51 protein-coding genes (2 of these 51 cut by a window edge) are annotated in these 56,149 nt (G+C 62.3%); 19 read left to right on the forward strand and 32 right to left on the reverse strand.

Annotated features, from left to right (window positions below):
* From metK to rodA, 6 genes are all read left to right on the forward strand, one after another.
* Nucleotides 1-985 carry the 3' portion of a methionine adenosyltransferase gene (gene metK / locus Q9295_RS06780; RefSeq protein ID WP_306679765.1) on the forward strand. It extends 182 nt beyond the left edge of the window, so only the last 985 of its 1,167 coding nucleotides appear in the window; its start codon lies beyond the left edge, outside the window; its stop codon occupies nucleotides 983-985.
* 351 nt (nucleotides 986-1,336) lie between these two features.
* Nucleotides 1,337-2,386 (forward strand): rod shape-determining protein, encoded by a 1,050-nt coding sequence (locus Q9295_RS06785; protein WP_306679766.1) that lies wholly within the window; start codon nucleotides 1,337-1,339, stop codon nucleotides 2,384-2,386.
* A gap of 87 nt (nucleotides 2,387-2,473) precedes the next feature.
* Nucleotides 2,474-3,472 carry a rod shape-determining protein MreC gene (mreC, locus tag Q9295_RS06790; RefSeq protein WP_306679767.1) on the forward strand — a complete coding sequence of 333 codons (999 nt, stop codon included), beginning with the start codon at nucleotides 2,474-2,476 and terminating at the stop codon, nucleotides 3,470-3,472.
* Nucleotides 3,469-4,008: a rod shape-determining protein MreD gene (locus tag Q9295_RS06795; RefSeq protein ID WP_306679768.1), complete on the forward strand. Its 540-nt coding sequence runs from the start codon at nucleotides 3,469-3,471 to the stop codon at nucleotides 4,006-4,008. The genes mreC and Q9295_RS06795 overlap by 4 nt, the downstream gene beginning before the upstream one ends.
* A complete protein-coding gene (gene mrdA / locus Q9295_RS06800) occupies nucleotides 4,005-5,951 on the forward strand; it encodes a penicillin-binding protein 2 (protein ID WP_306679769.1) in 1,947 nt (648 codons plus the stop codon). Before Q9295_RS06795 ends, mrdA begins: the two co-directional genes overlap by 4 nt.
* A 5-nt stretch (nucleotides 5,952-5,956) precedes the next feature.
* Nucleotides 5,957-7,096, forward strand: coding sequence for a rod shape-determining protein RodA (gene rodA / locus Q9295_RS06805; protein ID WP_306679770.1), 1,140 nt, complete (start codon nucleotides 5,957-5,959; stop codon nucleotides 7,094-7,096).
* Nucleotides 7,097-7,270: 174 nt separating this feature from the next.
* Here rodA and fsa read toward each other — a convergent pair whose 3' ends face one another.
* Nucleotides 7,271-7,924, reverse strand: a complete 654-nt coding sequence (gene fsa, locus Q9295_RS06810; RefSeq protein ID WP_306679771.1) for a fructose-6-phosphate aldolase — start codon at nucleotides 7,922-7,924, stop codon at nucleotides 7,271-7,273.
* A 98-nt stretch (nucleotides 7,925-8,022) separates the two neighbouring features.
* Between fsa and Q9295_RS06815 the strand changes: the two genes are divergently transcribed.
* The 4 genes from Q9295_RS06815 (at nucleotide 8,023) to Q9295_RS06830 (ending at nucleotide 12,855) form a co-directional block, all read left to right on the forward strand.
* Nucleotides 8,023-10,212: a primosomal protein N' gene (locus Q9295_RS06815; RefSeq protein WP_306679881.1), complete on the forward strand. Its 2,190-nt coding sequence runs from the start codon at nucleotides 8,023-8,025 to the stop codon at nucleotides 10,210-10,212.
* A 162-nt stretch (nucleotides 10,213-10,374) separates the two neighbouring features.
* Nucleotides 10,375-11,067, forward strand: a complete 693-nt coding sequence (locus tag Q9295_RS06820) for a DUF484 family protein (protein ID WP_306679772.1) — start codon at nucleotides 10,375-10,377, stop codon at nucleotides 11,065-11,067.
* Nucleotides 11,068-11,074: 7 nt separating this feature from the next.
* A complete protein-coding gene (locus tag Q9295_RS06825) occupies nucleotides 11,075-12,097 on the forward strand; it encodes a tyrosine recombinase XerC (protein WP_306679773.1) in 1,023 nt (340 codons plus the stop codon).
* Nucleotides 12,098-12,150: 53 nt separating this feature from the next.
* Nucleotides 12,151-12,855, forward strand: a complete 705-nt coding sequence (locus tag Q9295_RS06830) for a CDP-alcohol phosphatidyltransferase family protein (protein ID WP_306679774.1) — start codon at nucleotides 12,151-12,153, stop codon at nucleotides 12,853-12,855.
* 19 nt (nucleotides 12,856-12,874) lie between these two features.
* Here the strand turns inward: Q9295_RS06830 and Q9295_RS06835 are convergent, their stop codons facing one another.
* The 3 genes from Q9295_RS06835 to Q9295_RS06845 all read right to left on the reverse strand — a co-directional run bounded on the left by Q9295_RS06835 (nucleotide 12,875) and on the right by Q9295_RS06845 (nucleotide 15,507).
* Nucleotides 12,875-13,711 (reverse strand): EamA family transporter, encoded by an 837-nt coding sequence (locus tag Q9295_RS06835; protein ID WP_306679775.1) that lies wholly within the window; start codon nucleotides 13,709-13,711, stop codon nucleotides 12,875-12,877.
* Nucleotides 13,708-14,559, reverse strand: a complete 852-nt coding sequence (locus Q9295_RS06840) for a DMT family transporter (protein ID WP_306679776.1) — start codon at nucleotides 14,557-14,559, stop codon at nucleotides 13,708-13,710. Before Q9295_RS06840 ends, Q9295_RS06835 begins: the two co-directional genes overlap by 4 nt.
* A 72-nt stretch (nucleotides 14,560-14,631) precedes the next feature.
* A complete protein-coding gene (locus tag Q9295_RS06845; RefSeq protein WP_306679777.1) occupies nucleotides 14,632-15,507 on the reverse strand; it encodes a LysR family transcriptional regulator in 876 nt (291 codons plus the stop codon).
* Between the two features lie 102 nt (nucleotides 15,508-15,609).
* Here Q9295_RS06845 and Q9295_RS06850 point away from each other — a divergent pair, with 102 nt between their 5' ends.
* Complete coding sequence (locus Q9295_RS06850; protein ID WP_306679778.1) at nucleotides 15,610-15,810, forward strand: DUF1127 domain-containing protein; 201 nt, start codon at nucleotides 15,610-15,612, stop codon at nucleotides 15,808-15,810.
* 156 nt (nucleotides 15,811-15,966) lie between these two features.
* Here Q9295_RS06850 and ileS read toward each other — a convergent pair whose 3' ends face one another.
* A complete protein-coding gene (gene ileS, locus Q9295_RS06855) occupies nucleotides 15,967-18,876 on the reverse strand; it encodes an isoleucine--tRNA ligase (protein WP_306679779.1) in 2,910 nt (969 codons plus the stop codon).
* Between the two features lie 230 nt (nucleotides 18,877-19,106).
* On the opposite strand from ileS, the gene Q9295_RS06860 reads away from it, so the two are divergent.
* Nucleotides 19,107-19,475, forward strand: coding sequence for a DUF2237 family protein (locus tag Q9295_RS06860; protein ID WP_306679882.1), 369 nt, complete (start codon nucleotides 19,107-19,109; stop codon nucleotides 19,473-19,475).
* Complete coding sequence (locus Q9295_RS06865) at nucleotides 19,462-19,896, forward strand: group III truncated hemoglobin (protein ID WP_306679780.1); 435 nt, start codon at nucleotides 19,462-19,464, stop codon at nucleotides 19,894-19,896. The genes Q9295_RS06860 and Q9295_RS06865 overlap by 14 nt, the downstream gene beginning before the upstream one ends.
* A gap of 60 nt (nucleotides 19,897-19,956) precedes the next feature.
* Here Q9295_RS06865 and trpB read toward each other — a convergent pair whose 3' ends face one another.
* From trpB to Q9295_RS06915, 10 genes are all read right to left on the reverse strand, one after another.
* Nucleotides 19,957-21,189, reverse strand: a complete 1,233-nt coding sequence (gene trpB, locus Q9295_RS06870) for a tryptophan synthase subunit beta (protein ID WP_306679781.1) — start codon at nucleotides 21,187-21,189, stop codon at nucleotides 19,957-19,959.
* A 192-nt stretch (nucleotides 21,190-21,381) separates the two neighbouring features.
* The gene (locus tag Q9295_RS06875) at nucleotides 21,382-22,050 is read right to left on the reverse strand and encodes a phosphoribosylanthranilate isomerase (RefSeq protein ID WP_306679782.1); all 669 of its coding nucleotides are present in this window, start codon (nucleotides 22,048-22,050) and stop codon (nucleotides 21,382-21,384) included.
* A complete protein-coding gene (locus tag Q9295_RS06880; protein ID WP_306679783.1) occupies nucleotides 22,050-22,406 on the reverse strand; it encodes a LapA family protein in 357 nt (118 codons plus the stop codon). The genes Q9295_RS06875 and Q9295_RS06880 overlap by 1 nt, the downstream gene beginning before the upstream one ends.
* A 103-nt stretch (nucleotides 22,407-22,509) precedes the next feature.
* Nucleotides 22,510-22,791, reverse strand: a complete 282-nt coding sequence (ihfB, locus tag Q9295_RS06885) for an integration host factor subunit beta (RefSeq protein WP_306679784.1) — start codon at nucleotides 22,789-22,791, stop codon at nucleotides 22,510-22,512.
* Between the two features lie 206 nt (nucleotides 22,792-22,997).
* The gene (gene rpsA, locus Q9295_RS06890) at nucleotides 22,998-24,677 is read right to left on the reverse strand and encodes a 30S ribosomal protein S1 (protein ID WP_306679785.1); all 1,680 of its coding nucleotides are present in this window, start codon (nucleotides 24,675-24,677) and stop codon (nucleotides 22,998-23,000) included.
* A gap of 211 nt (nucleotides 24,678-24,888) precedes the next feature.
* Nucleotides 24,889-25,515: a (d)CMP kinase gene (locus Q9295_RS06895; protein ID WP_306679786.1), complete on the reverse strand. Its 627-nt coding sequence runs from the start codon at nucleotides 25,513-25,515 to the stop codon at nucleotides 24,889-24,891.
* Nucleotides 25,516-25,528: 13 nt separating this feature from the next.
* Nucleotides 25,529-26,875, reverse strand: a complete 1,347-nt coding sequence (gene aroA / locus Q9295_RS06900) for a 3-phosphoshikimate 1-carboxyvinyltransferase (protein WP_306679787.1) — start codon at nucleotides 26,873-26,875, stop codon at nucleotides 25,529-25,531.
* A 167-nt stretch (nucleotides 26,876-27,042) separates the two neighbouring features.
* On the reverse strand, nucleotides 27,043-27,738 hold the full coding sequence (gene trmB / locus Q9295_RS06905; protein WP_306679788.1) for a tRNA (guanine(46)-N(7))-methyltransferase TrmB: 696 nt from the start codon (nucleotides 27,736-27,738) through the stop codon (nucleotides 27,043-27,045).
* A 119-nt stretch (nucleotides 27,739-27,857) separates the two neighbouring features.
* Entirely contained in the window at nucleotides 27,858-29,429 is a 1,572-nt protein-coding gene (locus tag Q9295_RS06910) for a 2-isopropylmalate synthase (protein ID WP_306679789.1), read from the reverse strand.
* A 453-nt stretch (nucleotides 29,430-29,882) separates the two neighbouring features.
* On the reverse strand, nucleotides 29,883-31,385 hold the full coding sequence (locus Q9295_RS06915; protein ID WP_306679790.1) for an MORN repeat-containing protein: 1,503 nt from the start codon (nucleotides 31,383-31,385) through the stop codon (nucleotides 29,883-29,885).
* Nucleotides 31,386-31,488: 103 nt separating this feature from the next.
* Between Q9295_RS06915 and Q9295_RS06920 the strand changes: the two genes are divergently transcribed.
* Together Q9295_RS06920 and wrbA are read left to right on the forward strand one after the other, a co-directional pair.
* Nucleotides 31,489-33,153, forward strand: a complete 1,665-nt coding sequence (locus tag Q9295_RS06920) for an NAD+ synthase (RefSeq protein ID WP_306679791.1) — start codon at nucleotides 31,489-31,491, stop codon at nucleotides 33,151-33,153.
* Nucleotides 33,154-33,407: 254 nt separating this feature from the next.
* Entirely contained in the window at nucleotides 33,408-34,004 is a 597-nt protein-coding gene (wrbA, locus tag Q9295_RS06925; RefSeq protein ID WP_306679792.1) for an NAD(P)H:quinone oxidoreductase, read from the forward strand.
* A gap of 168 nt (nucleotides 34,005-34,172) precedes the next feature.
* On the opposite strand, the gene Q9295_RS06930 is transcribed toward wrbA, so the two are convergent.
* From Q9295_RS06930 to Q9295_RS06945, 4 genes are all read right to left on the reverse strand, one after another.
* Entirely contained in the window at nucleotides 34,173-35,102 is a 930-nt protein-coding gene (locus tag Q9295_RS06930; protein ID WP_306679793.1) for an MBL fold metallo-hydrolase, read from the reverse strand.
* A gap of 91 nt (nucleotides 35,103-35,193) precedes the next feature.
* Nucleotides 35,194-35,619, reverse strand: coding sequence for a metallopeptidase family protein (locus Q9295_RS06935; protein ID WP_373457435.1), 426 nt, complete (start codon nucleotides 35,617-35,619; stop codon nucleotides 35,194-35,196).
* 76 nt (nucleotides 35,620-35,695) lie between these two features.
* A complete protein-coding gene (pth, locus tag Q9295_RS06940; protein WP_306679795.1) occupies nucleotides 35,696-36,412 on the reverse strand; it encodes an aminoacyl-tRNA hydrolase in 717 nt (238 codons plus the stop codon).
* 183 nt (nucleotides 36,413-36,595) lie between these two features.
* The gene (locus tag Q9295_RS06945; RefSeq protein ID WP_306679796.1) at nucleotides 36,596-37,201 is read right to left on the reverse strand and encodes a 50S ribosomal protein L25/general stress protein Ctc; all 606 of its coding nucleotides are present in this window, start codon (nucleotides 37,199-37,201) and stop codon (nucleotides 36,596-36,598) included.
* 348 nt (nucleotides 37,202-37,549) lie between these two features.
* Here Q9295_RS06945 and Q9295_RS06950 point away from each other — a divergent pair, with 348 nt between their 5' ends.
* Nucleotides 37,550-38,707, forward strand: a complete 1,158-nt coding sequence (locus Q9295_RS06950) for an MFS transporter (RefSeq protein ID WP_306679797.1) — start codon at nucleotides 37,550-37,552, stop codon at nucleotides 38,705-38,707.
* Nucleotides 38,708-38,742: 35 nt separating this feature from the next.
* Here the strand turns inward: Q9295_RS06950 and Q9295_RS06955 are convergent, their stop codons facing one another.
* The 5 genes from Q9295_RS06955 to Q9295_RS06975 all read right to left on the reverse strand — a co-directional run bounded on the left by Q9295_RS06955 (nucleotide 38,743) and on the right by Q9295_RS06975 (nucleotide 44,205).
* The gene (locus tag Q9295_RS06955; RefSeq protein WP_306679798.1) at nucleotides 38,743-40,323 is read right to left on the reverse strand and encodes a 5-guanidino-2-oxopentanoate decarboxylase; all 1,581 of its coding nucleotides are present in this window, start codon (nucleotides 40,321-40,323) and stop codon (nucleotides 38,743-38,745) included.
* Entirely contained in the window at nucleotides 40,320-41,507 is a 1,188-nt protein-coding gene (locus Q9295_RS06960) for a pyridoxal phosphate-dependent aminotransferase (protein ID WP_306679799.1), read from the reverse strand. Before Q9295_RS06960 ends, Q9295_RS06955 begins: the two co-directional genes overlap by 4 nt.
* Nucleotides 41,508-41,653: 146 nt before the next feature.
* Nucleotides 41,654-42,319: a TetR/AcrR family transcriptional regulator gene (locus Q9295_RS06965; protein WP_306679800.1), complete on the reverse strand. Its 666-nt coding sequence runs from the start codon at nucleotides 42,317-42,319 to the stop codon at nucleotides 41,654-41,656.
* 284 nt (nucleotides 42,320-42,603) lie between these two features.
* A complete protein-coding gene (locus Q9295_RS06970) occupies nucleotides 42,604-43,500 on the reverse strand; it encodes a cation diffusion facilitator family transporter (protein ID WP_306679801.1) in 897 nt (298 codons plus the stop codon).
* A 63-nt stretch (nucleotides 43,501-43,563) separates the two neighbouring features.
* On the reverse strand, nucleotides 43,564-44,205 hold the full coding sequence (locus Q9295_RS06975; RefSeq protein WP_306679802.1) for an SH3 domain-containing protein: 642 nt from the start codon (nucleotides 44,203-44,205) through the stop codon (nucleotides 43,564-43,566).
* Between the two features lie 148 nt (nucleotides 44,206-44,353).
* On the opposite strand from Q9295_RS06975, the gene Q9295_RS06980 reads away from it, so the two are divergent.
* Complete coding sequence (locus Q9295_RS06980; protein WP_306679803.1) at nucleotides 44,354-45,340, forward strand: 2-hydroxyacid dehydrogenase; 987 nt, start codon at nucleotides 44,354-44,356, stop codon at nucleotides 45,338-45,340.
* A 20-nt stretch (nucleotides 45,341-45,360) separates the two neighbouring features.
* On the opposite strand, the gene Q9295_RS06985 is transcribed toward Q9295_RS06980, so the two are convergent.
* A complete protein-coding gene (locus tag Q9295_RS06985; RefSeq protein WP_306679804.1) occupies nucleotides 45,361-46,131 on the reverse strand; it encodes an endonuclease/exonuclease/phosphatase family protein in 771 nt (256 codons plus the stop codon).
* Nucleotides 46,132-46,432: 301 nt separating this feature from the next.
* Here Q9295_RS06985 and Q9295_RS06990 point away from each other — a divergent pair, with 301 nt between their 5' ends.
* On the forward strand, nucleotides 46,433-47,185 hold the full coding sequence (locus tag Q9295_RS06990) for a TerC family protein (RefSeq protein WP_306679805.1): 753 nt from the start codon (nucleotides 46,433-46,435) through the stop codon (nucleotides 47,183-47,185).
* Between the two features lie 98 nt (nucleotides 47,186-47,283).
* On the opposite strand, the gene Q9295_RS06995 is transcribed toward Q9295_RS06990, so the two are convergent.
* The 7 genes from Q9295_RS06995 to Q9295_RS07025 all read right to left on the reverse strand — a co-directional run bounded on the left by Q9295_RS06995 (nucleotide 47,284) and on the right by Q9295_RS07025 (nucleotide 55,751).
* On the reverse strand, nucleotides 47,284-48,525 hold the full coding sequence (locus Q9295_RS06995) for an NAD(P)/FAD-dependent oxidoreductase (RefSeq protein ID WP_306679806.1): 1,242 nt from the start codon (nucleotides 48,523-48,525) through the stop codon (nucleotides 47,284-47,286).
* 69 nt (nucleotides 48,526-48,594) lie between these two features.
* Nucleotides 48,595-49,755 (reverse strand): iron-containing alcohol dehydrogenase, encoded by a 1,161-nt coding sequence (locus tag Q9295_RS07000; protein WP_306679807.1) that lies wholly within the window; start codon nucleotides 49,753-49,755, stop codon nucleotides 48,595-48,597.
* A 1-nt stretch (nucleotide 49,756) separates the two neighbouring features.
* Complete coding sequence (locus Q9295_RS07005) at nucleotides 49,757-51,139, reverse strand: aldehyde dehydrogenase family protein (RefSeq protein WP_306679808.1); 1,383 nt, start codon at nucleotides 51,137-51,139, stop codon at nucleotides 49,757-49,759.
* Between the two features lie 106 nt (nucleotides 51,140-51,245).
* Nucleotides 51,246-52,613, reverse strand: coding sequence for a glutamine synthetase family protein (locus Q9295_RS07010; protein WP_306679809.1), 1,368 nt, complete (start codon nucleotides 52,611-52,613; stop codon nucleotides 51,246-51,248).
* A gap of 196 nt (nucleotides 52,614-52,809) precedes the next feature.
* Entirely contained in the window at nucleotides 52,810-53,850 is a 1,041-nt protein-coding gene (locus Q9295_RS07015; RefSeq protein WP_306679810.1) for a TRAP transporter substrate-binding protein, read from the reverse strand.
* Between the two features lie 51 nt (nucleotides 53,851-53,901).
* Complete coding sequence (locus tag Q9295_RS07020) at nucleotides 53,902-55,245, reverse strand: TRAP transporter large permease (protein ID WP_306679811.1); 1,344 nt, start codon at nucleotides 55,243-55,245, stop codon at nucleotides 53,902-53,904.
* Nucleotides 55,245-55,751, reverse strand: a complete 507-nt coding sequence (locus Q9295_RS07025) for a TRAP transporter small permease subunit (protein ID WP_306679812.1) — start codon at nucleotides 55,749-55,751, stop codon at nucleotides 55,245-55,247. The genes Q9295_RS07020 and Q9295_RS07025 overlap by 1 nt, the downstream gene beginning before the upstream one ends.
* A 184-nt stretch (nucleotides 55,752-55,935) precedes the next feature.
* On the opposite strand from Q9295_RS07025, the gene Q9295_RS07030 reads away from it, so the two are divergent.
* Nucleotides 55,936-56,149 carry the 5' end (the start) of a MurR/RpiR family transcriptional regulator gene (locus Q9295_RS07030; RefSeq protein ID WP_306679813.1) on the forward strand. The gene runs 671 nt beyond the window's last position, so 214 of the gene's 885 nt are visible here — the first part of the coding sequence; the start codon lies at nucleotides 55,936-55,938; its stop codon lies off the right edge, out of view.

Consider the following 56,149-nt stretch of genomic DNA (forward strand, 5'->3'; position numbering starts at 1 on the left):
TTCGTCGAAAGAGAAGACCAAGGCGATGATGGAACGCATCGACGGTATTGTCCGCGATTGCGTGCGCGACATTGGATACGAGCAAAAGAAATTCCACTGGGAAAAGATCAAGATCCACAACTATCTGCATGAGCAGTCGGCGCATATCGCGCAAGGCGTGGACCGTGACGGGGCAGGCGATCAGGGCATTATGTTCGGCTATGCTTGCTCGGAGACGCCCGAGCTGATGCCGGCGCCGATCCAATATGCCCATGCCATCCTGCGCCGTCTGGCCGAGGTGCGCAAATCCGGCCAAGAGCCGACTTTGGGCCCGGATGCCAAATCGCAGCTGTCGTTGCGCTATGAAGACGGCAAGCCGGTTGAGGTGACCTCGATTGTGCTCTCGACGCAGCATGCCTCGAAGCGGCAGACCTCGAAGGTGATCCGTGGCATCGTCGAGCCCTATATCCGCGAGATCCTGCCCGAAGGCTGGATCACCAAAAAGACCGAATGGCATGTGAACCCGACCGGGGTTTTCGTGATCGGCGGCCCCGATGGCGATGCAGGTCTGACGGGACGTAAGATCATCGTGGATACTTACGGTGGCGCGGCACCGCATGGTGGCGGGGCCTTCTCCGGCAAGGATCCGACCAAGGTGGACCGCTCGGCGGCCTATGCGGCGCGGTATCTCGCGAAGAACGTAGTGGCGGCGGGTCTGGCTGAGCGCTGCACCTTGCAGGTGAGCTATGCGATTGGCGTAGCCAAGCCCTTGTCGATCTATGTCGATACGCATGGCACCGGGAAAGTTGAGGCTGCGGCGATTGAGCGGGCGGTGATGGAGGTTATGGACCTCACGCCGCGCGGCATTCGTGAGCATCTGAACCTGACGCGCCCGGTCTATGCCCGCACGGCGGCTTATGGCCATTTCGGTCGGGCTCCGACGGCGGATGGCGGCTTCAGCTGGGAGCGCGTCGATCTGGTTGAGGCGCTGAAGAAAGCGGTCTGAGCCGGGCTGCGGGCGCGGGGGGCATCGAGCCCCCGCTTGCCCGCGTTGCCACGGGAGGAATGAAAGCGGCGGTTCCTTTTCAGGGCCGCCGTTTGCTTTTGTGGTGGGCGAATGATGGGCCGCAGCGGGCAGGTGGAGGCTGAAAATCTGCTAGATTGTTCGATATGTGCAAATTATTGCGCTGACTGAGGCCTATAATGTTGAAAATGTGCAAATTTCCGCCGGACACGCGGATTTGCGTGACCGGGTGAAGCCTAGGCTTTCGCTTATTTCTGCAAGCCTTTATATGAAGACGCCCCCCTCTCTTTGGCGAGTCGTGGGACGCGTTACAACTGGCAAGGACCCGTCCGCATGTCTCTCTTCTCTGGTCTCACCTCTGGGCTTTTCTCGTCTGATATGGCGATCGATCTGGGGACAGCCAATACGCTGGTCTATATCCGTGGCCGTGGCATCGTGCTGAACGAGCCCTCGGTGGTGGCCTATCACATCAAGGACGGCAAGAAGCAGGTTCTGGCGGTGGGCGAGGATGCCAAGCTGATGCTGGGCCGCACGCCGGGCACGATCGAGGCGATCCGCCCGATGCGCGACGGGGTGATTGCGGACTTTGAAGCCGCCGAAGAGATGATCAAGAATTTCATCCGCAAGGTGCAAAAGCGTTCGGTCTTCAGCCGCGTGAAGGTGATCGTTTGCGTGCCGCATGGCGCGACGCCGGTGGAGAAACGCGCGATCCGCAACTCGGTGCTGCAAGCGGGTGCCAAGCGCGCCGGGCTGATTGCCGAGCCGATTGCGGCGGCGATTGGCGCAGGCATGCCGATCACCGAGCCGACCGGCTCGATGGTGGTGGATATCGGCGGCGGCACCACGGAAGTTGCCGTCTTGAGCTTGGGCGATATCGTTTATGCGCGCTCGGTCCGCGTTGGCGGCGACCGGATGGATGAGGCGATCATCTCTTATCTGCGGCGTCACCAGAACCTGTTGATCGGGGAATCGACCGCCGAGCGGATCAAGACCTCGATCGGCACGGCGCGGATGCCCGATGATGGGCGCGGCTCTTCGATGACCATTCGTGGGCGCGACCTGTTGAACGGTGTGCCGAAGGAAACCGAGATCAACCAAGCCCAAGTGGCCGAGGCTTTGGCCGAGCCGGTGCAGCAGATTTGCGATGCGGTGATGCAGGCTTTGGAGGCCACTCCGCCGGATCTGGCGGCGGATATCGTAGACCGCGGCGTGATGCTGACCGGGGGCGGGGCTTTGCTGGGTGATCTTGATCTCGCGCTGCGCGAGCAGACCGGGCTTTCGATCTCGGTGGCGAATGAGTCGCTGAATTGTGTTGCTTTGGGCACCGGCAAAGCCTTGGAATACGAAAAGCAACTGCGCCACGTGATCGATTACGACAGCTGAGCCGCTGGCGCAGAACCGCAGCGATCAGCTGATGCAGGGGCGCTTTTGCGGCGCCTCTAGGGGACGGCACCGGGTTTTGAGGCGCTTTTGGCCAGAGTGAGACCATCGGAAGACTATTCGCGCCCGCTGCGCCGCCTGTTGGTGGTGCTGCTGGTGCTGCTCCTGTTTGGCATCTTCATGCTCTGGCGGATCGACTCGCCACGCGTCGAGCGGTTCCGTGCGGCTTTGGTTGATGCGGTGGTGCCGAATATGGAATGGGCGCTGGTGCCGGTGCGGCGCGCGGCGGGGATGGTGGAAGATTTCCAGTCCTACAATCGGATCTATGAGCAGAACCAAGAGCTGAAGCGCGAGCTGCAAAAGATGTCGGCTTGGAAAGAGGCGGCGCGGCAGCTGGGCGAGCAGAATGCGCGGCTGTTGGATCTGAACAAGGTGCGGCTCGATCCGAAGCTGACTTGGGTGACGGGGCAGGTTTTGGCCGATTCCGGCAGCCCGTTCCGGCAATCGGTGCTGCTGAACGTGGGCGCGCGGGACGGCATCCGCGATGGCTGGGCGACGATGGATGGTCTGGGCTTTGTGGGCCGGATCTCGGGCGTGGGCCCGCGCACCAGCCGGGTGATTTTGCTGACCGATACCAACAGCCGGGTGCCGGTGACGGTGCAGCCCTCGGGACAGAAGGCGCTGTTGTCGGGTGACAATTCGGCAATGCCGATCTTGGAGTTCATCGAGGACACCGATGAGATTGCGCCGGGGGACCGGGTGGTGACGGCCGGAGACGGCGGGGTGCTGCCGGCGGGGCTGTTGGTTGGCCAGGTGGTGCGCGACACCGATCGGCGGCTGCGCGTGGTGATGTCGGCGGAATATCAACGGCTTGAGTTCTTGCGCGTGCTGCGCAGCCATGAGCTGGAACCGATCACTGATCCCGGCGCGCTGATCGCGCCTCCGCTCTTGCCCTCGGCGCCGGAAGTGGCGGTGGATGGCGAGGGGGAGGCAGCAGCGCCTCCGGTGCAGGGGGGCGGTGACGTGGGCGAAGAGGGCTCGGGCGCGGCTGAGGCAGGCGATGAGGCGGCGGGCGAGGCCAGCCCATGAATGGCTTCATCGGTGCCGCGCCTTGGGGTTACCGCATCCTGTTCCTGTGGCTTGCGATCCTGTTTTTGTTCCTAAAGCTTTTGCCGCTTGGCTCGGCCGCTGGGGGTTTTCCGGGGCCGGATTTGCTGCTGTGCATGTCCTTGGCTTGGGTCATGCGGCGGCCGGATTATCTGCCGGTGGCTTTGGTCGCCTTGGTGGTTTTCGTCGAGGATTTGATCTTGATGCGCCCACCCGGGCTATGGACCGCCTTTGTGGTCATGGGCACCGAGTTCATCCGGGCGCGGATCGCACTGACACGTGAGTTGAATTTTCTGGTCGAATGGCTACTGGTCGCGGGGCTGATGGTGGCGATGCTGCTGGGCTACCGGTTGGTCTATATGCTGACCTTCCTGCCGCAAGAACCTTTTGCTTTTGCGGTGATTCAGGTGTTTTGGTCGGTGATGGCCTATCCTGTCGTGGTGGTCGCTTCGCGGCTTGTGCTGGATCTGCGAAAGCCCGGAACGGGCGAAACCGATGATTTCGGGAGGCGGCTGTGAGACGCACCCAAAAGGACAATGAAGACAGCCATCGCGGCATCACCCGGCGCACGCTGATGATGGGCGGGGCGATGTCGGCGATGGTCGTCGCCTTGGGCGCGCGGCTGCGGTATCTGCAGATCGATCAGGCCGATGAGTTCAAGCTTTTGGCCGAGGAAAACCGCATCTCGGTGCGGCTCTTGCCGCCCCGCCGGGGCATTATCTTTGACCGCAATGGCAAGGTGATTGCGGGCAATGAGCAGAATTACCGGGTGGTCGTGACGCGCGAAGATGCGGGCGATGTGGATCTGGTGATGAAGCGGTTGGCCTCGCTGATCCCGATGACGCCGGAAGAGCTGGAAGATGCCACGGCGGCGGTGAAGAAGCATTCGGCCTTTGTGCCGGTGATCGTTAAGGATCGGATTTCTTGGGAGGATTTCTCAAAGATCGCGATCAATGCGCCGGCTTTGCCGGGGGTGGTGCCGGAAATGGGCCTGTCGCGCCAATACCCGCGCGACACCGATTTCGCCCATTCGGTGGGCTATGTCGGCCCGGTCTCGGACCGCGATCTTGAGGGCGAGGAAGCGCCTGACCCTGTGCTGCGCCTGCCGAAGTTCCAGATCGGCAAGATCGGGGTTGAGCGCTGGATGGAAAGCACTTTGCGCGGCTCGGCGGGCACGAAACGCATCGAAGTGAACCATGTTGGCCGCGTCATGCGCGAGCTGGAGCGGCATGAGGGTGAGGCGGGGGCCGATATCCGGCTGACCATCGATGCCGATGTGCAGAACTTCGCCCAAGCCCGGTTGGGCGAGGAAAGCGCGGCCGCTGTGGTGATGGATGTGCGCAATGGCGATATCATTTGCATTGCCTCATCTCCGTCCTTCGACCCCAATCTTTTCGTGCGTGGGATCAGCCAGAAAGATTACTCGGCCCTGACCGAGCATGACCACCGCCCCTTGGCCAATAAGTCGGTCTCGGGGGCCTATCCGCCCGGCTCGACCTTCAAGATGGTGACGGCTTTGGCCGCTTTGGAGGCAGGGGCGATCAAGCCCGGCCATGCGGTGCGTTGCCCCGGCTATATGGAATTTGGCGGGCGGCGCTTCCACTGCCATTCGCGTGGCGGCCATGGCACGGTCAATTTGGCGCAAAGCTTAGAGAAAAGCTGCGACGTCTATTATTACGATATTTGCCAAAAAGTTGGCATCGAGAAGATGGCCGAGATGGGGCGGCTTTTCGGACTGGGCCAGCGCCATGATCTGCCGATGTCGGCGATTGCTGAGGGGATTATGCCGAACCGCGCCTGGAAGATGGAGCGGCATAAGCAGGAATGGCGGATTGGTGATACAATCAACGCCTCGATCGGGCAGGGCTATGTGCTGGCCTCGCCCTTGCAACTGGCGGTGATGACGTCGCGGATTGCCACCGGCAAGGCGGTGGTGCCGCGGTTGGTGCGGATGATTGGCACCGAAGAACAACCCATTGCCGAGGCTGAGGATTTGGGCCTATCGCCGGACAATCTGGCGATGGTGCGCCGCGGCATGAGCGATGTGATGAATGCCGAGCGGGGCACGGCGCGCTCGGCCCGGATCGCCGATCCGGCGCTGACGATGGCGGGCAAAACCGGCACCAGCCAAGTGCGCAACATCACTGCCGCCGAACGCGCGCGGGGCGTGATTTCCAATGACCAACTGCCGTGGGAACGGCGCGACCATGCTTTGTTCGTGGGCTATGCGCCCTATGACAACCCACGCTATGCGATCTCGGTCGTGGTGGAGCATGGCGGCGGCGGCTCGACCGTGGCGGCACCGATCGCGCGCGATATCTTGCTGCGGGCTTTGTCGGATGGATTGCCACCGCTGAGCGCCTATCCGGCGTCGCAGCGGGGCCGGATTGAGACGATGTTGAAGCAATTGCCGCTGCGCGACCCCGAGACGGGTGCAGCGCCTGCGCGCGGAAAGGCTTGAACCAGATGAGTTTTCTGGAAAGCCGCATCAAACATGTGCCGACCGGCATCCGCAAGGTGCTTTATCTGAATTGGCCGCTGATCCTGTTGTGTTCAGCCGTCGCCTCGGTCGGGGTCTTGATGCTTTGGTCGACGGCCGGGGGCAATTTCGACACCTGGGCCAAAAGGCAGGCGCAGGTCTTCGTCGCCGGCACGATCTTGATGCTGTTCGTGGCGATGGTGCCGATCTGGTTTTGGCGCTCGATGGCGGTGCTGGCCTATTTGTTCTCGTTCATGATGCTGCTTTACGTCGAGTTTCGCGGCCAGACCAATATGGGGGCGCAGCGCTGGATCGACTTTGGGTTCTTGCAGTTCCAGCCCTCGGAGATGATGAAATTCACGCTGGTGATGCTGCTGGCGGCCTATTACGACTGGCTGGACACCAAGAAGATCTCGCGGCCATTTTGGGTGCTGCTGCCGGTTCTTATCATCATGCTGCCGACGGTTTTGGTGCTGATGCAGCCGAACCTTGGCACGTCTTTGATGCTGATCTTGGGTGGGGCGGCGGTGATGTTCGCGGCCGGGGTGAGCTTGTGGTATTTCGCGGCTGTCGCCTCGGTCACGATCGGGATTGTCGCGGCGGTTTTCACCACGCGCGGCACGCCGTGGCAGTTCTTGCACAACTATCAATACCGCCGGATCGATACGTTTTTGGACCCTGCGGCGGATCCTTTGGGGGCGGGCTATAACATCTTGCAGGCCAAGATCGCTTTGGGCTCTGGGGGATGGTCGGGCAAGGGCTTCATGCAAGGCACGCAGAGCCGGTTGAACTTTTTGCCCGAGAAGCACACCGACTTTATCTTTACCACTTTGGCCGAGGAGTTTGGCTTTGTGGGCGCGTTTTCTTTGCTGGTGCTTTACGCGCTGATTATCGGATTTTGTATAATCTCGGCCTTGCAGAACCGCGATCGGTTCTCTTCGCTCCTGATCCTTGGCGTGGCGGCGAACTTCTTTTTCTACATCGCGGTCAACCTGTCGATGGTGATGGGGATGGCGCCGGTGGTGGGGGTTCCTTTGCCGCTGTTGAGCTATGGCGGATCGGCGATGCTGGTGATCTTGGTGGGCTTTGGGCTGGTGCAAAGCGCGCATGTGCATCGGCCGCGCTGAGGGGTTGAGGCTGCGCTGAGGGGCCAGCGGCCGGGGGTTTTCCACCCCCGGACCCCTGGAGAGTATTTCGGTCAAGATGAAAAGCTAAGGGGCTGGTTGGCCATGAAAAAAGCCGGACCGTTAGGCGCGGTCCGGCTTTTCGATTTGGTGTTTGGGGCCTTTGGCCCCGCAAGATCAGAGGATCTTTTGACCGGTTTTCGCCCAGTCTTTCATGAACTGATCCATGCCTTTGTCGGTCAGCACATGGCCAGCCATTGCCTTGATGACCGAAGGCGGAGCGGTCATCACATCGGCGCCGATCAGCGCGCATTGCGAAGCATGGTTCAGAGTGCGGATCGAGGCGGCAAGGATGTTGGTCTCGAAGCCATAGTTGTCATAGACCTGACGGATGTCCGAGATCAGCTCGAGCCCGTCGATGTTGATATCGTCCAAGCGGCCGATGAAGGGGCTGATGAAGGTCGCGCCGGCTTTGGCGGCCAAGAGCGCTTGGTTGATGCTGAAGCAGAGCGTCACGTTTACCATTTTGCCCTCTTCCGAAAGCACTTTACAGGCTTTCAAGCCGTCCCAGGTCAGCGGCACTTTGACGGCAATGTTCTCGGCGATCTCGGCCAGTTTGCGGCCTTCTTTGATCATGTCCTCGGCATTGAGCGCCACGACTTCGGCCGAAACCGGGCCTTCGACGAAGGAGCAGATTTCGCGGGTGACTTCGATGATGTCACGGCCGGATTTCATGATCAGCGAGGGGTTGGTGGTCACGCCATCAACCATACCGAGATCGTGCAATTCGCGGATGGCATCCACATCAGCGGTATCGACGAAGAATCTCATTGGAGGTGTTCCTATCTCATTGCAGGGGTGGAGGTGTAAGGGTCGCGCGGCTATTACCTGAAAGATGGATGATGCGAAAGGGCGCGTCGGGGAAAGCGATGACCGAGCGGCATTTCAGCCAAGGTGAGACGGTGGGGGTGCTCACCACCGAGCCGATTGGCCGGGTTTTGGACTATCGCGCGCCCGAGGGCGGCTGCGGCAGCGGCGATTATGTCGAGGTGCCCTTGGGGCCGCGCAAGGTTTTGGGCGTGGTTTGGGGGCCGGGCAAGGGCGATTGGGATCCGGCCAAGCTGCGGGCGGTGATCCGGGTGCTGGATGCGGCACCGATGCGCGAGGAGCTGCGGCTCTTTCTGGCGCGGGCGGCGGATTACACGCTGACGCCATTGCCCGCGATGCTGCGGCTGGCGACGCGGGCGCCGGGCTTAGGTGATCCGCCGGGGATGCGCAAGGTCTACCGGCTGGCGGGGCCGGTGCCGAACCAGCTGACCGATGCGCGCCACCGGGTGATTGAGGCGCTGCGCGGCTATGGTGGCGCCGCGGTCACTTTGGGTGAGTTGGCCGAGGCGGCGGGCTGCGGGCCTTCGGTTGTCAAAGGTCTGGTCAAGATGGGGGTGGTGGCCGAAGAGGACAGCCCCAAGGATTTGCCCTATCCCTTGCTGAACCCCAAGGGGCTGATGCGGCTGGCGGGGGATCAGTTGGCGGCGGGCGATGCCTTGGTGCATGCCGTGGCGGCGGAGGCCTATCAGGGGATTTTGCTCAAAGGCGTGACCGGCTCGGGCAAGACCGAGGTCTATCTGGAGGCGGTGGCCGAGACCTTGCGGCGCGGGCGGCAGGCCTTGGTTTTGCTGCCGGAAATTGCGCTGACGGCGGATTTTCTGGCGCGGGTTGAGACCCGCTTTGGCGCGCGGCCAGCGGAATGGCACTCGGGCGTCACGATGACCGAGCGGCGGCGGCTGTGGAAGATGCTGTCGGTTGGTGAGGCATCCTTTGTGGTGGGCGCAAGGTCGGCGCTTTTCTTGCCGTTTCAAGACCTTGGCCTGATCGTTGTCGATGAAGAGCACGACACCTCTTACAAGCAGGAAGAGGGCGTCTTGTATAATGCCCGCGATATGGCGGTGCTGCGCGCGTCAATCACCGGCTGTCCGGTGGTGCTGGCTTCGGCGACGCCGAGCCTTGAGACTTGGGCCAATGCCGAAGCCGGGAAATACACAAGGCTGAACCTTGGCGCGCGCTTTGGCGCGGCGGAATTGCCGCAGATGCGGGCGATCGATATGCGCGAGGCGGGGCTGCCGAGCACGCGCTGGATCTCGGAGGCATTGGCGCAAGGTGTGGCCGAGCGGGTGGCGCGGGGCGAGCAATCTTTGCTGTTTTTGAACCGCCGCGGCTATGCGCCGGTGACCCTGTGCCGGGCTTGCGGCGGGCAGGTGGCTTGCGATCATTGCGATGCGCGGATGGTGGAACACCGCTTTTTACAGCGGTTGATGTGCCATCAATGCGGCGCCTCGAAGCCGGTGCCGGTGGCCTGTCCGTCTTGCAAGGTTGAGGGCAAAATGGCGGCCGTGGGGCCGGGGGTGGAGCGGCTGGCCGAAGAGGTGGTTGAGCGCTTCCCGGGCGCTCGTGTGGCGGTGCTGTCTTCGGACCTTTTCGGCTCATCCCGGGCGCTGAAAGAGCAGATCGTGGCGATTGCGGATGGCGGGGCCGATATTATCATTGGCACGCAGATCGTGGCGAAAGGCCATAACTTTCCGCATCTTACGCTGGTGGGCGTGATTGATGCTGATCTGGGTTTGCACGGTTCGGACCTGCGGGCGGCAGAGCGGACATTTCAGTTGATGCGCCAAGTGGCGGGGCGCGCGGGGCGGGCGGAGAAGCCCGGAGAGGCTTGGCTGCAGACCCATCAGCCGGATCATCCGGTGATCCGGGCGATCCTTGGCGGCGATGAAGAGGCGTTTTGGCGGGCCGAGGCAGAAGAGCGGCGGGTGCAGGGCGTGCCGCCCTATGGCCGGATGGCGGGGATCATCCTTTCGGGGCCGGAACCGGCGCCTTTGTTCGATATCGGCAATGAGCTGGCGCGGCGCAACGGGCCGTTGCTGTCGGTGGGCGCCACGGTTTACGGGCCGGCGCCGGCCCCGATCGCGCGGGTGCGCGGCCGGCATCGGGTGCGGCTTTTGGTCAAAGCGCCGAAGGGCGTTGCCTTGCAACAGGCGCTTGCGCAATGGGCGGCGCAGGTGCGCTTGCCCAACAATTGCCGCTTGGCGATCGACATCGATCCACAGAGTTTCTTCTGATCTTGGCCTATTCGGACATCTCGTGCCTTCATGCTTTACGTGCCAGAGCTGCAACGTTACCTTCAAAAACGCTGGCAAAGCTGCTAGAAGCCTAGATCATCTGAAGCCTAAGTTCGTTATGATCTTAGGCTGTGCCACAAAAGCTGACGGGCGAGTTTTTACATGATCGAACCTGACCTGCGTGACCGCATTCTGGCGGAACCTGAAACGATCTTGGAAGATCGCGATGTGATGAACGCGCTTGTGGCCGCCAATGAGCGGGCGATGGGGGCCAATATCGTTGATCTGCGCGGCATCGCGATGCAGCGGCTTGAGACCCGGTTGGACCGGTTGGAAGACACTCATCGTGGCGTGATCGCGGCGGCCTATGAAAATCTGGCGGGCACAAATCAGGTGCATCGCGCGATCCTGCAGCTGCTTGATCCGCTTGATTTTCAAGAGTTTTTGCGCGTTTTGACTGAAGATGTCGCGGCGACCTTGCGGGTTGATTGCGTGCGGCTTGTGCTGGAATCGGTGCAAAGCGCCGATGATCCGGCGCTGCGGCGTTTGGGCGATGTGCTCTATGTGGCTGAGCCGGGCTTTGTGGCCTCATATGTCGCGGGCGGGCGCAATGTGCCGCTGCGCCCGGTGACTTTGCGGCAAGTGCTGCCCGAGAGCGATGCGCTTTATGGCGACCGGGCAGGCTATATCCATTCCGAAGCGCTGCTAAGGTTGGATTTTGGCAAGGGGCGGCTGCCGGGGATGCTGGTTTTCGGGGCGGAAGATCCGCATCAGTTCAAGCCGACGCATGGCACCGATCTCCTCGCCTTCTTTGCCGGAATCTTTGAGCGGACGATGCGCCGCTGGTTGAACTGAGGCGGCGATGGAGGCTTTGGCCCTTTCTGCCGAGCTGCGCGCCGGGCTTGCCGATTGGCTGGCGCAACTGTCGGCGTTGAAAGGGGCAAGCCGCCATACGATCGCGGCCTATTCGGCGGATGTCTCACGCTACTTGCACTTTCTCGCGCAGCATCACGGCGGCTCGATGGGGCTGCGTGCGGTGGTCGAAACCGCGCAGACCGATCTGCGCGCTTGGATGGCCTATGAGCGAAATGATCGAGGGATTTCAGCGCGTTCGATGGCACGGGCCTTGTCTTCGGTGAAAGGGTTCACGGCTTGGGCGGCGGACCGGGGGCAGCTAGAGGCGACGACGGTGCTTTCGGCGCGTGGTCCAAAATATCGGCGCAAGCTGCCAAGGCCCCTTTCTGTGGAAGGGGCGGTAGACATGCTGGAAACCGTGGGCCAGCAGGCGCGCGGGGACTGGCAGCAGGCTCGCGATGTGGCGGTGGTGACCTTGCTTTACGGCTGCGGCCTGCGGATTTCCGAGGCTTTGTCGCTGACGGGGGCCGACCATCCCTTACCGCAGGTTTTGCGCATCAGCGGTAAGGGCGGCAAGACGCGGCTGGTGCCGACGCTGCCCGCGGCCGCCGAGGCTTTGTCGGATTATGTCAAACTTTGCCCCTATCAAATCGACCAAGATGCGCCGCTTTTCCGAGGCGCGCGCGGCGGGCCGCTGTCGCCTCGGCTGATCCAACTGGCGATGGAGAAGTCGCGGCTGCAACTGGGTTTGCCCGCCACCGCCACGCCGCATGCCTTGCGCCACAGCTTTGCCACGCATCTGTTGGGGGCGGGGGGCGATCTGCGCGCGATCCAAGAACTGCTGGGCCATGCCTCGCTTTCGACCACGCAAGCCTATACGGCGGTTGACGCCGCCCGCTTGATGGAGGTTTATGAAAGCGCACATCCGCGTGCCCAAAGCCAAGATGCCGCCTCGGCTTCCAGCGCGGTGCCGGATTTTGCCTCTGATCACGCCTTGCCCAACTCTGAGCCTCACACCACCCCAGCGTAATCCCGACCCTGGGATGCATTGCGTCTTTTTCCAAATTGGTACATCACAAAGCTATGTCAGATCGTCTCAAGGCCCTTTCGGTCCATTTGTTCACCGCCACCGGCGCGGTATTGTCGATGTTCGCCATGCTGGCCGCGGTCGAGGGCAAGTGGAGCTTGATGTTCCTTTGGCTGGTTGTCGCGCTGATCGTGGACGGGGTCGATGGCCCGCTGGCGCGGCGCTATGACACGCAAAAGAACTGGCCGACCTATGACGGTGTGTTGATGGATTTGATCATCGACTACCTGACTTACGTCTTCATCCCCGCCTTTGCCTTGTTCCAATCGGGGCTTCTGAGCGGCTGGACCGGTTGGCTGGCGATCATCGTGATCTGCTATGGCTCGGTGGTCTATTTCGCCGATACCCGTATGAAAACCACCGATAAAAGCTTTGCTGGCTTCCCGGCCTGCTGGAATATGGTGGTGCTGACACTCTTCGCGGTGGAGCCGTCGCAGACGGTTATCTTGATCTTGGTGGTCGGTCTGACGGTGACGATGTTCACCAATCTGAAGTTCATCCACCCGACCCGCACCAAGCGCTGGCGGCCGCTGTCTTTGGCGATGTGTGTGCTTTGGTGTGCTTTTGCGGCGCAAGCGGCATGGGTCGATTTCGCCGAAGGCAGCTTTGCCCATTGGGGGCTGATCATCACCTCGCTCTATCTGGTCTTCGCCGGGATCGTACAACAGATGATCCCAGAGGCGCCGCGCCGGGTGCGTTAATCCCCGGCGCGCGCGGGGATCAAAGCCGCGAGAGCAGCACACCTGCCACGATGATTGAGGCCGCGAGAGCTTTCTCGCGGCTCATCTTTTCGCCAAAGGCGAGCCAGCCGATCAGCACGGCAAAGAGGATCGAGGTTTCGCGCAAAGCTGCGACCAAGGCGATCGGGGCAAGCGTCATGGCCCAGATCGAGACCGCATAAGCGCCGTAGCTGGCGGCGGAGGCAAGGGTGCCCATCCGCCAAGCATGGCCATCGCGCGGGATGACCGCGAAGCCGCGCAGAGCCACCATACCGACAGAGAAGATCAGGCCATCGGCGACAAAGACCCATGCCACATAGGCGGCCGGGCTGTCGGAAATCCGCGCGCCCATGCCATCGATCAGCGTATAGGTGGCCGTCGCCAGCGCCGAGCCCAAGGCAAAGGGCAGCATCTTGCGGTCCTCACCACTGGTGAAAATCCCGCGTGCCATCAGCAAGATACCGGCCGCGAGCACAGCAATCGCCATATACTGTCGTGTGGTGAGCGCATCGGCGAGGATGAAGGCCCCCACAATGGCCACCAGCATTGGCGCGGCGCCCCTTGCGATTGGGTAGACGCGGCTGAGATCGCCACGCTCATAGGCGTAGCAGAGAAAGGATTTATAGGCGAAATGCGTGCAACCCGCTGCGATCACCCATGGGATCGCCGCCGTGGTGATCGGCGGTGAGACGGCGACCACCGCCAGCCCGATCGGCACTTCGACGATCGACAGGATCACCATGGCACCGACTTTCGAGGTGCCAAGTTTGATCAGCGCATTCCAAAGCGCATGCAGAAAGGCCGCGCCAATGACGGCCAGAAACACCCAAAGACTCATGCCAAGACCTGCATCAACACCACTCCCAATAGAATGAGGCCTCCGGCCAGCGCTTTGTCGCGGCTCATCGGCTCGTGAAAAATCAGCCAGCCCATCAGCATGGCGAAAAGGATCGAGGTTTCGCGCAACGCGCCCACCATCGCGATCGGAGCCTTGGTCATGGCCCAGACCGCGACACCGTAAGAGCCAAGCGAGGCGGCACCGGCCATCGCGCCCCGGCTCCAGCCGCTGCGGCTGATGCGGAAGATGCCGGGGCCTTGCAGGGCAAGGGTGGCAAGGCCGAAGAAAAGCCCGTCGAGCGCGAAGGTCCAGCCAAGGAACATCCAAAGATCGCCCGCTTGGCGCACGCCGATGCCATCGACCAAAGTATAAGCGGCGGTCATGGTGGCTGTGGCCAAGGCCCAAGGGATCAACCGGCGGCTCTCGCCTGCGCGCAGGGCGCTGGCCGCCATGGTCAGGATGCCCGCGACGAGGACCAAGATCGCCAGCACTGGGCCTGATTTCAACGCATCGATGCCCAAAGCGACCGTGAGCAGCAGGGTCAAGAGGGGCGCCGTGCCGCGCGCGATCGGGTAGACGCGGCTGAGGTCTCCGTGGTCGTAAGCGGCTGAGAGGCAGAGCTTATAGCCCGCATGAAGGGCTCCGGCGGCGATCAGCCAAGGCCAGATCTGCAAAGGGGGTAGGGGGGCGAAGCAGAGGAGCGCGACGCCCAAGGCGCCCTGCACCAGCGCCAGCACCAAAAGGTTTTGCAGCCGCGATCCGCCTGCAGTGCCGCTGCGGATCAACGCATTCCAGCTGGCGTGCAAAAAGGCCGCGGCCAGAACGGCAAGGAAGACGCTAAGGCTCACGTTCGCGCGCCTGTCATAAAACGGTTACGCATGGCTAGCGAAGCGGCTGAGCTTAGGCAAGGGTCGGTGGTGCTAGTCGATGACCGGCGCGGCAAGGGTGGCAAAGGCCTCACGCAGGAGGCTGGCCATGCCATCTAGGGCTTGCGAGCCGCCGCGCGGGTTGCGGCGCAGCACGACGCGGGCGCTGTCGATCAGCGAATAGCCATCTGCGCTGGTGAGCTCGCGGCAGCCCTCGGGGATGGTGCTGCGCGACAGGGGCGCGATGGCCATGCCATTGGCAGTGGCGACGCGGAAACCGCCCGCCATGTCACAGGTCCAAGCGGTGCGCCAGTTGATGCCTTGGCGGTTCAGCGATTGCTCGGCGTAGTCGCGGCTCCAGTCGGATTTGAAATAGACCGCGACCGGGACCGGCTGGCGCAGATGCTGTTCGTGGTGGATCGAAGTGGCCCAAACCGTGGGGTCGACGGCCAGCACCTCACCTTCTTGCACATAGGCCCAGTCGTAGATCACCGCCATGTCGATAAGGTCATTGTCGAGCGCCTCCAGAAGCGCCTCGGAATGATCGACCCGGACCGAGACTTGCACACCCTCATGCCGGGCATCAAAGGCTGCCAAAGCGCGGGGCAGGACGGTGCCGGAATATTCATCTGGGATGCCCACGCGCACCGGGCCGACAAGGGTCTTTTCACGCAAGGCAATCGCGGCCTCGTCCAGGGTCTGCACCACGCGGCGGGCATAGGGCAAAAGCTGCTTGCCGCGGGGGGTGAGCGTGACGCCGCGGGCTTGGCGCTCAAAAAGCGGTTGGCCGAGGCTTTCTTCTAACCGTTTGATCTGCAGGGATACGGCTGATTGCGTGCGGAAAAGGCGGGCGGCGGCATGGGTGACTGAGCCCGTATCGGCCACCGCCAGAAAGCTGCGCATCAAATCAGAGTCGAGCGGCGCTAGCATTGTCGGACCTATGAGTGAAATTTATGTCAGCCATAAAACCTATTCGTTTGTAAAATGTCAACGAGAGGCGCATTTACCGCTTGTCATTCATAGGAGGTCATCATGTTCGCCCGTCTCGTTTCCTTGCTGCAGCTGCGCCGCTCGACCGCGTTTTTGCTGGCGCGGGCCGATGATCGGTTGCTTGATGATATCGGCATGTCGCGTGGTGAATTGCAGCTGATGCACCTTGGTGTCTCGGAGCTGCAAGAGACCGCGCGTGCGAAATCCTACCCGATGGGCAAGGCACTCCCTGCCACGGCCTGACGGGATCTGCGCGGGGCGGTGCTGGCCATCGTCTCGCGCTTTTTATGCACAAAAGCCCCCGCTCAGCCGGGGGCTTTTTTATTGCCGATCAAGAGTTTGCGGATATGAAAAAGGGGGGCGCGAGGCCCCCCTTGATCCGATCTTTCGCCGCTTGATTTAGCCCAAGGCTTCATCACAGCGCTGGCAAGTGCCGGCGTGTTTGTGGCTGCCAACATCGGGCAGGATTTGCCAGCAGCGCTGGCATTTCTCGCCCGGTGCATGGTCAAAGACCACCGAGATGCCCGGCACATCGGCCAGAGCAAAGGCGCCCTCGGGACCGGCTTCTGCCGTCACTTTGATGCCGCTGGTGATGCAGAGATTGGCGAAATCGACCGAGTTCAGCGCGGCGAGAATCGCGGTATCGGCGACATGGACCACCGGAGCGGCCTCGAGGCTGGCACCGATGACCTTGGCGGTGCGCTGCACCTCCAAAGCGCCGGTGACGACGCGGCGGGCGGCGCGGATGCCGTCCCATTTCGCGGCCAAAGTGTCATTGCGCCAAGCGGCGGGCGTCTCGGGGAAGTCTTGCAGATGGACCGAGGAGCCCTCGCCGGGGTTGCGGCAAAGCCAGACCTCTTCCATGGTGAAGGCGAGGATCGGTGCGGTCCAAGTGGTCAGCCGTTCGAAGAGCAGGTCCAAGACGGTGCGGCAGGCGCGGCGGCGTAAGCTGTCGGGCGTGTCGCAGTAAAGCGCATCCTTGCGAATGTCGAAATAGACCGCCGAAAGATCGGTGGTGCAGAAGGTGAAGAGCTTCTGGAACACGGCTTGGAAGTCATAGGCCGCATAGCCCTTGCGGACCTCTTCATCCAGCTCGGCCAGACGGTGCAGCACCCATTGCTCCAACTCGGGCATATCCGCAGGCGCGACGCGCTCGGCCTCGGTGAAGCCGGCGAGATTGCCAAGGAGGAAGCGGAGCGTGTTGCGCAACCGGCGGTAGCTGTCGGCCACGCCTTTCAGGATCTCTTTGCCGATGCGCAGATCGACGGTGTAATCCGAAAGCGCCACCCAGAGCCGCAAGATATCGGCGCCGTATTCGTCGATCACCTCTTGCGGTGCGACGGTGTTGCCGACCGATTTGGACATTTTCATGCCCTTCTCGTCCAGCGTGAAGCCGTGGGTCAGCACGCCTTTATAGGGCGCGCGGCCCTTGGTGCCGCAGGCTTGCAAAAGCGAGGAATGGAACCAGCCGCGGTGCTGGTCGGTGCCCTCAAGGTAAAGATCGGCGATGCCGTCGGGCGTGCCATCTTCACGGTCGCGCAGCACGAAAGCATGGGTCGAGCCGGAGTCAAACCAGACATCCAGCACATCCATCACTTGCACATATGCTGCAGGATCGACGATGCCATCCAGCATCCGCTCTTTGAATCCTTGCACATACCAAACATCAGCGCCTTCCGCCTCGAAGGCGGCGGCGATGCGGGCGTTGACGTCCTCATTGCGCAAAAGGAAGTCGGCGTCGGTCGGCTTGGCGCCCTTTTTGACATAACAGGTCAGCGGCACGCCCCAAGCGCGTTGGCGGCTGAGCACCCAATCAGGGCGCGCTTCGATCATCGAATGCAGACGGTTCTTGCCGGTCTCGGGCGTGAAGGCGACGAGCTCGCGGATCGAGGTCAGCGCGCGCTCCCGGATCGTATCGCCATAGCTGCTTTGGCCGTCCTCGATCTTGGCATCGATCGCGGCAAACCATTGCGGCGTGTTGCGGAAGATCACCGGCGCTTTCGAGCGCCAGCTGTGCGGGTAGGAGTGTTTCACCTTGCCCTTGGCCAAAAGCGCGCCAGCATAGGCCAACTGCTTGATGTTGGAGACGTTCGCCGGACCTTCTTTGCCGTTTTGGTCAAAGACGGCTTGGCCACCGAAGATCGGCAGATCGGCGCGGTAAGCGCTGTCTTCCATGACGTTATAGGTCATCGGCAGCTTGAACTTCAGGCCCAGCACATAGTCGTCTTCGCCATGGCTGGGGGCGGTGTGGACAAAGCCCGTGCCCGCATCATCGGTGACATGCTCGCCCGGCAGCATAGGGACATCGTAGTCCCATTCGCCATTGCCGCCTTCGGCCCCGCGATAGGGGTGGGCAAGGATCGCGCCTTCGAATTCAGACGTCGCCACATCGCGCAGACGGGTCCAGCCTTCGATCTTGGCCGAGGTCTTGACGCCTTCGGCCAAAGCATCGGCAAGCACCAAAAGCTCACCCGCCACAGCGGTCGATTTTTCCTCGACCGTATCAACGCGGTAGAGGCCGTAAGCAATGCCGGTTCCGTAAGCCACGGCGCGGTTTTGCGGGATGGTCCAAGGCGTGGTGGTCCAGATCACCACTTTCGCATCGGCCAGGCCTTCAGCCCCCGAAACAACCGGGAAACGCACCCAGATCGTGTGGCTGGTGTGGTCTTTGTATTCCACTTCAGCCTCGGCCAGCGCGGTTTTCTCGACCGGAGACCACATCACGGGTTTCGAGCCTTGATACAGCGTGCCGTTCATCAAGAGCTTCATGAACTCTTGTGCGATGACCGATTCCGCATGGTAGTCCATCGTCAAATAGGGCTTTTCCCATTTGCCGGTGACGCCGAGACGTTTGAATTCCTCGCGCTGGATATCAACCCAGCCTTCGGCGAATTTGCGGCATTCTTGACGGAAGGCGACAGTGTCCACCTCGTCCTTATTCAGCCCCTTGGCGCGGTATTGCTCTTCGATCTTCCACTCGATCGGCAGGCCGTGGCAGTCCCAGCCCGGCACATAGCGGCTGTCTTTGCCCAGCATTTGCTGGCTGCGCACAATGAAATCCTTGAGGATTTTGTTCAGCGCATGGCCGATGTGCAGATGGCCATTGGCATAGGGAGGGCCGTCATGCAGCACGAAAGAGGGGCGGCCGGCTTTCTCGCGCAGCCGGTCATAGATGCCGATCTTGGCCCAACGGTCGAGCCATTCCGGCTCACGCTGCGGCAGGCCTGCGCGCATCGGGAAATCGGTCTCGGGGAGAAAGACGGTGTCGCGGTAATCAGGAGCGGTGGTGTCGGGCGTATCGGCGCACATGGAGGCGGTTCCTGCAAAGGATGGCGGTAAAGAGGTCGGACGGAATTTGCCCCGACGGCCAAATCAGGCCGCCGGGCCGATAATTCGCAAGGGGAACCGGCCTGGACGCATGGCGCGCTTATATGCGCTTGGCCGCGCGCGGTCCAGAGGAGTGGCGCTTTGAGATGCAGGGGGGCGGCTTGGCTTGCGCGCCATGGACAGGGGCGGGCATTCGCGCCACAATTGGCCATATGAAAGAGCCTTCGATCAATGTTCTGGGCGGCCCGCTTGAGGCATGCTCGACCGTACCCCTGACCGGGTTTTTCCGTGATGGCTGTTGCAACACCGGCCCGCAAGATCGCGGGTTGCATACGGTTTGCGCGGTGATGACGGCGGAATTTCTGGCTTTGTCCAAGTATCTGGGCAACGATCTGTCGACCCCGCGCCCCGAATACGGCTTTGCGGGGTTAAAGCCCGGTGATCGCTGGTGCCTTTGCGCGGCGCGGTTCTTGCAGGCGCATGATGAGGGGGCGGCACCGCAAGTGAACCTCGCCGCCACCCATATCAACACGCTCCACGTCGTTCCGCTTGAGGTTTTGCAGGCCAATGCTGCCCCCTGATCCGGCCCTTCAGTCGCCGCAAAGCCCGCTGGCCCGCTTTGCCGTGACCGAGGATCAGATTCGCGCCGTGGTGACGGCGTTTTACGATGCGGTGCGCCGCCATCCGGGGCTGGGTCCGGTCTTTGCCGCCCATGTCACCGATTGGCCCGCGCATGAGGCGCGGATCGTGGCCTTTTGGGCCAATGCGATCCTCTATGAGCGCGGCTATGAGGGCAATCCTTTGGCCGTCCACCGCCGCGCCGGCAATGTGCGACCGGGGATGTTTGAGCCTTGGCTTGCCCTTTTCGACGCCACTTTGCGGCGCGAATTGGCGCCCGAGACGGCGGAGGCTTGGTCGGTGCTCGCCCATCGCATCGGCGCAGGCCTGCGCTATGGGCTGGTCGAGGCCACGCCCAAAGGTCAGCCGCCTATCTTGCGTTAAAGCAAAAGGCCCGCAAGCTTTCGCTGCGGGCCTTTATTATTTCACTGCGCTTTGAAAGGCTTAGACCTTCATGTCGAAGCCAAGGTGCTTGGCGACGGTGAAGATATCCTTGTCGCCGCGGCCCGAGAGGTTGACCACGATGATATGGTCTTTCGGCAGGGTCGGGGCCAGTTTGGTGACATGGGCCAAGGCGTGGCTCGGCTCCAGCGCGGGGATGATGCCCTCGGTTTCGCAGAGCAGTTGGAAGGCCGCCAAAGCCTCGGTATCGGTGACCGAGACATATTCCGCGCGGCCGATGTCATGCAGCCAAGCATGCTCGGGGCCGATGCCGGGGTAGTCGAGGCCGGCGGAGATCGAGAAACCCTCAAGGATCTGGCCATCGGCATCTTGCAGAAGGTAGGTGCGGTTGCCGTGCAAGACGCCCGGACGCCCGCCGGTGAGGCTGGCGCAATGCTCCATCCGCTCATCCACGCCTTTGCCGCCCGCCTCAACCCCGATGATCTTCACCGAAGGATCGTCAAGGAAGGGGTGGAAGAGGCCCATGGCATTTGAGCCACCGCCGATGGCGGCGATGATCGTGTCGGGGAGGCGGCCCTCGCCCTCTTGCTGGGCGAGCTGGCGTTTGGTCTCGCGGCCGATGATGGCTTGGAAATCACGCACCATGGCGGGGTAGGGATGCGGGCCGGCGACGGTGCCGATGCAGTAGAAGGTGTCGCGCACATTGGTGACCCAATCGCGCAAAGCGTCGTTCATCGCGTCTTTCAGCGTGCCGCGGCCCGAGGTGACCGGGACCACTTCAGCGCCCAGAAGACGCATGCGGAAGACGTTCGGGGCCTGACGCTCGACGTCATGCGCGCCCATATAGACCACGCATTTGAGGCCAAACTTGGCGCAAACCGTTGCGGTGGCCACACCATGCTGGCCCGCACCGGTCTCGGCGATGATGCGACTTTTGCCCATGCGGCGAGCGAGGATGATCTGGCCCAAGACGTTGTTGATCTTATGGCTGCCGGTATGGTTCAGCTCTTCGCGCTTGAGATAGATCTTGGCGCCGCCCAGATGCTCGGTGAGGCGCGGTGCGAAATACAAAGGCGAGGGACGGCCAACGTAGTTTTGCCACAGGTCATCCATCTCGGCCCAGAAGCTTGGGTCGGTCTTGGCATGTTCATAGCGTTCCTCAAGATCGAGGATCAGCGGCATCAAAGTCTCAGAGACGAAGCGCCCGCCGAAAATCCCAAAGCGGCCCTGTTCGTCGGGGCCCGTCATGTAGCTGTTCATACCGTCTTCGGCCATGTCACCCAACTCCCTGCCAAGGCCTTTGATCTATCGCCCTTGGCGGCAAAGGGAAAGGGGGCGCTGCCCCCTCGGCGCTGCGCGCCTCACCCCCGGAGTATTTGGATCAGGTGAGAGTATTTTCATCTTGAGATAAATACTCCCGCCGGAGGCATGCCGCCGCAAGGCGGCTCTCGCCGGTTGCCAGAGGCGTCACCGCAGGATCGGCACGCCGCCTTTTTCCATATGGGCGGCCTTGGTGAAGGCGGCAATTTTTGCGGCGTCTTTCTGGCCGGGCGCGGATTCGACGCCCGAGGCAACGTCGATTTGCCGCGCATTGGTGAGGCGGATCGCCTCGGCCACGTTGGCAGGCGTCAGGCCGCCTGCCAGCATCCAGGGCTTCAACCAGCGGCGTTGCGCGACCAACCGCCAGTCGAAGGCAAGGCCATTGCCGCCGGGCAGCACCGCGTCTTTGGGCGCCTTGGCATCGACCAAAATCTGATCGGCCACCAGTGAATAGTCGAAAACCGCCGCAAGGTCGCCTTCATCCGCCACGCCCACGGCCTTCATCACCGGCAGGCCGTAGCGGGCTTTGACCTCGGCCACGCGGTCGGGGCTTTCCTTGCCATGGAGTTGCAGCATGTCGAGCGGCATCGCCTCGACAATGGCGTCCAATGTTGCGTCATCGGCATCGACGACGAGGCCGATTTTGCACAGGCCCTCAGGCGCGGCATGGGTGAGAAGGCGCGCCTCCTCCAGCGTCACGAAACGCGGCGATTTTGGGAAGAAATTCAGCCCAATATAGGCGGCTTTGGCTGCAACAACAGCGGCGAGATCGGCATCGGTGCGGATGCCGCAGACCTTCACGCGAATTTCGGCCATCAGCTGCGGCCGTCTTCGAGGATTGCCAGCACCTCATCACGGGGGGCGTCTTTGCCGTCGCGCAGCACGGCCAATTCACGTTCCAGTCGCGAGACTTGACGGGCCGTCCCCCGGGCGGTGGCGCGGATCCGCATCTCGCGGAACCATTCCCAGACAAAGCCAATGAAGACGCCAAGCGCCACAGCGCCCAAGATCACCACGAAGAGCGGGATGTCCCAAGTGAGGTTGAGGCCCAGAAGGCCGCCCAAATCCTCGGGCAGAAGCCGCAAGGAGACGGCGCCGCGATTGGCCAAGGCCAGCACCAAAAGCACCAGCCCCGTGGCCGCGATAAACAGGATCCTTAGATAGCGCAGCATCGCCCCACCCCGCAAAATGAACAGAGCCTTTATCGGACGTCGCGCCAGGCTCTGCAAGCCTAGCGCGGGTCACGAAACCATGCGGCGCCGAAAGGGGGCGCGTTTAGCGGCCGTTCAGCCGGTCGCGCAGAAGCTTGCCGGTTTTGAAGAACGGCACCTTCTTGTCATCGACTTGCACCGATTCCCCGGTGCGCGGGTTGCGCCCTTGCCGGGCATCGCGGGCTTTTACCGAGAAGGCGCCAAAGCCACGCAACTCGACCCGATCGCCTTTGGCGAGCGCCTCGATGATTTCTTCAAAGACCGTATTCACGATCCGCTCAACATGTCTTTGGGTCAGGTGCGGGTTTTCATCCGCAATCTTTTGGATCAGTTCAGACCGGATCATCCATGGTCCCCCTTGTGGCCGGTCCATCTGGCAGCGGCCGCCACGTTGTTTTCTAAAGTGATTATAAGTTCAACTTTCGCCGTCTGACAAATGAAAACGGGTACTTGCGTTAGGCACTTGCGAATAGTCAAACATAATTGACGAAAAAAGAAAGGCCCCGCGTGGAGCGGGGCCTTTTAATTTTTAAGGGAAATGCAACCCTAGGATCAGTTGCCGCCCTTGAGCGCTGCGCCAAGGATATCACCCAGCGAGGCGCCCGAATCGGACGAACCGTATTGCTCGACGGCTTCTTTCTCTTCAGCGATTTCACGCGCTTTGATCGAGAGGCCCAGCTTGCGGGTTTTCGGGTCGATGTTGGTGACGCGAACGTCAACCTTGTCGCCAACCTGGAAGCGCTCGGGGCGTTGGTCGCCACGCTCACGGCTCAGGTCCGAACGGCGGATGAACGACTTCTGGCCGTTGTAATCCACCTCGATGCCGCCTTCTTCAACAGCCGAGATTTCGACAGTGATGATGGAGCCGCGTTTCACGCCGTCAACTGCATCGGTGAAGGTGTCTTCACCCAAGGCTTTGATCGAGAGCGAGATGCGCTCTTTCTCAACGTCAACTTCGGTGACCGAAGCGCGGACAACGTCGCCCTTGCGGTAGTTCTGGATGGCTTCTTCGCCGCGCTGATCCCACGACAGGTCGGAGAGGTGAACCATGCCGTCGATGTCGCCGTCGAGGCCAACGAACAGACCGAATTCGGTGATGTTCTTGACTTCGCCTTCGATGGTCGCACCCACCGGGTACTTCTCGACAAAGACTTCCCACGGATTGCGCATGGTCTGCTTGAGACCCAGCGAAACGCGGCGCTTGGCGCTGTCGATTTCCAGAACCATGACGTCAACTTCCTGGCTCGTCGAAACGATTTTGCCGGGGTGGACGTTCTTCTTGGTCCAGGACATCTCGGAGACGTGGACGAGGCCTTCAACACCGGCTTCCAGCTCAACAAAGGCGCCGTAATCGGTGATGTTGGTGACGCGGCCTTTGTGGACCGAGGAGATCGGGTAGGCTTTTTCAACAGCGTCCCACGGATCCGACTGCAGCTGTTTCATGCCGAGCGAGATACGGTGGGTTTCTTTGTTGATCTTGATGACCTGGACCTTGATGGTCTCGCCGATCGACAGGATCTCGGACGGGTGGTTGACCCGGCGCCAAGCCATGTCGGTGACGTGCAGCAGGCCGTCAACGCCGCCGAGGTCAACGAAGGCACCGTATTCGGTGATGTTCTTGACCACACCGTCGACCACTTGGCCTTCGGTCAGGTTGCCGATGACTTCGGCGCGCTGTTCGGCACGCGATTCTTCCAAGATCGCACGACGCGAGACAACGATGTTGCCGCGACGACGGTCCATTTTCAGGATCTGGAAGGGCTGCTTCATACCCATGAGCGGGCCAGCGTCGCGCACGGGGCGGACGTCGACTTGGCTGCCGGGCAAGAAGGCCACTGCGCCGCCGAGATCCACAGTGAAGCCGCCTTTGACGCGACCGAAGATCGCGCCATCGACGCGCTGCTCGGCTGCATAGGCTTTTTCCAGACGATCCCAGGCTTCCTCGCGGCGGGCCTTTTCACGGCTGATCTGGGCTTCACCGCGAGCGTTCTCAACGCGGTCCAGATAGACTTCCACGGTGTCGCCCACGTTGATCGAGGGGGCTTCGCCGGGATTTGCGAATTCTTTAAGGTCGATGCGGCCTTCCATCTTGTAGCCGACATCGATGATGGCTTGGCCCGCTTCGATCGCGATGACCTTACCTTTGACAACCGTGCCCTCTTCGGGGGTGTCAATCTCAAAGCTCTCTTTCAAGAGGGCTTCGAATTCGTCCATAGCATTAGCTGCGCACATGCGAGTTTGTTTCCTTTACGAGTGTATACTGGCCATGCGGTTGGCTCCGCCGGTCTTTGGAATGCGTCAGGCCCCAAGCGTTAAGCCGGGGCCCTTCGTGGTCGCGTCCTTAGTCTGATAGGGGCAATTAAGCAAGGCTTGCCTGCGCAAAACCCCAGTTTTCTTTGGGTTTCGGCAGGTTTTGGCGCGCCGAGGCGGGGGAGGGGGCGCGTCAGGCTTTGGCGCTGCGCTCTGTTGCGGCTTTGAGCTCGGCCAAGACCGCATCGCAGGCCGCCGTCACCGCCTCATCGATTCCCATCTTGGTGGTGTCGATCAAGAGCGCATCCTCGGCAGGGCGCAACGGGGCCTCGGCGCGGTTCATGTCGCGGGCGTCACGTTCTTTGACCTCGGCCAAGACCTGCGCAAGGCTCGGGGCATCGGCGGAGGTATTGACTTCAAGCCAGCGGCGATGGGCGCGCACCTCGGCGCTGGCGGTGACGAAAAGCTTCACCTCGGCCTCGGGGCAAATGACCGTGCCGATGTCGCGGCCATCCAAGACCGCGCCGCCGGATTGGCGGGCGAATTTGCGCTGAAATTCCACCAAAGCGGCGCGGACTTCGGGGATGACAGCCACGCGGCTGGCGGCTTGGCCAGCTTCAAGCGTGCGCAGATCGCCGCGCTCTAGATCCTGCGCGCACAGGCCCTGCGCGGCGGCGATTGGGTCGCCCCCCAGCACGCCGACCGCCCGGTAAAGCAGCCCGGTGTCAAGCCGGGCAAAGCCGAAGCGATCGGCCACAGCCCGGCTGATCGTGCCTTTGCCCGCCGCTGCCGGCCCGTCGATGGCGACCGTGAAGATCATGCGCTGCCCCGTCTCAGCCGCGCCGGATCGAGGCGCCAAGCCCGTTCATCAGCCCCTCAAAGATCGGGAAAGAGGTCACGATGGGCGAGCCGTCATCGACCGAGATTTCCTTCTTCGACGCCATGCCGGCGATCAGGAAGGACATTGCAATGCGGTGGTCGAGATGGGTCGCGCAAGTCGCGCCGCCCGGCATGCCGCCAGCACCCATGCCATGCACGATCAGCACATCTTCTTCTTCCTCGATGGTGACGCCGCAAGCCTCAAGCCCGCGCGCCATCGCATCGATGCGGTCCGATTCCTTGACGCGCAGCTCTTTGACGCCGCGCATCACGGTTTTACCGGTCGCAAAGGCGGCAACGACCGAGAGGATCGGATATTCGTCGATCATCGAAGGCGCGCGCTCTTCCGGGACTTCGATGCCCTTCATATCGGGCGAGAAGCGCACGCGCAGATCGGCAACCGGCTCGCCGCCCTCGGTCCGCGGGTTTTCAAACTCGATGAGCGCGCCCATCTCGACCAAAGTGAGGTAGAGCCCGTTGCGGGTGAGGTTCTGGCTGACGCCCGGCACGCGGATGTCCGAGCCTTCGACGATCAGTGCCGCACAGGTCGGGAAAGCAGCCGAGGACGGGTCGCGCGGCACAGCGACCGTTTGCGGGCGCAGCTCAGGCCGGCCGAGAAGGGTGATGACATGGCCCTCATGGGTCTGTTCGACGTTGAGTTCCGCGCCAAAGCCCAAAAGCATCCGCTCGGAATGGTCGCGGGTCGGCTCGCGCTCGATCACCACGGTCTCGCCGGGGGCGTTAAGGCCCGCCAAGAGGATCGCCGATTTCACTTGGGCCGAGGCGACGGGCAAAGCATAGCGCACCGGCACCGGATTGGCCGCACCGACCACGGTCATCGGCAAACGGCCCCCTTTGCGGCCATAAGCTTGCGTGCCGAAAAGCGACAAAGGATCGGTCACCCGGCCCATCGGGCGTTTGCGCAAGGAAGCATCGCCGGTGAAAGTGGCCGAGATTGGCGTGGTGGCCACCGTGCCCATGATGAGCCGCACGCCGGTGCCCGAATTGCCGCAATCGATCACATCGGCGGGCTCGGAGAAGCCGCCGACGCCGACGCCATGGACCGACCAAGCGCCCTCGCCGTGGCGGGTGACGGTGGCGCCAAAGGCCTGCATCGCCTTTGCGGTGTCGATCACGTCTTGGCCTTCCAAAAGCCCGGTGATCTTCGTCTCACCCACCGCCATCGCGCCGAAGATCAGCGCGCGGTGCGAGATGGATTTATCCCCCGGCACCGCGGCAACACCGCTGAGCGGCCCCGACTTGGCCGAAATCATCGGTTGGGCTTCACCATGGCCGGACATGCGCATCTCCCTCAAGGCATCGGCCCGCTGATAGCGCAAGCGGTTCTATGCGTCCAGCACTGGCGCTTGTGGTTGATGTGGGACGCTCCGCGGGGAGTATTTAAGATCAAGATGAAAGCCGCAAAGCTTCATCATCTTGATAAAAATACTCCCGCCGGAGGCAGACGTTACAGCTTGCGGAAGGTCAGGTAATGCGGATCGCGGCCCTCGCGCAGCGCCTTTTGCTCGTAGCGGGTCGAGAACCAATCTTCCCAAGCCGCGCCAAGCCCGGCTTGTTTGACCAGCTCAAACCCGGCGGGCGGCACTTCTTCCAAGGTTTGGCGGACGTAATCGGGGATATCGGTCGCCACGCGGAACTCGGCACCGGGTTTCATCAGCCGGGCCAGCGGCTGCAGGTGGTCCTGCGTCACGAAGCGGCGGCGATGATGGCGGGCTTTCGGCCAAGGGTCGGGGTAGTTGAGGAAGGCCTTGTCGAGGCAGGCCGGGGGCAGCACCTCAAAAAGCTCGCGCACGTCGCGGGGGTAGAGCGAGAGGTTGCCGACTGCGGCTTGGCGGATCTTGCCCAAGAGCATGGCCACGCCGTTCATGAACGGCTCGGCCCCGATGATATGCACGTCCGGATAGCGCGCGGCCATATGCACCAGATGCTCGCCACCGCCAAAGCCGATTTCCAGCCAGAGGGGCTTGCCCCCGGCAAAATCGAGGCTGATCTCGCGGCGCTCGGGGTTTTCCTCGGTGAAGACGCCTTTCAGCGTCAGCGGGCCCAGATCTTCGGCCAGATATTCCTTCTGGCTGGCACGCATGGTTTTGCCATGACTGCGGCCATAGAAGTTGCGGCGGGGGGGGTTGAGGTTGTGCGACATGCGCGGCTCCTAGCGCCGGGGCGGGGGGCTGGTCAAGCTTTGGCCGCTTTGTCGTGGCGGCCTATGAAAGAAAACGGCGCGCCAAGGGCACGCCGTTTTCTTTATCAGAGCTGAAGCTCTTAGCCGTGATAGGTGACGGTCTTGGTGTCCTCACCCGGCGCGGTTTTCTGCCGCCGCACGATCAACCGGTTCAGCGCGTTGATATAGGCCTTGGTCGAGGCGACGATCGTATCGGTATCGGCCGAAGAGCCGGTGACGATGCGGCCGTCTTCCTCAAGCCGCACCGAGACGGTGGCTTGGGCATCGGTGCCTTCGGTCACGGCATGGACCTGATAGACCTGCAGCCGGGCCGAATGCGGGAAGAGCTGTTTGACACACATGAAGGCCGCGTCGACCGGGCCGTCGCCGGTGCAATCGATCTGGTGATCGACGCCGTCAATGGTGAGGGTCATCTCGGCCTCATTCGGGCCTTCGGTGCCGCAGATCACCCGCAGTTTCTTCAGCTGCAGGAATTCATGCGCATCATTGGTCTGCTCATCCGAGACCAAAGCGACCAGATCCTCGTCATAGACCTCTTTCTTGCGGTCGGCCAAAGCCTTGAACCGAACGAAGACATCGTTCAGCTGGTTATCGGCCAGCTCAACGCCCAGCTCTTTGAGCTTGGCGCGCAGAGCGGCGCGGCCCGAGTGCTTGCCCATGGCGATGTTCTTGACCGTGAGGCCGATATGCTCGGGCTTCATGATCTCAAACGTTTCCACGTTCTTCAGCACGCCATCTTGGTGGATGCCCGATTCGTGGACGAAAGCGTTCTTGCCGACGATCGCTTTGTTGGGCTGCACCACGAAGCCCGAGACGGTCGAGACGCGGCGCGAGAGGTGCATGATCTTGGTGGTGTCGATGCCGGTGCGGAAGGGCAGGATGTCATTGCGCACCCGCAGGGCCATGACCACCTCTTCCAGCGCGGTATTGCCCGCGCGCTCGCCCAAGCCATTGATCGTGCATTCGATCTGGCGTGCGCCTGCTTCGACAGCGGCGAGGGAGTTCGCCGTCGCCATGCCAAGGTCATTGTGGCAATGGGTGGCGAAGATGATCTCGTCGGCGCCCGGCACCCGCTCGAGGAGCATGCGGATGATCTTGGCCGATTCCATCGGATAGGTGTAGCCGACGGTGTCGGGGATGTTGATCGTGGTGGCGCCAGCCTTGATCGCAATCTCGACCACGCGGCAGAGGTAATCCGGCTCGGTCCGGGTCGCATCCATCGGCGACCATTGGATATTGTCGCACAGGTTGCGGGCGTGGCTTACGGTGTCATGGATGCGCTCGGCCATCTGGTCCATGTCCAGATTGGGGATCGCCCGGTGCAAGGGCGAGGTGCCGATGAAGGTGTGGATCCGCGGCGATTTGGCGTGTTTCACCGCCTCCCAAGCGCGGTCGATGTCGCGGAGATTGGCGCGGGCCAGACCGCAAATCGTGGAGTTCTTCGCGCGTTTGGCGATCTCGGATACGGCGGCGAAATCGCCGTCCGAGGCGATCGGGAAGCCCGCTTCGATCACATCGACGCCCATCTCATCCAGAAGGCCGGCAATCTCCAGCTTCTCTTCATGGGTCATGGTGGCGCCGGGCGATTGTTCGCCATCACGCAAAGTGGTGTCGAAAATCAAAACGCGGGGTTGCGAAGCGGTATCGGTCATTTGAGAAATCCTTTTATCTTAGCCAGTTGCGGTGCCAACCTGCCGGGTCACTTGACCCTTGCTTTGTGGCTGTGGGCGCTGATCACCTCCGAGCGGTCGCGCCCAAGGGCACGCTCAGAGGCGGCTAAGAAGAAGCAGGCCAAGGGCAAGCGACGGGCGCAGGCCCGGCGTCTGGTGGCGAATGTGCAAATCCTTGGTCATGCCCCGGACTATATTCAGCTTTGGCGCGATGAAAAGAGGGGATCGTCGCAAATGCGCAGCTTTTTCAGCGAGGCTTTCTGGGCGCGCGCCTCACGCTGGCGCCTGTTCTTTTGAGAAAGGGCGGAGCCTCCGGCGGGGATATTTAAGGTTCTGAATGAGGAGCAAGGCCTTCGCCCTCTTTCAGAATGAACATATCCTCTAAAGGGGCGGGGGCAGAATGCCCCCGGGCCTGCGTTATCCGCCGCGCCGAGGTTAAGGCGTTGCGGGCGCCTCAGTCGCAGGGGCTTCGGGGGCAGGGGTTGCCGCAGGGGCGGCACCTTCGGCGGGGGTCGCGCCGTCCGCTGGGGCTTCGGGCGTGCCTTCCGGGGCGGCGGTCAGGATACCGTCTTGCCAGATGCCTTCTGCCACTTGACCGCTTTTGTAGGTCAGTTTGCCTTGGCCCGAGCGGCGGCCCTTTTCGAAGTTGCCCTCATAAATATCGCCTTCGGGATAGGTGGCTTTGCCGATGCCGTGGATCTCGCCCTCGGCCCAAGCACCGATATAGCCAAAGCCACCTGGCATGGTGATCTCGCCTTGGCCCGCGCGCAGATTGGCTTTGAAATCGCCCTTATAGACAGTGCCATCGGGATAGGTGGCTGTGCCCACACCCTCACGCGCGCCGGCCTTCCAATCGCCCTCATAGCGATAGCCGTCGGGATAGCTCATCACGCCTTGGCCCTGCGGCTGGGCATCCACAAAGTCGCCCTCATAGATCAGGCCACTTGCATAGGTGGCGCGGCCCTTGCCTTGGATAACGCCTTTTTCCCAAGCGCCGGTATAGGTCGAGCCATCGGGATAGGTGATCGCGCCTTGCCCCTGCGCGAGGTCCCCCGCCATTGCGCCGACATAAACCGAGCCATCGGGATAGGTCACCGAGCCGGTGCCCTCCATCCGCCCCTCAACCCATGAGCCTTCGTAACGAAAGCCATCCTTGGCGGTGAAAATCCCTTGGCCGTGGCGGCGATCTTCCTTGAATCCACCTTTATAGACATCGCCCGAAGCATAGGTGACTTGGCCTTGGCCCTGCCGCTGACCATTGGCAAAGGGGCCGTCATAGACATCGCCATTGGGCTGGGTGAGCTTGCCAGTGCCATTGATCTGCCCCGCCGCCCAATCGCCGGTATAGGTAAGGCCATTGGGCATGATCAACGTGCCCTTGCCCGCGCGTTCCCCTTTGACCAGCCCGCCCTCATAGACGGTGCCATCGGCATAGGTGATCTTGCCTTGGCCCTCTTTCACTCCGGCCAGCCAATCGCCCTCATAGCGATAGCCACCCGGATTCTCGATCACGCCTTGGCCGTGGTGCTGGCCGTTTTCAAAGCCGCCGGTATAGACCGCATCATTGGCGTAACGCGCCACGCCTTGCCCGGTCATCTTGCCGTGCAGCCAATCGCCCTCATAGGTGCCACCATCGGCAAAGGCGATCTTGCCCTTGCCATGCGGTTGCCCCTTTTCAAACTGCCCCGTGTAGACCGAGCCATTAGGGTATTTCGCGCTGCCTTGGCCCTTGATCTCGCCGGCCACCCATTCGCCGGTATATTCATAGCCGCTGGGCAGGGTGTAAGTGCCCGTCCCATCCTGCCGACCGTTCTTGAAGGTGCCGACATAAATCGAGCCATCGTCATAGCTTTTGCTCACCACCTCGCCCTCGGATTGGGCAAAGGCGGGGGCAGCGCTGAGGGCGGCTGCAATGATGATCGCGGAAAGCTGACGCATCGTGGTCTCCATCGGTGCGAATCCGGTCGCAGGGTATGCCGTTGGCCTTGGCGGTGGCAAGCGGGGCGGCTAGAAGCGCAAGGAGAGTTTGGGAGACCCTGTGATGACCGATCGCTTCCGTCTGTTTCTGGTGCAGGCCAATCCGGCGCTGGGCGACATTGCCGGCAACCTTGCCAAAGCCCGTGATTATTGGGCGAAAGGCAAGGCGGCGGGCGCCGATATGGTGGCGCTGACCGAGATGTTCGTCACCGGCTACCAGACCCAAGACTTGATCCTGAAGCCGGCTTTCCAGCGTGAGGCAATCGCCGGGATCGAGGCGCTTGCGCAAGAATGCGCCGATGGCCCGGCGCTGGGGATCGGCGGCCCGGCTCTGGTCGGCGGCAAGCTTTTCAACGCTTGGTATGTGCTGCAAGCGGGCCGCGCCACGGCGACGGTGCTGAAGCATCACCTGCCCAATGACTCGCTTTTTGATGAAAAGCGGCTCTTTGCCTCGGCCGATGTGGCGGGGCCCTATGTGGTCAATGGCGTGCGCATCGGCTCGCCGATTTGCGAGGATGCTTGGCATCCTGATGTGACTGAGACTTTGGAAGAAACCGGGGCCGAGATCCTGCTGGTGCCCAATGGCTCGCCCTATCATCGCGGCAAGCCGAACCTGCGCCTGAACTTGATGGTCGAGCGCGTGGTCGAGACCGGGCTGCCCTTGGTCTATCTCAATATGGTCGGCGGGCAGGATGATCAGGTCTTTGATGGCTCGTCCATGGTGCTGAACCCCGGCGGCCAACTCGCCGTGCAGATGCCGCAATTTGATGAGGCGGTGGAACTGGTGACCTTCCACCGCACGGCTGAGGGCTGGCGCGCCGATCACGGCACCAAGGCCGCGCTGCCGCCGATTGGCGAGGCGGATTACCGCGCTTGTGTCATTGGTCTGGCCGATTACATGCGCAAAACCGGGTTCAAAAAGGCGGTTCTGGGGCTTTCTGGCGGCATCGACAGTGCCATCGTCGCCGCCATCGCCGCCGATGCGATCGGGCCGGAGAATGTGCGTTGCGTGATGCTGCCCTCAGAATTTACCTCGGCGCATTCGCTGGAAGACGCCAGCGCCGCCGCCCGCGCCTTGGGCTGCAAGCTTGACACTTTGCCGATCGCAGGCCCGCAAGCGGCGGTGACGGCGGCCTTGGCGCCTTTGTTTGAGGGCCTCGAAGAGGGCGTCACCGAGGAGAACCTGCAAAGCCGCATCCGCGGGCTTCTCTTGATGGCCCTGTCGAACAAATTTGGCGAGATGCTGCTGACCACCGGCAATAAATCCGAGATGGCGGTCGGCTATTGCACGATCTATGGCGATATGAACGGCGGCTATAACCCCGTGAAAGACATGTATAAAACCCGCATGTTCCTCACGGCGAAATGGCGCAATGAGACGCATCGGCCTTGGATGCTTGGCCCCGCCGGTGAGGTGATCCCGGCGCGCATCATCTCAAAGCCGCCCTCGGCTGAGTTGCGCGCCAATCAGACCGACCAAGACAGCCTGCCGCCCTATGAAGAGCTGGATGCGATCCTCGAAGGGCTCGTGGAAAAGGATCTCTCGGTGGCCGAGCTGGTGGCGCAGGGCTTCGCTCTCGCCACCGTCAAACGGGTGGAGCATCTGCTGTATCTCGCGGAATACAAACGCTTCCAATCGGCCCCCGGCGTAAGGTTGACGCAAAAAGCTTTCTGGCTCGACCGTCGTTATCCGATTGCCAACCGTTGGCGCGATCGCTCGGCCGGGTAAAGCGGAGCGGCCTTGCGGCCGCTTGCCTCCGGCGGGAGTATTTCGGTCAAGATGAAAAGCTCAAGATTGATTTCATCTTGAGTTAAATACTCTCAGGGGGGCCGGGGGCAGAATGCCCCCGGCTTTTAGCGGGGACGGTTGTCCTCTGCAAAGCCGCACGATCACTGCGCGAAAGCATGGAATAGGCGGAACCGGTTGTCGGTCTTAGGTGTTTTGTTAACAACGCATTCAAAACTGCAGGTCGGAGAGAACATATGTCAGCCGTTAAACTCGCCATCGTTTATTATTCCACCTATGGCACCAACCACGCTATGGCCGAGATTGCGGCAGAAGCCGCCCGCGCTGCGGGCGCCGAAGTGCGCCTGTTGCGCGTGGCCGAGACCGCACCCGAAGCGGTCGTGAACAGCCAAGACGGCTGGAAAGCCGCTGCCGCCAAGCAAAAAGACATCCCCGTTGCGACGCCCGAGGATCTGGTCTGGGCCGATGCCTATCTCTTCTCGACCCCGACCCGCTACGGCCAAGCCTCAAGCCAAGTGCGTGCCTTCATCGACACGCTTGGCCCGGTCTGGAACCAAGGCCATCTGGCCAATAAAGCCGCCAGCGCCATGACCAGTGCCGGCAACCTGCATGGTGGGCAAGAGGCCACCATCTTGGGCCTTTACACCTCCTTCATGCATTGGGGCGCGGTGATCGCCGCTCCGGGCTATACCGATGCCTCGATCTTTGCAGCGGGCGGCAACCCCTATGGCTATAGCCACACCCAAGGCGCTGAGTTTGATGATAAGGCCAAAGCGGCCATCGGCCACCAAGCCAAACGCCTCGTCGAAGTCGCTGCCAAGCTGCGCGGCTAATGACTTTCGGTTCTGAAAAGTCTACCCCCTCTTTCAGAACCGAAAATATCCCCCGCGCGGAGCGCAATCCCCGAGCCGGTTGCGCGGTACGCGCAGAGGCGAGATCTAAACTTGCGGCGCAGCCGCTCCGATAGATCAAGGGCGGTCCAAAAGGGCCGCCTTTGTCGTTTAGCCCTCAATCAGGTGCTGGTAGCTTTGCGGCACGAAGCGGAAGCCCTCGCCCTTGGCCTCGACATAGCCCACGCCGGGGAAGGGCATGTGGTAGCCGATGAAGGGGATGCGCTCGGCGGCGAGCATGCCGAAAACCGCTTTGCGGGTCGCCGCGCCCATCGCCTTATCGGCGTCAAAGCGCACCTCCCAATCGGGGCGCTGTAGGGAAAACACGAAGTGATTGCAGCAATCGGCGGTCAGCATCAATTGCTGGCCTGCGCTCTCGATGCGGTAGGCCATATGGCCGGGGGTATGACCGGCGGTCAAAACCGCTGAAATGCCCGGGGCTGCCGTGCCGCCATCGTCAAGGAAGGTCATCTTCTCGGCCAAGGGGCGGACGTTTTTATCAAAGCCCTCATTGCCCGCCGCAGACCAATGGTTGTGCTCGATCGCGCCCGTCACATAGCGCGCATTGGCATAAGCAGGGGTCACCCCATCCGCCGCCATTAGCCCGCCGATATGGTCGCCGTGCATATGGGTCAGCACCACCAGATCGACCTGATCGAGGCTGATCCCGGTCGCTTGCAGCGCCGCCCCGGTGCTCTCGGCGCTGAGGCCGGTGTCAAAAAGCACCAGCTCTGCCCCGGTGTTTACCAAAACCGGCGTAAAGAAATTCTGTGTCTTTTCAGCGGGAAGAAAGTTCTCGGCCGCCAAAGCCGCAAACTCCTCGGCCGAGGCGTTGAGGCCAAAAGTCTCTTGTGGCTTGTCGGTGGTTCTGGTGCCTGCCAAAAGCGTGGTCACCTCGAAGTCACCCAGCGCGAAGCGGTGGAAAAGCGGCATGGATCGGCCTTGTGGATCGGCTTTGGCATGGGCCGGAGCGGCCATGATCGGGGCGAGGGGAAGGGTGGCGGTGGCCAGTAAGGCCTGACGGCGCGAGAAAGCGGTCATGCGGATCCTCCTGCGAAAGATCCAAAGTCTAGACCGGTTTGGCAGAATTTGACTTCACAGCCGCGTCAACCCGGCATTGTGCCGCCGACCTTTATTCCCACCAAGGGTCGATGGCGGCGATTTCGGCATCCGACCAGCCGAAGTGATGCGCCATCTCATGCACCAAAACATGGGTGACCAGCTCACCAATGGTCACATCGCCGCGCTCGCACCATTCGTCCAAGATCGGGCGGCGGAAAAGCCAGATCAGATCGGGCTGCATCACCTGATCGGCAGTGGATTTCTCGGTCAGTGGAATGCCTTCGTAAAGCCCTGTCAGCTCAAACGGGTCATTCAGGTCCATCGCCTCAATCACCTCATCCGAGGCGAAATCTTCAATCCGTAGAACGACTTGGCTGGCCGGACCGCGCCAAGGCTCGGGCAGATTGGCGACGGCCTCATGCGCAAGCTCTTCGATCAGCGCCAGCGATGGGGCGAGGGTTTGCGGATGAGCGTTCTGGGGCAAAGCATCTGTCATAGGTGTAAAACTAGGGGGCTTCGGCGAGATGGGCAACCAAGCGCTAAGGCAGTGGCCGGTTTTCGCAAGGATTGGCTTAGCGGAAACGGTCCATCAGCTTTTGCATTGGGCTGCGGGTATCCTCGGCCTCGGGCGCTTTCGCAGGCGCGGCGCTTTCCTTAGCGCTTGATGCGGCAGGCTTTTCCTTAGGTGCCTTTTCGGGTGCCGTACCGGTTGAGGGCCGGGGAGGGGCGGTGCGCAGCGCGACGGCATTCATGAATTTCGCACCGTCTCCGGCGGCCAAATAGGCCGCGCCGTCCGAGATGCCGCGCAGGATATCGTCGAGCCAATCCTGATCGGCCTTGTTGAAATCATGCAAAACGTAATGCGCCACGGCGTCTTTATGGCCGGGATGGCCAATGCCCATGCGTACCCGTGCATAAGCCTCGCCCATATGGCCGTGGATCGAGCGCAAGCCGTTGTGTCCGGCATGACCGCCGCCCTGTTTCAGGCGCAGCTTGCCGGGGAAAAGGTCCAGCTCATCATGGAAAACCGTAAGATCCTCGACGGTTAGCTTGTAGAAATCCGCCGCCGCACGGACCGATTGGCCCGAGAGGTTCATGAAGGTCTCGGGCTTCAAAAGCACCACCTTTTCCGAGCCAAAGCGACCCTCGCTGACCAGCCCCTGATAGGCCTTGCGCCAAGGCGAAAACCCGTGGTCCGAGGCGATGCGGTCCAAAGCCATAAAGCCGATGTTGTGGCGATTGGCGGCATATTTCGCGCCCGGATTGCCCAGACCGACCCAGAGTTTCATCTGCATTGCTCCTGATGGGTCCGCGCGGGACGAAAGCTTAGTTTCGGGTATAGCGGCCTTGGGCCGCGGCCTCAACCGATGCGGCTTATGACCAGGGAAGCACCGCCTAACAGCTTGGTTCTACAAATGAAAAACGGGGAGCCGAAGCCCCCCGTTTTCCCAAAGCGGTCGAGAACCTGAAGATCAGGCTTCGGCTTCTTCGTCGCCCGAAGCGGCCAGACCCGAGGGTGCTGCAATGTTCGCGACAGCGAAGTTGCGCGCCACGGTGGGACGTGCGCCTTTCGGCAGGGTGATGTCTTCGATGTGGATGACATCGCCGATTTGACGGCCTTCCAGATCCACGGTGATGTGGTCCGGGATGTCGCCAGCCACAACTTCCAGCTCAACCTCGTGACGGATCACGGTCAGCGTGCCGCCGCGCTTCAGGCCAGGAGCCTTGTCCGCATTGATGAAATCAACGTGGATGAAGAGGTTGATGCGCGATTCGTCATGGATGCGCATGAAGTCGACGTGCGTCGGCAGGTCTTTCACGACATCGCGCTGGACGCCGCGGCAGATCACGTGCTGGTCCGCTTGGCCTTCAACTTTGAGGTTGAACAGCGTTTGCAGGAACCGGCCCTGACGGAGCCGCTTCAAAAGATAGTTGTAGTTCAAGTTGATAGCGGTCGGTTCTTTACCGTCGCCATAGATGATGCCGGGTACGTTGCCCTCACGACGAGCTTGACGAGCGGCCCCCTTGCCTGTCCCCGTCCGCACCACAGCCTGAAGATCCGGGATCTCACGAGCCATAGGTAGTCTCCTAAATAATGAAGTCCGCCATCCTCCAAGGGTGCATGGCGCGACCGGGGGGCTATAGCGGGGATTGGCCTGCGGGGAAAGAGGGAATCCATCACGCCGCAAAAGCGGGCAGGTGCAAACGACGGGGCGTCAAAACCGGGTCTGTTTGACGTATGTATTGCGTATGGCTTTGGTATGGCTTTGCGCAGGACGCCGCAAGAGGGGCCTTTCGCCGCGACAAAGCGGCTTTTGGGGTGGTGCCGAGGCAGCGCAACGACGGTCTCATTTTACGGAATGTCGCGGCAAGGATGGACGCGCTTTGCGCCGAGCGGCTAGTCAGGGGGCAATTGGAGTGCCCTGATGTCGATGATGCTATCCTTGCGGGCCGCGCGGCCTACGATTGCGGCCTTTTCGGTCATGGGCATTTTATGGGGCAGCTTTGCCGCCATCCTGCCGGATCTGAAAACCATGCTGGGCGTGGATGAGACGCGACTGGGCATGCTGATGCTGTTCACCCCGATTGCCGGTGTGGTGGCGATGCTTTTGGCGCCGCGGATCGGCACGGCCTTGGGGCGGGTGGCATTGCCGGTGGCGACGGTGCTGATGGCCTTGGCCTTTGCTCTGCCGGGTCAGGTGCAGATCCTGTGGCTCTTTCCATTGGCGATGCTGTGCTGTGGCGCGGCGACGGGCCTTACGGATGTGTTGATGAACGCGCGCACCGCGCAGATTGAGCATGAGCGGGGCCTGCATCTGATGGGCCTTTCGCATGCGGCCTATTCCTTTGGCTATGCGGGCGGCGCGATTGCAACCGGGGTGATGCGCGGGGCCGAGTGGTCTCCGGCTATGGTGCTGGGCACGATGGCGGGTGTGGCCTTTGTCGTTGCAATCATGACGATCGAGCGCGATGGCCGGATCGCGGGTTTGCGCGCGCCGAAGGGCGGTGGCGGGCCGGGACTGGGGATGTTGCCGGTTTTGGGTGGCGGCATGGTGCTGGTGGCTTTCCTGACGGAAAATGCCGCCGAGAGCTGGTCGGCGCTGCATATCGAGCAAACCTTGGGCGGCAGCCCCGAGCAAGGCTCGATGGGGCCGGCGGCTTTGGCTTTGACGATGGGCTTTGCGCGGCTGGCGGGCAATGGTTTGGCCGAGCGTTTCGGGCCGTTCCGGCTGTTGAAAGGCGGCGCAGTGATCGCGTCAATTGGCGCGATGCTGGCCGCAACGGCGGTTTCGCCGCCGATGGCCTATGTTGGCTTTGTCGTCATGGGGATTGGGGCCTCGGTCATCGCGCCGACGGTGTTTTCGCTGGTCGGTCGGCTTGGCCCCGATGAGGCGCGGGGGCGGGCGGTGGCGCGGGCCACGCTCTTTGGCTATTTCGGCTATTTCTTCGGCCCGCCGATGCTGGGTGTGATCGCGGGCACCTTTGGGCTGCGCTATGCCTTTGTCTTTGCGGCGGTCGCGCTGATGCTGATCTTGGTGCTGGCGCCGATGATGGCGGCTGTGGCCAACCGCCAGTCTAAATAGGGTCATCGGCGGCTGTTGCCAGCCGCCAATCGGGTTCAGCGGTCGATCTTTACCGTGACTTCGATCAGCCTTGGCCCGTTCACCGGCTGGCGCAGGGCCTTCTTCAGCTCTTGTGGGTCTTGGGCAACCTGTTGGTAGGGCAGGCTGCATGCGGCGGCGAAGTGCTTCATGTCGAAGGGGCTGGGGTCGCAGCCGATGACCTTGGTTTGCGCCCCGATCATCGCCTCGGCGATCTCGCGGTAAGCGGCGTTGTTCCAGACGAGGAAGGTGATGGGCAGGGATTCGTCCACCGCCACCCGCAACTCGGCCGGGTCAAAGCCCAAGCCGCCATCGCCGATGAGGCAGGTGACATGGGCGCCGCTGGCGACGGCGGCCCCGATGGCGGCACCGGGGCCATAGCCAAGCGCGCCAAAGCCGGTGGCGGCGTTGAACCAGCCGCCGGGGCGGTCGTGGTCATAGCAAAGGTTCGCGGCATAGACCGGTTGGGTGCTGTCGCCGACGATCAGCGTGCCGGGAAGGGCGTCGCGGATCGCCTCGACCATTGTCAGCTGGCCCGGCATCTCGGGGTGGAGATCGCCAAGTTCCTTGCGGGCGGCGGCGCTGGCTGTGGCGGCGCGGGTCGCACCTTGGGCCTGCTTTTGCGTCAGAAGCGGCAGGAGGCTTGCCATGAAACCTGCTGCATCGGCTTGGATCGGCAGCTGCGCTTTGTGGCGGGCGAGTTGCTGGGCGCAAAGATCGACGCGGATCATCGCGGAGAGATCCGGCAACTGGCCGTTCACATACATATCGTAATCGGTCGGCCCAAGCTCGGTCCCGAGGGCGAGGATCGCATCGGATTGGGCGATCAGCGCGCGGGTGGCCGCAAGGCTGGGCGAGGCGGCGACGGTCAGGGCATGGCCATGCATGGCACCGCGCGCGTTGACGGTTTGGATCACCGGGGCGTCCAGCGCCTCGGCCAAGGCGCGCAGGGCGGCTTCGGCGCGGCGGGTGCCGCCACCGGCAAGGATCACCGGGTTCTGCGCGGCGTTGAGAAGGCGCGCGGCTTGCTGCAAGGCTTCAGGGGAGGCTTGCGGCGCTGCGGGCGGAGCCACGGGGGCGGGAAGGGCCGGGCAGGGCAGGCCCATCACATCGGTGGGGATCTCGATATGGGCGGGGCCGGGACGCGGGCCGAACATGGCGGCAAAGGCGCGGTCCAAGGCGGGGCCGAGATCGGCCGGGTCTTCGATCCGCTCCGAATGGCACAGGGGCCGCACCATCGCGGCCTGATCGGGGAGTTCGTGCAAAAGCCCAAGGCCTTTGCCAAGAGAGCTGCGCCGGTTGACGCCCGAGATTACCAGCATCGGGATGGAATCGGCTTTGGCTTGGCCCATCGCGGTCAGGGTGTTGAGGATCCCCGGCCCGGTGATCACGAAAGCCACGCCGGGTTTGCCGGTGACGCGGGCATAGCCATCGGCCATGAAGCCCGCGCCTTGCTCATGCCGGGGCGTGACATGGCGGATCTGGCCCGATGCCAATCCGCGGTAAAGTTCAATCGTATGGACGCCGGGGATGCCAAAGACCACCTCGACGCCACGGGCTGCGAGACCCTCGACCAGACGCTCGCCCAGAGTGCTCATGCGGCTTTTCCTTGCAAAGTGGCGGCATGGGAAAGGATGCGTTCCGCCGCGCGGGTGATGAGCCCGTCTTCGACGGTGAGGGAGAGGCGGAGCCAGCCGCGCAGGCCTTCACCAAAGCTTTCGCCGGGCATGACGGCGACATCATGCTTGTCCAAAAGCGAGAGCGCGAAGTCGCGCCCCGATAGGCTGGTGGCGCGGATATCGACAAGGGCGAACATGCCAGCCTCGGGCTTATGGACGCGCAGACCTTGTTTGCCATCAAGCGCTTGCACCAGCATCTCGGCGCGGGCGGCGAAGCGGGCGGCCATGCCGGGGGCGATGGGCGAGGGGGACGAGACGGCCAAAGCGGTCATGTCAGAGATGAAGGGCTGGCTGCCAAAGAGCATGGTTTCGGAAAGCGGCAGCAGGCGGGAGGTGAATTCCTCGGGCCCGATGACCCAGCCCGAGCGGAAGCCGGGGGCGGCATGGGATTTTGAGATTGAGCAGGCGACGATCACCCGCTCGGCCAGTTCGGGGAAATCCAAGGGCGAGGTGAAGGTCACGCCGGGGAAGACCAGTTCCTCATAGACCTCATCGGCGAGGATCCAGAGGTCGTGCTTTTGCGCGACCGCCCCCAAGGCGCGGATGTCTTCGGGTCGCAGGACGGCGCCCGTGGGGTTGTGCGGGCTGTTGAGGAAAAGGACGCGGGTGCGCGGGGTGATCTGCGCCTCAACATCCGCTGCCGCCATGCGAAAGCCGTTCTCGGGGCGCAGCGGCACCGGGACCATTTTGGCGCCGGTTTGCGCGATCAGGCCTTCATATGTGGCATACATCGGATCGCCGACGATGACCTCATCGCCCGCTTGCAGAAGGGTGCGCAGCGTGGCGTAGAGGCTGGTCTGGGTGCCGGGCAGGCAGATCACCTGATCGGCGGTGATGGTGCGGCCACGGCGCGCGCTGTAGCGGCGGGCAAGGGCGGTGACCAAGGCGGGCTCACCCCGGCCATTGGAATAGCCGGTGCGGCCAGCAGACATGGCGCGGCCCGCTTCGGTAATCAACTCGGGCGGGGTCGGGGCATCGGGCTCACCAATGGTCAGCTCGATCACCGCGCGGCCTTCGGCCTTGGCCGCGCGCGCCAAGGTGTGGACCTCCCATTTCTCCGAGCCAAGTCCGGCGAGGCGGTCGGTCACATCTGCAAATCTCATGCGTCAGATCCTTCGTGTCTTTTCGTCGCTGACGCCAATGCGGCGCGCGGTTGGCAGAGGGGCCAAGCCTTCAAGCGGCTTAGCGCTGCGATTGCGGGCCACTGGGGCGGGGTAAAGCGGGGGAAACGGGGGGCGTTACGGCGCAACTAACCAAGAGAGGCGAGGCTAAGTTCGGGAACAAAGCTCTGTTCGTTCAAGAGGTTGACGCCAAGGATGGCGCCAACGGAAGTCAGGCCGATGCGGACCAATTCACCAGAGGTGAAAAGATGCGGCAGCACACCGCCCTCAAGCCAAAGTCCGTCGATCACCGCATTGCAGGCAATCGCCTCGGCGCGGGTCTGGGCGGGGGTTATGTCGGGACGGGCGAGGTCGCGGATCAGACCTTCGAGCGTGTCGCGGTAGCGCAGATAGCCCGCCTCATGCGCAGCCTGCAGGCCGGGATCGGCGCGCACCATATGCAGATAGCCCGCCCAAAGCCCAACGGCGGCACCATCGACCACCGGAGGACGCAGCGCGGCGGCGACGAAGACGGCAAGGCGGGCGGGGGCGGCAGCGCCAAGCTCGGCCAGCGCCTCAGAGCCCTTGTCGGTCATGCCGTCCATCAACTGGCGATAGGCGGCGCGGCTCAACTCATCCTTGGAGCCGAAGTAATGCCGGATCAGGCCCGGCGTGACCCCGGCGCGGTCGGCGATGGCGCGCACAGTGGCGGCGCGCGGCCCGCCCTCGGCCACCAAGCTTTGAGTGGCAGAGATCAGCGCCTCGCGGCGGCTGTCCTCGCTTTCTCGGCGATAGGGGCGGCGGTCTACCTTCATTGTGCAGTGGCCTTGTTATACACCTGCATAATCTGCCAGTGGCTTTCACAAAGCGCAAGCTTTCTATGGAGCGCATTGCGGAAGTGCGCTTGATCAAGCACCGGTTTGGCCAGGCCCGCGCGTGTCGCACAGAGCCGCGTGCCGGTGGCTGCGGTGAAGCCGCCGGCACGCGGAGATATTCTTATTGTAAAATGAATGTTTAGCGTGGGAAGGGCCGGGGATCGGCACCTTGACAGGCCATTTGGGGCGAGAGCGCCGTTGGCGTTTTGGCTGGGGTTTGACGCTCAGGTGCCGGGGTGATCGGCGGTTGGGGCCACATCTTTGTGAATGATCACATCTGCTTGCGGGTAGGCGAGCAGGATGGCGCGGCGCAGGCCGGCCCCGATCTCATGCGCCTCACGCAAGGATTGTTCGCCATCAAGCTCGATGTGCAAGTGGACGAAAATGCGCCGGCCTGCCGTCCGGGTTTTGAGGTCGTGAAAGCCGTGGACGCCCGGCCAATTGCTGGCGATCTCGGCGATGGAGGCGATGATCTGTGGATCGGCGCGGCGGTCCATCAGCGCATCCCAAGCGCCGCGACCGATGCCAACGGCACCATAGGCCATGACCAAAGCGGCGGCGAGCGCGACCCAGCCGTCGATAGATGTCACGCCCCATTTGGACGAGGCGTAAAGCGCCAGAACGGCACCGATGCCGGGCAAAAGGTCGCCAAGGTAGTGCAGCCGGTCGGCCGCAACCACTTTGCTGCCGGTGAGTTTGGCGACGCGACCTTGCCACCAGACCAGCACCAAGGTGAGCGCCATTGAGATCAACATCACCGCGATGCCAAGGCCTTCGTCGGAGATATGGGTGGGTTCGGGGGTCATGAGCCGGTGGACGGCGGACCAGCCGATCAACCCGGCCGAGACCAAAATGAACAAAGATTGCGCCAAAGCCGCAAGATCTTCGGCGGAGGAATGGCCAAAGGCGTGGTCCTCATCGGCGGGCAGGGCAGCGTAGACAAGCGCCGTGGCCGCCGCGATGCTCATCATCAGATCAAGTGCGGAATCGGCCAGAGAAGCGGCGATCGACAAAGCGCCGGTGGCCGAGAGCGCCCAGAGCTTGAGTCCAACCAGAATGGCCGAAACCGCCACAGAAGCAAAGCCAGCCGTCCATGTCAGGCGCGTGTCGCGATCTGCCATTTTGCCCTCGTCGGTCGAAAAGTGAAGCGGCTTGCTAGCGATAGCCCGCAGGGGGCGCAAGGCTCACTCGATGATTTCGTCAGGGCTGACGCCCCAGAGCGCGGATTTCTGGATCCAGCCGCGCTCGCCCGAGGATTGGATGCGGCACCATTCAGGCTGGCATTGCAAGATGCGGCCGATCACGCCGAGTTCGGCTTGGGCGACAACATGGGCATTGGGGTTGGGCGAGTCGCGCAACTCGGCCATGTCGAGGGTGATGGTGACCGAGCGGGTGCCGGACAAAAGCGCGTAATGCACCCAGCCGCCCGCGCCGTCTTGGTCTTCGACGCGGCGCCAATTGTCGAACTCGGCCGTGATGCGCAGCGGCATGCCGGGGCGGGTGAAGACCCAATCGATGCGGTGGGTGAGGCCGGGACCGCGCCTTGCATTACCCTCATCGCCTTTGAGGCTGACAAAGCGCGGCAGCGGCAGGTTCGTCACGCAGCCAAAACCGGGCTGGCATTCCTTGCCCTTTTTGCTGGGCGTGGCAGCGGCGGCAGGGGCGGCCTCTGACGTTGCGTCAGGGTTGCCGTCGGCTGGCGCGGTGGGAAGCTCGGTTTCGGTTGCGTCTTGGGGGGCGTCTTGAGCGGTCGCAGGCTGGGCTGCGCCCAAGCTCCACAGGCTTGTGGCCAAGGCCGCAGCTGCGATTGACGTGGCGATCCGCATGATCTTGCCTCTTCCAAGCGGACGGGGGACGGCGCGATTATCGCCGCTTGTCCGCCATTGCCCCAAGTCTCGGGGGCTTGTGAACCGCCCCGCTTCCCGCCACTGTGACCGATGAGTGATCGATTTGGAAGACCCCGGGGGAGAAACGATGCCAGTCCAGCGCCTGAATGTTGTTGTCACGCGACGACTGCCCGATGTTGTTGAGACGCGCCTGAAGGAGCTGTTCGACGTAGAATTGCGTGATCCGGATCTGCCGATGAGCCGTGAAGAGCTGGGCGCGGCGATGGCACGAGCGGATGTGCTGGTGCCGACAATCACCGATCAGATCGATGCGGGGCTGATCGCGCAGGCGGGGCCAAAGCTGAAGCTGATCGCCAATTACGGCGCGGGCGTGGATCATATTGACGTCGCCACGGCGCGGCAGCGGGGGATTTTGGTCTCGAACACGCCCGGTGTGGTGACGGAAGACACCGCCGATATGGTGATGGCTTTGATCATGGCCGCGACCCGCCGCATCCCCGAGGGGCTGGCGGTGATGCAATCGGGCAAATGGGACGGTTGGTCGCCGACGGCCTTCCTTGGCAGCCGTTTGGCGGGCAAGCGTTTGGGCATTCTGGGCATGGGCCGGATTGGCATGGCGGTGGCGCGGCGCGCCCGCGCCTTTGGCTTGCAGGTGCATTACCACAACCGCCGTCGTCATCGCCCCGAGGTCGAGGCGGAGTTGGAGGCGAATTACTGGGAAAGCCTCGATCAGATGCTGGCGCGGATGGATATCGTCTCGATCAACTGCCCGCATACGCCTTCAACCTTCCATCTCTTGAACGCGCGGCGGCTGAAGCTGATGAAACCCTCGGCGGTGGTGGTGAACACTTCGCGCGGGGAGGTGGTGGATGAGAATGCTTTGACGCGCGCTTTGCGGGCGGGAGAGCTGGCCGGGGCGGGCTTGGACGTTTACGAGAACGGCACCGAGATCAACCCGCGCCTGCGCGAAGTCCCCAATGTCGTCTTGTTGCCGCATATGGGCAGTGCCACGATTGAGGGACGGCTGGAGATGGGGGAGAAGGTCATCATCAATATCAAGACCTTCGCCGATGGCCACCGGCCGCCGGATCAGGTTGTGCCGGGGATGCTGTAAGCTTTTCGCGGGCGGCGGCTTTAGGGCGCGCCGCCTGCGCTGCGGGTTTGCGCAGCGGATAGCGTAAAATCTCCGACCAAGGGCAGGTGATCGGAGGCGGTATCGGCATCGGCGCTGCGATGGGCGATGATGTTCAGCGGCTGAATGCCCTCGCTCACGGCCATGCGGTCCAGCGCAAAGACCGGCCAGCGGCTGTGATAGGTGGGGCCGCCGGAAAGGATGGTAAACTGGCGCGAGAGCCGGCCAAGCCCGACCTCTAAGGAGCGCTCGTTGAAATCGCCCGCAATCAAGGTGGGCAGCGGATCCTGGCCAAGATGCCGCAAGAGCGCGGTCAATTGCTGGCGGCGTGAGCCGCGCAAAAGCCCCAGATGCACGCCGACCACCCGCAGGTGCTGATCGCCGCGCTGCACCTCGGCCACCAGACAGCCGCGCGGCTCAAGCCCCGGCAGGTCATGCAGGGCCAATGCTTGCAGCTTGATATGCGGCGCGAGCAGCAGGGCATTGCCATGCCAACCCATCGCCACCCCTTTGGCAAAATGCACCGGCGCCATCCCGGTTGCGGCTTTGATCGCAACGGGATCCAGCACCGGGCGGCGGGGAGGCAGCCGCAGATCGGCCTCTTGCAGCAGCGCGATATCGGCCCCGACCTCAGCCAGAACCCGCAAGACCCGATCCGGGTCGCGCCGGCGATCCGTGCCAACCGCTTTGCGGATGTTATAGCTGACAACGCGCAAAGGCTGGCTGCCGGGCGGGGCGGTCTGCAAGGATGGGCGCGCGGAAGCTGGGGTCACTGTAGAAAAGAACTTTCACCAAAAGGCTTTACGAAGAAGCGCTGTTCGATCGGGCAGGGGCGGTGGGCCGGGCAGGCGTTTGATAAGCCCGCAAAGGCCGGTTGGTTCCGAAACGGGTCAGGCAAAGCGGCGGCGGCGGAGTTTTGCCGAACCTGCAGGCAAAATGAGCGGCGCTGGGCCGGTCGCTGCCATGGTTGCCTGTAAAGTGCATACACCTTGATAAAACTTTATCACATGCCGTTGAACAAGCCTTGTCTGCGGCTTACCAAATGCCATACGCGCAGTGCAAATTGGAACAAATATGGAACTTTTCACTCCGGAATATTTCGGCGCTTTGGCGCAGGTGATCGGCATTGACCTTGTCCTGGCGGGGGATAATGCGATCGTCATCGGTCTCGCCGCTGCGGGCCTGCCCAAAGAGCAGCGCAACAAAGCCATTATGCTGGGCATCCTTGCCGCCACAGTGATGCGGATTGGCTTTGCGCTGATCACGGTGCAATTGATGGCAATCATCGGCCTGCTCTTGGCCGGGGGCGTGCTGCTGCTGTGGGTCTGTTGGAAGATGTGGCGCGAGCTGCGCGAAGGCGGGCATGAGGATCACCACGAGGCCACTGAGGCTTTGGTGGATGAAGACCTTGATAAAGACGGCGATGTCGCCGGCGCACCGAAGAAGAAATCCTTTGCCCAAGCCGCTTTGCAGATCGTTGTGGCTGATATCACCATGTCGCTCGACAACGTTTTGGCGGTTGCGGGCGCGGGCCACGGCCAGCACCCCTCGGTCATCATCATCGGTCTGGGTCTGTCGATTGTGCTGATGGGCTTTGCCGCGACCTTCATCGCCAAGCTGCTGAACAAGCACCGCTGGATCGCCTATGTCGGCTTGCTCATCATCTTCTACGTCGCTTTGTCGATGATCTGGGACGGCGCGCAAGAGGTGATCTATGGCCGCGAGCCGGTGGCGGTTGAAACCGTTGCTCCTGCGGGGGCCGTTGACGGCGCTGTTGTTGAAGGGGCGAGTGAAGGCGCAGCCCCTGCGGCAAGCACGACGCCCTAATGTGCGGCAAGGTCTTGCGGTCAAAGGCTTTGATCGGATGAAAAAGCGCCCGCCCTTTGTAAAAAGGGGTGGGCGTTTTCCTTTGTGCGGGGCGGCGGCTAGAAGCGTGTCGGCGAGACCGGGGCAAGGTCGATATGCGGTGCGCGCCCGGCGACAAGGTCGCAGACGATGCGGGCGGTGAGGGGGGCAAGTGTCATGCCCAGATGACCGTGGCCGTAAGCATGGATCACCTCGGGGCCTTGGCGTGAGGCGCCGATCACCGGCAGGCTGTCGGGCAGGCTGGGGCGGAAGCCCATCCAAGCGCGGTCCGGCTCGGGCGGCAGATCGGGGAAGATCTCGAGCGCGCCCTCGATCAGCTTGGCGATGCGGTGGGGCGAGGGTGGCGCGGTGAGGCCGCCGAGCTCGACCGTGCCCGCGACACGCAAGCGCCCATGCATCGGGCAAAGGTAAAAGCCGCGCGCGGTGGGGCAGGCGGGGCGGTTCAAGAGCGGCGCGGGCATGTCCCATTCGACATGGTAGCCGCGCTCGGTCTCCAAGGGGATTTTGTCGCCCGCCATCGCGGCAAGGGCGCGGGAATGCGCCCCTGCGGCAAGGATGACTTTGCGGCTGTAAAGCTTGAAGCCCGGTCCCTCGAGGAGGATCGAATTGACCTGCCGGGTGATCCGATCGATGCGCGCCTCGCAGAAGGCCGCGCGGCGTTGCAGATGGGCGGCGAGCTGGGTCATCATCTCGCCGGGGTCATCCATGAAAACGGCATGGGGGAAGAGCGCGGCGCCGGGGAGCGGCGGCAAGGCGGGCTCAATCGCGGCCAGCTCGACGGTGTTGAGGATGTCGACCTCAACCCCTAAAGCGCGGCGGCGGGCCATGGCGCTTTCGGCGGCCTGATAGGCCTGCGGGGTTTGGTAAAGGTAAAGGCAGCCGCGCTCTTGCAAGATCGCCTCGGCCCCGATGCTTTGGGCGAGGTCGCGCCACATGGGCCCCGCGTCTTGCAGCAAGCTGGCGAGAGCATGGGCGTTTTGGGCCGCGGCTTTTGGCAAGGATTGGCGGGCGAAGCGCATCAGCCAAGGGGCGAGCGCGGTTAAAGATTGCGGGCGGATCGCCAGCGGGGAGTTCCGGTTGAAGAGCAACGAGGGCAGGGATTTCAGCACTTCGGGGGTGCCGACAGGTTCCACCGCGTAATCGGCGATGGTGCCGGCATTGCCGTAGCTGCAGCCCATGCCGGGGGCCTCGGGGTCGATCAGCACCACGTCACGCCCTTCGGCGCTGAGCCGGTCGGCGATGGTCATGCCGATCACCCCCGCGCCGATGATTGCGATTTCGCAAGAGGGGATAGGCGGCATGGGCGGCGTCCAAGCTGAAGGCGGGGTGGCTTGGAGGGGCGGCGCCGCCCCTCCTTTGAGATCAAAAGGTTAGAGGCAAGCCTCAAACAAAGCACGGGTGTTGCGCTTGGTCATTTTGATGGGGTTGCCGCCGCAAGAGGGATCCTCCAGCGCCATCGCCGTCAGCATGTCGAGATCGGGGTTTTTGACGCCGAGTTTCGTCAGGTTTTCCGGGATCGACAGTTCCTCGCGCAGGTCCATGATCCGGGCGCGGAAGCCCTTGAACCCGCCCTTGATGCCGCAATAAGCAGCAGCGGCGGCGAGGCGGTCCTTGATGGCCTTGCGGTTGAAGTCCAAGACCATCGGCATCACCACGGCATTGGTGGTGCCGTGATGGGTGCCGTAAACCGCGCCGATCGGGTGGCTGAGGCTGTGGATCGCGCCAAGACCCTTTTGGAAGGCGACAGCGCCCATCGCGGCGGCCGACATCATATGCGCGCGGGCCTGCAGATCGTCGGGCTTGGCATAGGCTTTGGGCAGGTTTTCAAAGACGAGCCGCATGCCCTCAAGCGCGATGCCTTGGCTCATCGGGTGGTAGAAGGGGCTGCAATAGGCCTCAAGGCAATGCGCAAGCGCGTCCATCCCGGTGCCGGCGGTGATGAATTTCGGCATGCCCACGGTCAGAGCCGGGTCACAAAGCGTGACTTTCGGCATGAGGTTGGGGTGGAAGATGATCTTCTTCTTATGGGTCTCGGAGTTGGTCAGAACCCCGGCGCGACCCACCTCGGAGCCGGTGCCAGCGGTGGTCGGCACCGCGATGATCGGCGCGATCGCATCACCATCGGCGCGGGTGTACCAATCGTCCACGTCTTCGAGATCCCAGACCGAAAGCTTGGGCTTTTGACCCGCCATCAGCGCGATCATCTTGCCCAGATCCAAGGCCGAGCCACCGCCGAAACAGATCACCCCGTCATGGCCACCGGCTTTATAGACGGCAATGCCATCGGCCATGTTCTTCTCATTGGGGTTGGGGTCCACTTCCGAGAAGACCGCGCGGCCGAGACCGGCTTTGTCCAAAATATCCAAGGCTTGCGCGGTGATCGGCAAAGCGGCCAGCGCCTTATCGGTGACCAGCAGCGGCTTTTTCAAACCGACTGAGGCGGCATGATCCGCCAGTTCTTTGATCCGGCCGACGCCAAATTTGATGGCGGTCGGGTAGGACCAGTTGCGATTGGGTACATCGTGCGACATTTCACACCTTCTTAAGATGGTAGGATTTCGGGCGGGTCACCGAATAGAACCCGAGGTAGGAGAGGCTGCCGCCGCGGCCGGTGTCTTTGCAGCCGGTCCAGCAAAGTGCGGGGTCAAGGTAATCGGCGCGGTTCATCATGATCGTGCCGGTTTGGATCTGCGCGCCGATGGCGGCGGCGGTGTCGTAATCCTCGGTCCAGATCGAGGCGGTGAGGCCGTAGGCGCTGTCGTTCATCAGGCGCAGGGCCTCGGCGTCGTCTTTGACCTTCATGATGCCAACGACCGGGCCGAAGCTTTCCTCGGTCATCACCCGCATGGAGTGATCGACGTTCACCAAGATCTGCGGCGCAAGATAGGCACCGCCGTCATCTTCGGGGAAATTGGCGGGGTCGATCAGGGGCTTGGCGCCTTGGGCCACGGCCTCGGCGATCTGGTCGCGCACCACTTTGGCAAAGCGCACATTGGCCATCGGGCCAAGGGTGGTGGTCTCATCCATCGGGTTGCCCAGCTTGAGGCTGTTCACCCAAGCCACGGACTTCTCCACGAAAGCATCGTAGAGGCTTTCGTGGACATAGACCCGCTCGATCCCGCAGCAGCATTGGCCCGAGTTGAACATCGCGCCATCCATCAGCGTGTCAACGGCGGCATCCAGATTGGCGTCAGCCCGGACATAGCCGGGGTCTTTGCCGCCAAGTTCAAGGCCAAGCGGCGTGAAGGTGCCCGCAGCGGCGCGCTCGATGGCTTGGCCGCCACCGACAGAGCCGGTGAAGTTCACGAAGTCAAAGGCGCGGGCGGCGATGAGGGCCTCGGTCGTGGCATGGTCGAAGACCACGTTTTGGAACACGTCTTCGGGGATGCCTGCGGCATGGAAGGCCTCGGCCAAGCGCTCACCGGCCAGAAGGGTTTGGCTGGCGTGTTTCAGCACGATCGTATTGCCCGCGATAAGGCCCGGCACGATGGTGTTGATCGCGGTCAGGAACGGGTAGTTCCAAGGCGCGATAACGAAGATCACGCCCAAAGCCTCGCGTGCGAGATAGCGGCGGAAGGCATTGGAATCCTCGATCATTTTCGGAGCGAGGGTCTCGGCCGCGATGTCGGACATATAATCGGTGCGGGCGTTGACGCCGCCCATCTCGCCTTGGCCAAAACGGATCGGGCGACCCATTTGACCGGCGAGTTCCTTGGCAAGCGTCTCTTTCATCGCGGTCAGCTTGGCGACCCCGGCTTTGACCAAAGCGATGCGCTCTTCCAAGGGGCGGGCGGCCCAAGCGGGTTGGGCTGCACGCGCGCGGGCGGCGGCGGCCTGCGCAGCGTCGCGCGACATCGGCTGCCGCTCGACATAGACCGAGCCATCGGCGGGGGAAATCAGTTCAATCTTTTTCATCTACGCGCCTCATGCGGCTTTGTTGGTGGGGCAAGCGCCCCTGTGGTGGAAAAGGGCAAGACGGGCAGCGCGCCCGCCTTGCCGAAAAGAGTTGGCGCCCAAGCGGTCAGGCGCGTTCGAGCAGGCGTTGCAGCTCAAAATCGGTGACCACGCGGTCGGCTTCGGTGATCTCCCACTGGGCGGCGTGGTGGTAGTGTTCCACCACGTCATCGCCAAAGGCTTTGCGCAGCATTTTGCTGCCCAAAAGGGCGGCGGCGGCATCGCGCAGGTTGTGCGGGATTTCGCGGGCGTTCTTGGCGGAATAGACATCGCCGGAGAATTCCGGTTCCAAATCAAGCTTTTGCTCGATGCCTTCGAGGCCTGCGGCCAGAAGGGCGGCGCAGGCAAGATAGGGGTTCACGTCCGAGCCGGGGATGCGGCATTCGACGCGGATGGCTTTGGAATGCAGCCCGCAGATGCGGAAACCCGCGGTGCGGTTGTCGGCGCTCCAGACCGCTTTGGTCGGCGCGAAAAGCCCGATGCAAAAGCGTTTGTAGCTGTTGACGTAAGGCGCAAGGAGCGCGGTAAGCTCGGTGGCATGGGCCAGCTGACCGGCCAAAAAGTGCTTCATCAGCGCCGACATGCCATGGGTGTCGTCATGGTCATAGAAGGCGGCTTTGCCATCCTTGGTCCAAAGGCTTTGGTGGACATGGGAGGACGAGCCCGCTTTGCGGTGATCGTATTTCGCCATGAAAGTCACCGACTTGCCCTGCGCATGGGCGATGTCCTTCACCGCTTGTTTGACAATGATATGGTTGTCGGCGGTGTCCAGCGCGTCTGAATATTTGTAGTTCACCTCATGCTGGCCCGCGTCAGCCTCGCCTTTGGTGTTTTCCACCGGGATGCCCGCGCCGTGAAGCCCGTTGCGAAGGGGACGCATCAGCCCCTCTTCCTTGGTGGTTTGGAAGATGTGGTAATCCTCATTATAGCCCGAGATCGGCTGGAGCGCGGCAAGACCGCCGTCGCGCAGGTTCTCATAGCTGTTGTCGAAGATGTAGAACTCAAGCTCGGTCGCCATCATCGGCTCAAAGCCCATGGCACGGGCGCGCTCGACCTGCTTTTTGAGGATGGCGCGGGGCGAGACGGCAACGGGGGTGACGCCGTCATGCTCCATCAGATCGGCCAGCACGAGGGCAGTGCCGGGCAGCCAAGGCAGGACCCGCATCGTGGCAAGGTCCGGCTTCATCATGTAGTCGCCGTAACCCTTTTCCCAGCTTGAGGTTTTGTAGCCGGGGACGGTGTTCATCTCCATATCCACCGCCAGCAAGTAGTTGCAGCAATGGGTTTCCTTATAGCCACCATCAAGGAAGAAGGGGGCGTGGAAGCGCTTGCCCATCAGCCGGCCTTGCATGTCGATCGCGGCGACCAAAACGGTGTCGATCTCGCCCGAGGCGACCAGCGGTTTCAGGGTCTCAAGTGTCAAAGTTCCGGGCATCGATGCCTCATAAATCACTTAGTTTCGGATGGGCCCGAAGGGCGGGCCGGGTCAGGGCAGGGCGGTCTATGCCGCGGCCCCTCCGCCTCCGAACTCGGGCTTGCGCGGCCAGCAGTCGGGCTTTGCAAGGAAAATCATGGGCTTACTCCAGTGGGAGGAAGGCGTGAGGGGCTGGGGTCCCCTCACGCAAGTTGGCTTAGCCGTAGCGGTAGGGACGCCCGGCTTTCGACATAACATCGTTATATTTCTTGATGATCTCGACCACCTTGGCCTTCACCTCGGATTCGGCGGCGATCTCATCCCAGAAGGTGGCAGCTGCCGCCTCGACCGTGGCCCATTCGGCATCCGGGATCGAGGTCAGTTCCAGCTTCGGACCGTTGACGCGGAGGTCCGCCTCCCCGCCCCAATACCACCACTGGCGGTAGTAATGGGATTGCTCGAAGCAGACCTTCATCAGCTCTTGCAGATGCGGCGGCACTTCGTTCCAGCGTTCTTGGTTGGCGAAGAAATGGCCAATCCAAGCGCCCGAGATGTTGTTGGTGAGGAAGTATTTGGTCACATCGGCCCAACCGACGGTGTAATCCTCGGTGATGCCGGACCATGCAATGCCGTCCAGCTCGCCGGTTTGCAGCGCGACTTGGATGTCTTCCCACGGCAGCTGCATCGGCACGACGCCGAATTGTGCCAAGAAGCGGCCTGCCGTCGGGAAGGTGAAGATGCGTTTGCCTTCAAGGTCTTTCAGGCTGGTGATCGGATCTTTGGTGGCGAAATGGCACGGATCCCATGCGCCAGCCGAGATGTGCTGCACGCCGACCTTGCCGTATTCTTCCTTCCAGATCGCATCGAGCCCGTATTGGTTGAACAAGACCGGCACATCGAGCGAGTAGCGCAGAGCCAGCGGGAAATAGCCGCCGAAAACGGTAACCTCGGTCGGCGATTGCATGGAATCGTCATCCGATTGCACGGCATCGATGGTGCCCGATTGCATGGCGCGGAAAAGCTCGGATGTCGGCACAAGCTGGTCGGCGTAGTAAAGCTCGATCTCCATCTGGCCGTCGGCGATCTTGTTGAACGCATCGATCGCAGGCTTGGTCACATGCTCGCCCAAGGCGGCACCAGCATAGGTTTGCATCCGCCATTTGATCGGTGCGGTTTGCGCATGCACGGCGGGGGCGGCAAGGGCGGCGGCCCCGGCAAGCGCGCCGGAACTGAGGAACTTCCGTCTGGTCGTTGTCATCGTAACCTCCGTATGTGTTGGGTGAGATGCGGATCTTTGCCCGCTTGAAGATTAGGGTGCGCCGTAGACTTGATGAGGCAGCCAGAGCGCGATTTCGGGGAACAGCATCACCAGAACCAAGGTCAGCAACATCAGACCCACAATGGGGACGATTGAGCGATAGATGTCGGCCAGGCTGACGTGATCGGGCGCCATGGCGCGCATCAAGAACAGGTTATACCCGAAGGGTGGGGTGATATAGGCGATCTGGCAAGTGATTGTGTAAAGCACGCCGTACCAGATCAGCGCATCGGCGGGGTGCATGCCAAGATCAAGCTTGGCAACCAGCGGAATGTAGAGCGGGGCCACGATGACCAGCATGGCGGTGTCATCAAGGAACATCCCCATGATTAGGAAGGAAACCTGCATCAAGATAAGGATCGACCAAGGGGAAAGGCCCAGATCGGTCAAGAAGAGGTTCTCAATCGCCTTCACCGCGCCAAGCCCGTCAAAGACCGCGCCAAAGGCGAGGGCGGCAAGGATGATCCACATGAACATGCAACTGACGCCAAGGGTTTGCGTCATGCAGTTTTCAAACACTTGTTTGTTGAACCGCCCGCGCACCAAGGCCACCAGCGTCGCGATGCTGGCCCCGATGACCGAAGATTCCACAAGGCTGGCCCAGCCGTAGAGGAAGGGCCCCATCATCGCAGCGAAGATGGCAAAGGGCAGGATACCGGCGCGGAGGAGTTTATATTTCTCGGCTTGCCCCGCAGCCCGCTCTTCCGGCGTCAGCGGCGGGCCCAGCGCAGGGTTCTTGGCGCAGCGAATGATGATGTAGACAAGGAAGACGCCCGCCATCAGAAGGCCCGGGAACACTCCGGCGAGCCACAACTGCCCCACCGGCTGGCGCGCGATCATCGCGTAAAGGACCAAGACGACCGAGGGCGGGATCAAGATGCCAAGGCTGGAGCCGCCTTGGATGATCCCGGTGATCATCCGCTTGTCATAGCCGCGCTTGAGCATCTCGGGCAAAGCAATGGTGGCACCGATCGCCAGGCCCGCGACGGAAAGCCCGTTCATCGCCGAGACCAGCACCATCAGGAAGATCGTGCCAATCGCCAGACCTCCGGGAATCGGGCCGAACCAGACATGGAACATGCGGTAAAGATCATCCGCCATCCGGGTTTCCGACATGACGTAACCCATCCAGACGAACATCGGCAGGGTCAGCATCGGATACCAATTCATCAGCTTGATCGAGCTGGTGAAGGGGATGGCCGAGCCGCCAGTGCCCCAAAGGGCCAAAGCGGCGACAGCGGCGACAAAGCCGATCACGGCGAAGACGCGTTGGCCGGTGAGCAGCATGATGAGCATGCCGCCGAACATCACAAGGGCGATATATTCGTTGGGCATCAGATCTTTACTCCGCGAAGTGTCGCGATATCGCGGATGAGATAGGCGATGGACTGCAAGAGCATCAGGAAGGTGCCAAAGCAGATGATGATCTTAATGGGCGCCATGTAGGGCCGCCAAACGGTGCGGGACCGCTCACCAATGTCCAAAGCGTAAAGCGTGCTGTCGAGCCCGCCGTAAAGGACGACGCCCAGAAAGAAGAGCATGGCAAAGACGGTGACGCAGTCGACGGCGGCTTGTTTCAGCACCGACCAACGGCCGTAAAGCAGGTCCATCCGGACGTTGGCGCCAAGTTGCAGCGAATAAGCGCCGCCAAGGACGAAATAGCTCACCATGGTGAACTGGGCCATCTCTTGCGTCCAAAGCGGCGGGCGACCGAAGGCCTTGGCGATGATCGACCAGAGAAGCACGCCAGCAAGGACGAAGAGCAGATACATCGCCATCCGGCCGACGCGGTAATTCAAAGCCTCAACAAAGCGGACAAAACCGATCAAGGCCTTTGGCATCAAACCTCTCCCCGGCGGCGAGGGGCGGCAAAGCTGGGCACGACAAACACGAAGCACATCAACGAGTCTTCTCCCTTGTCATTTTTATCAGCGTCATCCGCCGCACCCGCCGCTGTCAAGAATTTTCCAAAACGATTTTCTCTGTTACGTTTGTTTCTGCACTGGCGAGAGGAACAGCCCCGCAATGCCGCAACTGAAAGACCAAAAGCCCATTGAAGAGCGGATGCGCGCCGCGATGCCGGGGCTGACGCGGGCCGAGCGGCAGGCCGCCGCGCATATCCTGTCGCATTTCCCGATGTCGGCGCTGGGCTCGATCACGGTCTTGGCGAAGGCGGCGGATGTCTCCTCGCCCACGGTGGTGCGATTGGTGCAAAAGCTGGGGTTTCGCGGCTATAGCG

This window comes from Pseudogemmobacter lacusdianii (genome assembly GCF_030848395.1).
In the GTDB taxonomy this organism is placed as follows: domain Bacteria; phylum Pseudomonadota; class Alphaproteobacteria; order Rhodobacterales; family Rhodobacteraceae; genus Pseudogemmobacter; species Pseudogemmobacter lacusdianii.

What these genes read in the sequence shown, in the direction of transcription:
- Q9295_RS06975 (WP_306679802.1), bottom strand. Translation starts at nt 44,205, where the DNA reads ATGCGGATCGCCACGTCAATCGCAGCTGCGGCCTTGGCCACAAGCCTG.
- Q9295_RS06945 (WP_306679796.1), bottom strand. Translation starts at nt 37,201, where the DNA reads ATGGCTCGTGAGATCCCGGATCTTCAGGCTGTGGTGCGGACGGGGACA.
- Q9295_RS07020 (WP_306679811.1), bottom strand. Translation starts at nt 55,245, where the DNA reads ATGCCCAACGAATATATCGCCCTTGTGATGTTCGGCGGCATGCTCATC.
- pth (WP_306679795.1), bottom strand. Translation starts at nt 36,412, where the DNA reads ATGAAACTCTGGGTCGGTCTGGGCAATCCGGGCGCGAAATATGCCGCC.
- Q9295_RS06995 (WP_306679806.1), bottom strand. Translation starts at nt 48,525, where the DNA reads ATGCCGCCTATCCCCTCTTGCGAAATCGCAATCATCGGCGCGGGGGTG.
- Q9295_RS06795 (WP_306679768.1), top strand. Translation starts at nt 3,469, where the DNA reads ATGAATGGCTTCATCGGTGCCGCGCCTTGGGGTTACCGCATCCTGTTC.
- rpsA (WP_306679785.1), bottom strand. Translation starts at nt 24,677, where the DNA reads ATGTGCGCAGCTAATGCTATGGACGAATTCGAAGCCCTCTTGAAAGAG.
- Q9295_RS06980 (WP_306679803.1), top strand. Translation starts at nt 44,354, where the DNA reads ATGCCAGTCCAGCGCCTGAATGTTGTTGTCACGCGACGACTGCCCGAT.
- trmB (WP_306679788.1), bottom strand. Translation starts at nt 27,738, where the DNA reads ATGTCGCACAACCTCAACCCCCCCCGCCGCAACTTCTATGGCCGCAGT.
- Q9295_RS06845 (WP_306679777.1), bottom strand. Translation starts at nt 15,507, where the DNA reads ATGCTAGCGCCGCTCGACTCTGATTTGATGCGCAGCTTTCTGGCGGTG.
- wrbA (WP_306679792.1), top strand. Translation starts at nt 33,408, where the DNA reads ATGTCAGCCGTTAAACTCGCCATCGTTTATTATTCCACCTATGGCACC.
- trpB (WP_306679781.1), bottom strand. Translation starts at nt 21,189, where the DNA reads ATGGCCGAAGACGGTATGAACAGCTACATGACGGGCCCCGACGAACAG.
- Q9295_RS06820 (WP_306679772.1), top strand. Translation starts at nt 10,375, where the DNA reads ATGATCGAACCTGACCTGCGTGACCGCATTCTGGCGGAACCTGAAACG.
- Q9295_RS07025 (WP_306679812.1), bottom strand. Translation starts at nt 55,751, where the DNA reads ATGCCAAAGGCCTTGATCGGTTTTGTCCGCTTTGTTGAGGCTTTGAAT.
- Q9295_RS06865 (WP_306679780.1), top strand. Translation starts at nt 19,462, where the DNA reads ATGCTGCCCCCTGATCCGGCCCTTCAGTCGCCGCAAAGCCCGCTGGCC.
- Q9295_RS06955 (WP_306679798.1), bottom strand. Translation starts at nt 40,323, where the DNA reads ATGAGCACTCTGGGCGAGCGTCTGGTCGAGGGTCTCGCAGCCCGTGGC.
- fsa (WP_306679771.1), bottom strand. Translation starts at nt 7,924, where the DNA reads ATGAGATTCTTCGTCGATACCGCTGATGTGGATGCCATCCGCGAATTG.
- Q9295_RS06835 (WP_306679775.1), bottom strand. Translation starts at nt 13,711, where the DNA reads ATGAGTCTTTGGGTGTTTCTGGCCGTCATTGGCGCGGCCTTTCTGCAT.
- Q9295_RS06860 (WP_306679882.1), top strand. Translation starts at nt 19,107, where the DNA reads ATGAAAGAGCCTTCGATCAATGTTCTGGGCGGCCCGCTTGAGGCATGC.
- Q9295_RS07000 (WP_306679807.1), bottom strand. Translation starts at nt 49,755, where the DNA reads ATGTCGCACGATGTACCCAATCGCAACTGGTCCTACCCGACCGCCATC.
- Q9295_RS06990 (WP_306679805.1), top strand. Translation starts at nt 46,433, where the DNA reads ATGGAACTTTTCACTCCGGAATATTTCGGCGCTTTGGCGCAGGTGATC.
- ihfB (WP_306679784.1), bottom strand. Translation starts at nt 22,791, where the DNA reads ATGATCCGGTCTGAACTGATCCAAAAGATTGCGGATGAAAACCCGCAC.
- Q9295_RS06920 (WP_306679791.1), top strand. Translation starts at nt 31,489, where the DNA reads ATGACCGATCGCTTCCGTCTGTTTCTGGTGCAGGCCAATCCGGCGCTG.
- Q9295_RS06785 (WP_306679766.1), top strand. Translation starts at nt 1,337, where the DNA reads ATGTCTCTCTTCTCTGGTCTCACCTCTGGGCTTTTCTCGTCTGATATG.
- Q9295_RS06895 (WP_306679786.1), bottom strand. Translation starts at nt 25,515, where the DNA reads ATGATCTTCACGGTCGCCATCGACGGGCCGGCAGCGGCGGGCAAAGGC.
- Q9295_RS07010 (WP_306679809.1), bottom strand. Translation starts at nt 52,613, where the DNA reads ATGCCCGGAACTTTGACACTTGAGACCCTGAAACCGCTGGTCGCCTCG.
- Q9295_RS06815 (WP_306679881.1), top strand. Translation starts at nt 8,023, where the DNA reads ATGACCGAGCGGCATTTCAGCCAAGGTGAGACGGTGGGGGTGCTCACC.
- Q9295_RS06930 (WP_306679793.1), bottom strand. Translation starts at nt 35,102, where the DNA reads ATGACCGCTTTCTCGCGCCGTCAGGCCTTACTGGCCACCGCCACCCTT.
- Q9295_RS06965 (WP_306679800.1), bottom strand. Translation starts at nt 42,319, where the DNA reads ATGAAGGTAGACCGCCGCCCCTATCGCCGAGAAAGCGAGGACAGCCGC.
- Q9295_RS06875 (WP_306679782.1), bottom strand. Translation starts at nt 22,050, where the DNA reads ATGGCCGAAATTCGCGTGAAGGTCTGCGGCATCCGCACCGATGCCGAT.
- rodA (WP_306679770.1), top strand. Translation starts at nt 5,957, where the DNA reads ATGAGTTTTCTGGAAAGCCGCATCAAACATGTGCCGACCGGCATCCGC.
- Q9295_RS07005 (WP_306679808.1), bottom strand. Translation starts at nt 51,139, where the DNA reads ATGAAAAAGATTGAACTGATTTCCCCCGCCGATGGCTCGGTCTATGTC.
- Q9295_RS07015 (WP_306679810.1), bottom strand. Translation starts at nt 53,850, where the DNA reads ATGACAACGACCAGACGGAAGTTCCTCAGTTCCGGCGCGCTTGCCGGG.
- Q9295_RS06830 (WP_306679774.1), top strand. Translation starts at nt 12,151, where the DNA reads ATGTCAGATCGTCTCAAGGCCCTTTCGGTCCATTTGTTCACCGCCACC.
- Q9295_RS06915 (WP_306679790.1), bottom strand. Translation starts at nt 31,385, where the DNA reads ATGCGTCAGCTTTCCGCGATCATCATTGCAGCCGCCCTCAGCGCTGCC.
- ileS (WP_306679779.1), bottom strand. Translation starts at nt 18,876, where the DNA reads ATGTGCGCCGATACGCCCGACACCACCGCTCCTGATTACCGCGACACC.
- Q9295_RS06960 (WP_306679799.1), bottom strand. Translation starts at nt 41,507, where the DNA reads ATGAGATTTGCAGATGTGACCGACCGCCTCGCCGGACTTGGCTCGGAG.
- aroA (WP_306679787.1), bottom strand. Translation starts at nt 26,875, where the DNA reads ATGTCCGGCCATGGTGAAGCCCAACCGATGATTTCGGCCAAGTCGGGG.
- Q9295_RS06950 (WP_306679797.1), top strand. Translation starts at nt 37,550, where the DNA reads ATGTCGATGATGCTATCCTTGCGGGCCGCGCGGCCTACGATTGCGGCC.
- Q9295_RS06910 (WP_306679789.1), bottom strand. Translation starts at nt 29,429, where the DNA reads ATGACCGATACCGCTTCGCAACCCCGCGTTTTGATTTTCGACACCACT.
- Q9295_RS06880 (WP_306679783.1), bottom strand. Translation starts at nt 22,406, where the DNA reads ATGCTGCGCTATCTAAGGATCCTGTTTATCGCGGCCACGGGGCTGGTG.
- Q9295_RS06850 (WP_306679778.1), top strand. Translation starts at nt 15,610, where the DNA reads ATGTTCGCCCGTCTCGTTTCCTTGCTGCAGCTGCGCCGCTCGACCGCG.
- Q9295_RS06970 (WP_306679801.1), bottom strand. Translation starts at nt 43,500, where the DNA reads ATGGCAGATCGCGACACGCGCCTGACATGGACGGCTGGCTTTGCTTCT.
- Q9295_RS06935 (WP_373457435.1), bottom strand. Translation starts at nt 35,619, where the DNA reads ATGACAGATGCTTTGCCCCAGAACGCTCATCCGCAAACCCTCGCCCCA.
- Q9295_RS06825 (WP_306679773.1), top strand. Translation starts at nt 11,075, where the DNA reads ATGGAGGCTTTGGCCCTTTCTGCCGAGCTGCGCGCCGGGCTTGCCGAT.